Raw genomic sequence first — 55,336 nt, 5'->3', positions numbered from 1 at the left:
GTGTTCTGGAATTCCAGGCCCTTGCGGATCTGGAACAGGCTGGCCGCCAGCATGAAGTCCGGCGTCACATCCATCTTGGCGCCCAGTTCGATCTGCTTCGAGCGGCTCGGCGACAGCTCTTCGTTGGCATTCATCGCCTTGCGGTCGGCCGTGCCGCCATGTTCCATGCCCTGCGAATAGGCCGCATACACGGATACATTGTCGAGCGGGGTGTAGACGAGCGATACATTCGGCAGCAGGAAATCGTGCTTGGCGCGGATTTCCGTATCGGCCTTCAATACATACTGGTAGCCATCGACATTGATATGGCGCAAGCCGCCATGCAGCTTCCAGTTCGGCGCCAGGCTGACGATGTCCTGCACGAAAACGGAGTTTTCCGTATCCTTGCGCACCAGGCGCACGGGGCCCGTGACGCCGGGCGACGTGCCGACGATCTGCGGCTGGTAGATGTTGCTCACGCCCACCCAGTCGTACACGTACAGGCCGGCGCGGTCCTTGCGGCGGAAGGTCGACACGCCGGCCGTGAAGTCATGGCGCAGCGAGCCGGTGGCGAACTTGCCCTGGATCATGGCTTGCGCGCTCAGCGGCTTTTTCGTTTCGCCCAGGCTGCGGTAGTCATATACGTCGTAATCGCCATTGCCGCAGAAGCCGGGGTACAGGTCCTGTCCGCTGCAGCCGTAAGGGAAGGCCGTGTAATCGTCGCGCTTGAACGAGTGCTGGTTGGCCGACAGGGTGGCGCGCCAGTCCTCATTGAAGGCGTACTGGAAGCGCAGGCCGATATTGCTGGTGACGGTTTCCACGGGGCGCGTCCACGGCTGCAGGTTGAGCATGGCGTCGGCGCTGATGCCGGTTGGCAAGGTTTTATTGTTCAGCAGCTGGAAGCCGGGCGCCGTCGCCTGCGCCTTGTCCTGGTAATCGGCGTCCAGTTGCAGCAGCGCTTGCGGCGAAATCTGCCAGTCGAAGGCGCCGGAAATGAACTTGCGGTTGCCGTCCGCGCCCTTGATGTAGGAGCGCAGGCGCTCGGCCGCCACGTTGACCCGGTAGCCGAAGCGCGTGTCTTCCAGGCGGCCGCCCAGGTCGACGGCGCCGTACAGGGTGCCCCGCTCGCGCGCTTCCACGGTCACCGTGCGCAGCGGTGCGGCGGTCGGGCGCTTGACGATGAAGTCGATCACGCCGCCCGGCGCGGCCACGCCCGCCTGCAAGCCGGCCAGGCCTTTCAGCACTTCGATGCGTTCCTTGTTTTCCAGCGGAATTTGCGTGTCGCCGGGAATGGCCACGCCATCCTTGCGATAGCTGGAATTGTTGTCGAGCTTGAAGCCGCGGATGGTGAACTGTTCCGCATAGCCGACGGCGTTGTAGGCATCGTTGATGCTGGCGTCGAGCCTGGCGGCATCGCTGAGATTGCGGATTTGCAAGTCCTGCATGTCTTTCTGCGAAATGACGGTGACGGACGCCGGCGTCTGCAGCAGCGGCGCATCGCTAAAGCCGCCCACGGAGGCGCGCTTGGCAGCCGGCGCCTTGCTGGCCGTGACGACGACTTCGGCCATGCTTTGCGCCTGCGGCTCGGCGGCTTCGGCGGCGTCATTCGCTGCAAAGGCAGGCGCGGCAAACGCGTGCAGGATGGCCAGGGTCAGGACGGAAACAGATAAATTCGGTGTGGACATAGATTGCTCGTGGTTCAAGCCGTCTCGGGAAAGAGCACGGCAGGCTGCTTGTTCGGCTGGCGCCAACGCAGGAGCTATCAAAGGAGGGAGGTACTTTGCGCTTTCCTTCGCTGGCATTATCCAGATCAGGTACGAAGGGTATCTCTCACCCGGATAACTGCTCCAGGACCCCTAGCGAAATGACAGCTTAGCATGAAGCACGGCCGCTTGTCCCGCCGGCTGACCGTTTTACAACACAGTGGCGTGAATTTGCAAACTGCGCTACAGGCTCAGTTCCAGCACCTTGCGGCTGACGGCGGGCGTCACTTCGCGCTGTTCGCCCAGCGCCGTCATGCCGTGCGCTTCCAGGGCGGCCACGACGGCGTCCACGCTCGCATGGTTCAGGCCGTAGTCGGCCAGGCGCGTCTTGACGCCCATGTGGCGGAAGAAGAATTCCGTGCGCGCGATGGCCGCCTCGATGCGGCCGTCCTCGTCGCCGCCATCGAGGCCCCACACGCGGGCCGCATATTGCAGCAGCTTGGCGCGCTTGGCCTGCTTGCGCACGCGCAACATGCTGGGCAGGATGATGGCCAGCGTCTGCGCATGGTCAAGCTCGTACAGGGCCGTCAATTCGTGGCCGATGGCGTGCGTGGACCAGTCCTGCGGCACGCCCACGCCGATCAGGCCGTTCAAGGCCAGGGTGGCGCTCCACATCACGTTGGCGCGCACGTCGTAGTCGTCCGCGTGCGACAGCGCTTTCGGGCCTTCCTCGATCAGGGTCAATAAAATGCCTTCGGCGAAACGGTCCTGCACGGACGCGTTCACAGGGTAGGTCAAATACTGTTCCATGACATGCGCAAACGCATCGACGACGCCATTGCCCACCTGGCGCAGCGGCAAGGTGAACGTCTTCGACGGGTCCAGCACGGAAAATTTAGGATACACCTTGCGGCTCATGAACGAGCGCTTTTCCTGCGTGGCCTTGCGCGTGATCACGGCCGAGCCATTCATTTCCGAGCCCGTGGCCGGCAAGGTCAGGACGGTGCCGAAGGGCAGGGCCGCTTCGACGATCTTGCCGCCTTTGGCCAGGATGTCCCACGCCTCGCCCTCGTGCAGGGCGGCGGCGGCGATGAACTTGGTGCCGTCGACCACGGAGCCGCCGCCGACGGCCAGCAGGAAGTCGATGCGCTCGCTTTTCACCATGGCCACGGCCTGCATCAGGGTTTCATAGCTGGGATTGGGTTCGATGCCGGCAAATTCCAGCACCGTGTGGCCGGCCAGCGCCGCCCTGACTTCATCGTAGACGCCGTTTTGCTTGATGCTGCCGCCGCCGTAGGTCATCAGGACCCGCGCCTGCGGCGGGATCAGGCCGGCGATGGCGGCGATCTGGCCCTGGCCGAAGAGGATTTGCGTCGGATTGTAAAAATCGAAATTGAACATGGGGCTCCCGCTGCCGAGGTTGAGGCTGTTGCCGAGCCATGATTATGGCCGAACGGGTGGAATCGTGTCGTGGACGCTTGAGCTTTTCGTCCGCGCGGTGGAGAATGCAGCCGATGTCACCACCACGCGAAAAGGAATGCGCATGACCACCGTCCCACTGGAAGAATCCGGCCTGCCGGCCACGGCGCTCGACATGCACCGCGCCATCGGCGCCGCCATCGCCGCACTGCAGGCGCTGGACTTGAACGGCCAGCGCTTCGAGGCCTGCACGGACCCGGAACTGCGCCGCGTACTGGCCCATGCGGGCGACACGAGCCGCAAGGAAGTGGCGATGCTGCTCGAATGGATGCGCCGCCGCGATGCGCGCCTGGACGGGGCCATGAAGGAGGCGCTGTTCAAGGCGGGGCCGATTGTTGCCCAATATCATTATGACGAGAAAATTTTGTAACTATCGGTTTGTTGCTGTAACGTACCATGCGCCACATGCGCATCGTTTCGCGTAGACTGTGCCCCGAACACGATTTTGGGGGAGTTTGCAACGATGAGATCATTACCATACCGAGAAGGCAGCTGGTTTGCCGTGCCCTTGCCGGGCGGCGGCTATGCCGTCGGCGTGGTGGCGCGCAGGGCGCCTGCCGGGCGCATCATGCTGGCGTATATGTTCGGGCCCAAGCGCGACAGCTTGCCGAGCCTGGAAGAGCTGGAAGGCTTGCGGCCGGAGCAGGCCGTGCGCCGCCTGCGCACGGGCGACATGGCCCTGCTCAACGAGCGCTGGCCCCTGCTGGGCGACAGCCGCCACTGGGAGCGCGACGCCTGGCCCATGCCGGCCTTTATCCGCCGCAATGAATCCTTGCAGCGCGCCTGGCGCGCCAGTTATGCGGACGCCGACCCTGCCAAGCTGAACCGCGAGGAATCGATCCCCTTCGACACGCCCGGCATGGAAAGCGATTCCCTGTACGGCTACGGGGCAACGGAATTGCTGATGAATAAATTGCTGGCGCCGGAGCAGGCGTCGGCGTGATGGCTGTCGGGCGGCGTTGGTGCCGGAGCCTGCATCGGACGGCGTAGGTCGGATTAGCGAGGCCTTGCCTCGCCTAATCCGACAACATTGTTGGCCAAGGCCGCTGGTGCTGTCGGCTTACGCGCTTTGCGCTAAGCCGACCTACGCCGCTTATGCCGCTTATGCCGCCGGCAAGCTGATCTGGAACGCCAGGCCGCCGCCTTCGCGGTTGCGCACCTGCAATTCGGCGCCATGGCGCAGCAGCACGCGGTCGACGATGGCCAGGCCCAGACCGGCGCCGTTGGCTTGCCCGCGCGCCGTGTCGAGGCGAGTGAACGGCTTCATCAGTTGCTCGATCTTTTCCGCCGGCACGCCCGCGCCATGGTCCTGCACCTCGATGATCACCTTTTTCGCGCCGTGGCTGGTGCGCACGTGGCAGGCGATGTCGATTTCCGTCATCTCGCTGCCCGGCGTCTTGCCATAGCGGCGCGCATTCTCGATCAGGTTGTTGAGCACGCGGCGCAAGTCGGTGGGATTGCCCATCGCATGCGCGCCTTCGGCAATTTCGGCATTGATCTTCACGTCGGGCAGGCGCATGGCTTCGCGCGTCATGTCGGCCAGCAGGCCGCTCAGGTCCACGTCCGTGAAGCTTGACGCTTCCGTCGGCTTGGCGTAGTCGAGGAACTGGCCGATGATGGCGTCCATTTGCCCGATATCGGACTGGATGCCTTCGCGCGCCTCGTCCGACAGGTTGGCCATCTCCACTTCCAGCTGCATGCGCGCCAGCGGCGTGCGCAAGTCGTGCGAAATGCCGGCCAAAATCACGGCGCGGTCCGACTCCACCTGTTTCAGATCATCGACCATCTGGTTGAAGCTGCGGTTCGCCTCGATGATCTCGATCGGGCCTTTTTCCGGCAGCGGCGCCGGCTGCTTGCCCTTGGCGATGTCGCGCGCGGCCGCCGTCAGACGCGACAGCGGCAGATTGATCAGGCTGGAAATGATGGCCGCGCCCAGCAGCGACAGCAGCGATACCAGGCTGGCCCAGCCCAGCCACTGGAAGCCCGTCAGGCCGCGCAGGCGTTCGCGGTCCAGCATCAGCCAGTATTCGTCGTCGTCGATCTTGAAGCTGACCCAGAAGCCGGCCACGCCGTTGACGCGCGCGGAAAAGCGCGTGTCCTTGCCCAGCTTGGCCTTCACCAGGGCCTCGATGTCGGGCATCAGGTAATTGTCGGGCGGCGGCTCGATGCGGTCGTCCTCTTCCAGCGAGAAGATGCGGATGCCTTCGTTGCTGACGAGGTCGAACAGCAGCTCGCGCCGCAGCTCGGGGGCCGAGTGCGTCAGCGCCGCATGCGTAATGGTGACGACGGAAATGATCTGGGCGGAAATCTGCTGCGCCTGCGGCTCGCGCTGGATGACGGAAATCATGCCGATCCAGGTGATCATGCTGACCGTGGTCAAAGTACCCAGCAGCAAAAAGGTGCGCCAGAACAGGCCGCTTTTCAGCCGCGCCAGGCTGATATCGGGAACAAGCTTCATCATGCCTCGCCAGCGATCAGCGCGGCTGTCCGTCCGGGATGAAGACGTAGCCGAGGCCCCACACGGTCTGGATGAACAGCGGACTCGACGGGTCAGGCTCGATCAGCTTGCGCAGGCGCGAAATCTGCACGTCCAGGCTGCGGTCGAACACTTCGTATTCGCGTCCGCGCGCCAGTTCCATCAGTTTTTCGCGCGACAGGGGCTGGCGCGCATGGCGGGCAAACACTTTCAGCACGGAAAACTCGCCCGTGGTCAGCGGCACCGTTTCGCCATTCTTTTTCAGGGTGCGCGTGCCCAGGTCCAGCACGAAGTCGCCGAATTCGAAGGTTTGCGGCGTTTCCGACGGCGCGCCCGGGATTTCATCGGGACCTTTGCGGCGCAGCACGGCGCCGATGCGGGCCACCAGCTCGCGCGGATTGAACGGCTTCGGCAGGTAGTCGTCGGCGCCCATTTCCAGGCCGACGATGCGGTCCACGTCCTCGCCCTTGGCCGTGAGCATGATGATCGGCGTCTGGTCGCCCGCGCCGCGCAGGCGGCGGCAGATGGACAGGCCGTCTTCGCCCGGCAGCATCAAATCGAGCACCAGCAGGTCGTAGCGCTCGCGCAGCCACAGCTTGTTCATGGCAGTGGCGCTCTCGGCCGTAAAGACATTGAAGCCCTGCTCGGTCAGGTAGCGGCGCAGCAAGTCGCGCAGGCGCACATCGTCATCGACCACCATGATTTTTGCCTGGTGGCCGTGGATCGATTGCGTAGTCGTGTTGCTGCCGGATGTGGAGGTTGTGGTCATTTAGGGTGTCGTGTTATCTTATATTGGTTGCTATAGTAGCGCCTCGCGCGGCGCTCACAAGGGGCTGCGGCGACCCATTACAAACTGTTACAAACTTTACCCAATTACTCTTACTGCACCGTGTAAAGCATCATACACTGGGGCCACAGTGGAAATCAGCTTTAGTTTATACGGCATTGCGGAAGAGGAACTCAATGAATATCATTACCCAAAAAATTCACGCCGCTCCCAGCGCACGGGTCTCCGCACGCGCCTTCTTTGCCACGCTGGTGCTGTCCACGTTCGTTGTCTGCGCCATGTTTGCGGCCAGCCTGGCGCATGCGCAAAACCAGCCGCCGCCGCGCCGCGATGAACAGCAGCAAATGCAGGCCCAGCGCTATGAGCAGGTACAGCGCAGCAGCAATGATACGCGACTGCGCGAACAACGTGACGCACGCAGTTTCGACACGCGCGCCGAAGAGCAGCGCCGCGCCAGCGAAGGCGCCGACGCCTCGCGCCGCACGGGCCGCATGACGCCCGACGAGCGCCGCGACCTGCGCCGCCAGATCAACGAAGTGGGGCAGGATATTTACTCGAATCCGCCGCGCCGTTGATGACATCCGGCAATACCTACTGCGCGTCGCGACTTGTGGCCTGCGATGCTCACTGTACTAAAGTACAGTTCTGCTTCTCGGCCACAATTCACTTCCGCTCGCTATGGTCTTGCCAGATGTCGTGACTTTACCTGAAACATCCATCTCCATTTTTCATTCCCATGTTTGTTGCGTCAGGATTATGTTAATCCGGCACGCCGCCACGCCCCGTGATATTGTTCCAATGCACTGAAGCAATTCTCTGAATTTGTTGCTTGGGGAGGCAAATGGTGAGCGACGACGACACGCCCGTTCCTGATGCGGCCCAGGCGGCCGGTTTGCCGCACGGCCTTGTCCAGCGCGACGGGGGCGTGTTCCTCGACCTGTCGCTGGCGCCCGCGCAATTGCGCGCCGCCGTCGGCCAGCTGTTCCAGTCGGGGCAGCTGCTGGCCGGCCTCGATTACGCGCTGTTCCTGCTGACCCTGTTTCACGCCCCCACGCCCCGCGCCGCGCCCAAGGGCGAAGCCCTGCTGCGCATTGCCGCCCGCGTGGCGCCGTTCCCGCCCCAGCGCCGCCTGCTCTACAAGCAAGTCAAGATCTGCGGCGACAGCGCCGAGTTTTACTTTGAAACCCTGCCTGCCGACGCGGACGGCCAGGCGCCGGCACGGCGCGAATTCGACGAGCTGGTGGCCGACCTGTGGGGCAAGGGCGTGCGCTACGGCATTGATGCGGCTGCCGTGCGCGCCATTCTCGGCAGCGGCAAGGCCGAGCGCATCACGGTGGCGCGGGCGTTGCCGCCGCAGCCGGGGCGCGACGCCCGGCTGGCCGAAGTGTCGCAGGGCATACACCGTAACGACGCGCCGCGCGAGCGCCCCGACGGCCGGCTGGACTTGCTCAGCTTCAAGAACCGTTTTCCACAGGTGAAAAAACATGCGCGCCTGCTGCGCCTGCTGCCGGGCGCCCCCGGCGTGCCTGGCTACGACCTGGCCGGCAATGTGCTGGCGCCGCCCGCGCCGCTGGAGCTGGACCTGGCCACGGTGGCCGGCGCCGGCACGGCCGTCGAGCATTTCAGCGATGGCGACTTCGTCGTCGCCACGCAGGCTGGTTACGTGAATGTTGATGCGCATGGCAAGATTGCCATCGAAAACAGGATCGTCAGCCGCGAAGGCGTCAGCAGCCGCACCACGGGCAATCTGAAGCTGCGCGCCGCCTACGAGGAATATGGCGACGTGCAGGAGCAGCGCCAGCTCGACGGCAGCGACATCACCATCCATGGCGACGTGTACGGCCATCTGCACTCGCATGGCGGCTTGATTTTGCTACAGCGCAACCTGGTGGGCGGCACGGCGTTCAATGAGCACGGCGACGTGCGCGTCGAGGGCGTGGCGTCCGGCTCCGTGCTGCAGGCCCTGAGCGGCGAGGTGCACCTGAAGCGCGCCGAAAGCTGCGTCATCGCCGGCACGCGCGTGGTGATCGACCATGCCAGCAATTGCGAGATTATTGCCGACGAGGCCATCATCGAGCTGGCCGAAGGCTGCGCCGTGGCGGCGCGCACCATCCGCATCGGCAGCGCCGGCCCGCGCAAGCAGGTGGAAATGCTGCTTTTTCCGCTGGTACCGGACCTGAGCGCCCTGGAGCAACAGATTGCGGAGAGCCTGGCGAAGGCCGCGCAGCACCGGCAGATGCAGCACAAGCGCCAGCAGGAAATCGACGTCATCGCGCAATTGCCCGAAGTGCGCAATTACCTGACGCTGGCCGGCCAGCTGCGGCACGGCGAGCGGCAGCTGCAGCCAACGCAACAGTTGCAGTACGACAAGCTGGCCGCGCGCATCGCGCCCGTCCTGAAGGAAGTGGCGCGCCTGCGCGTGGAGGTGAAGCAGTCGGAAATCCTGCACGCGCAGATGCTGGCCCTGGTGGAACAGCTGCGCCATGAGCGGCAGGCGACGGCCGGCCAGTCGCGCTGCGTCCTGGGCCTGGTCGACGGCGAGACGACGGTGCGCGCCATGGTCGCGCCGCCCGGGCCGGCCAAGGTCTACGACCGGCCGCCGAAAGAGATCAAGGCCCTGCTGCGCAGCGCCACGCCGGCCACGCAGCCCGTGTTTGCGGACAGCGCGGGCAGCCTGGACTGGACGTATGCGCCGCCGTAGCGATTAATCCGTGACCCTGCCGCGCGACTGTTTGAGCACGCTGTGCGTGCTCTTGCTGTCGAGACGGCGCCGCTGCGAGCTGCGCGTGGGCTTGGTGGCGCGGCGCACGGCGGGCAGGAAGCTTACGCTGTCGATAATTTCCTGCAAGCGCCGCAAGGCCTCTTCCTTGTTCTGTTCCTGGCTGCGCGACTGCTGCGCCTTGAGCACCAGCACGCCATCCTTGCTGATACGGCTGTCGCGCAGGGCCAGCAGCCGCTCCTTGTACGCTTCCGGCAGCGACGAGGCGGCGATGGGGAAGCGCAGATGGATGGCGCTGGAGACCTTGTTGACATTCTGTCCGCCCGGGCCCTGGGCGCGGATGGCGGAGAATTCAACTTCAGCGGGATTGACGAGGTGTTGCATGGCCTGCCTGTGGAAAAACGATGGGGGTATTGTAAGGCAAGACGCGCGGGACTGCGCCTGCGCAAGGCCGCGGCCGCAGCGGGCGCTGTCTTCCGGGAAAGTTGATGTTTCTCAACGCCGCCTGCGGCGATGCCCGTTAGCATGGGGCCAACGTTGCGCCACTGCGCATCCTGGCAGCGCTTACCGGATGAAAGGAACACCATGCAGCCCACGACGACGCCTGGCGCCGCAGCAACGGTGCAACGCAGCACCGCGCCATCCCTGACGCAGTACCTGAGCTTCCGGCTGGGCGGCCTGGAATACGGCCTCGATTACCGCTGCGTGCGGGAACTGCGCCCGCTCAAGGAACTCGACCGCTTTTCCTCGGAAGGGGAAGTGCTGCACAGCGTGGCCGTTTCGCGCGGCGTGATCATTCCCATCGTCGACATGCGCGCCGCGTTCGGCAGCGCCGACGGCGCGCCCGACCCCGCCACCGACGTGATCATCTTGCAGCTGAGCAATGGCGTGATGGGCATGGTGGTCGACGGCGTCACCGACATCGTCAGCCTGGCGCCGGCCGACATCGCCGCCGTGCCCGGCCTGGGCGAGGCGGAAGCCGACTACCTGCTGGGCCTGGGCGCGGTGGCGCGACGCCGCCTGATCCTCGTCGACATCGACCGCCTGATGGCGATCCGCAGCCCCGGTCCCATGCAGGTCGCCTAAAAAAAAGACGACCCGGAGGTCGTCTTTGTGCTCTGCCTTAGCCGAGTTGCTCTAATTGATCCTGCAAATCGAGCCATTCCGCTTCCAGCTGCGCCAGGTCCTTGGTGAAGAAGGTCTGGTCAGCCAGCAACTGTTTCAGCTTGGCCTTGTTGGCGGCGTCGTAGATGGTCGGTTCGCCCAGCTTTTCTTCCGTTTCCGCCTTTTGCGCGTTGCGCTTGGCGATCTGCTCTTCCTGGCGCTTGATCTTGTTTTCGATCGGCTTGCGCAGGGCGGCCGCCTTCTGGCGGTCTTCCGCTTCCTGGCGCTTGTCGCGCACGGGCGCGGCAGGGGCGGCGGCCGGCGCAGGCACGGACGACGTTACCGGGAAGTCGGTCTTGTTGGCCTTGCCGGCGGCCGGCAGCACATCGGTACCTTTACCCAGCTTGGTCTTGAAGAGCCAGTCCTTGTAGTCGTCCAGGTCGCCGTCGAATGGCTGCAGCTTGCCGTCGGCGACGATGATGAATTCGTCCGTGGTGGCGCGCAGCAAATGGCGATCATGGGAAACGACGACCAGGGTGCCTTCGAACTGCGCCAGCGCTTCCGTCAGCGCTTCGCGCGTTTCCAGGTCCAGGTGGTTGGTCGGTTCATCGAGCAGCAGCAAATTCGGACGCTGCCAGACGATCAGGGCCAGCGCCAGGCGGGCCTTTTCGCCGCCCGAGAACGGCGCGATCGAGCTGGTGACCATGTTGCCGGGGAAGTTGAAGCCGCCGAGGAAGTTGCGCAACTCCTGCTCGCGCGTGGTCGGCGCGATCTTCGACAGATGCCACAGCGGCGATTCGTCGTGGCGCAGCATTTCCACCTGGTGCTGGGCAAAATAACCGATGTTGAGGCCCTTGCCCAGGGTGGCGTCGCCCGTCAATGGCATCAGTTCGCCCGCGATGGTCTTGATCAGGGTCGACTTGCCGGCGCCATTCTGGCCCAGCAGGCCGATGCGCTGGCCGATCTGCAGCGAAAACTTGATGCCGTTGACGATGGTTTTATGCGTGATCTCGCCCGTCGCTTCGTTCTCGATCTTGTAGCCCGCATCGACGTCTTCCATCACCAGCAGCGGGTTCGGCGCGCTCAAAGGCTCGCGGAATTCGAACGAGAATTCGGCGGCGGCGCGCAGCGGCGCCAGTTCTTCCATCTTCGCCAGCGCCTTCATGCGGCTTTGCGCCTGGCGCGCCTTCGAGGCTTGCGCCTTGAAGCGGTTCACGAAGGACTCCAGGTGGGCGCGCTTGCGCTGCTGCTTTTCCAGCGCGCCGGCGGCCAGGATCATCTGCGCCGCGCGCTGGCGCTCGAAGCTCGAATAGTTGCCCGAGTAGCGCTTCAGCTTGCGCTCGTCGATATGCACGACGACGTTGACCACTTCATCGAGGAAGTCGCGGTCATGGGAAATGATCAGCAAGGTGCCGGCGTAGCGTTTCAGCCAGTCTTCCAGCCAGATGATGGCGTCCAGGTCCAAATGGTTGGTCGGTTCATCGAGCAGCAGCAGGTCGGACGGGCACATCAGCGCTTGCGCCAGGTTCAGACGCATGCGCCAGCCGCCGGAGAAGCTGGCGACAGGCTGCTGCATCTGGTCCAGGGTAAAGCCCAGGCCCAGCAGCAATTGTTCGCCGCGCGACTGCACGGTATACGCATCGGCGTCGGCCAGGGCGCTGTAGATCTCGCCGATGGCGATGCCGTTTTCCGACGTGGCCGGCTCCGATTCCAGGCGCGCCAGTTCCGCTTCCAGCTTGCGCAAGGTCACGTCGCCGTCAATCGCGTAGTCGAGCGCGGCACGGTCCAGCGGCGGCGTTTCCTGCGCCACGTAAGCCACGCGCCATTTGGCCGGGAAATCGATTTCGCCCTGGTCAGGGTGCAATTCGCCGCGCATCATGGCGAACAGGCTCGATTTGCCCGCGCCATTGGCGCCGATCAGGCCGATCTTGTCGCCCGGATTGAGGGTGACATCGACTTGTTCGAGCAACGGTTTGATGCCGCGCATCAGGCTTACTTGTAGGAAACGTATCATTTTTTTCTTTGTGTTGTAAATTAAGGCACTGCGCCGCTTGCGCCAGCGTTTATGCCAGCTTGAGCTGCTCGGCCGTCAGCAGGAACACCATGTCGTCGCCGGCGCTCGTCGTCAGCCAGGTCAGGCCCAGTTCGCCGAAAGCCGCTTCCGCGTAGGCGCGCTCGTTGCCGATTTCAATCATCAGGATGCCGTCGTCCGTCAGGCGCTCGGCCGCGCCGGCGATGATCTTGCGCACCAGGTCCATGCCGTCGCTGCCGCCGTCGAGGGCGATCTGCGGTTCGGCCAGGTATTCCTGGGGCAGCGCGCCCATCGACGCGGAATTCACGTAAGGCGGGTTGCTGATGATCAAATCATATTTCTTGGCCGGCACGTTCGCGTACAGGTCCGATTCGATCAGGGTGACGCGGTCCTGCAATTTATACGTGTCGACGTTGCGCTTGGCCACGGCCAGCGCGTCGGCGGAAATGTCCACGGCATCGACGGCGGCGTTCGGGAAGGCGTCGGCCATCATGATGGACAGGCAGCCCGAACCGGTGCACAGTTCCAGGATGTTTTCCACGGCGTCCGGTTCCGCCACCCATGGCGAGAAGTATTCAGGGATCAGTTCGGCGATGAAGGAGCGGGGCACGATCACGCGCTCGTCGACGTAGAAGTTATACGTGCCCAGCCAGCCTTCCTTGGTGATGTAGGCGGCCGGCACGCGGTCGATGCTGCGGCGGTCGATGACGCTCATGACGCTGGCCACTTCCGACGGCAGCAATTTGGCGTCGAGAAACGGTTCGAGCTTGTCGAGCGGCAACTTCAACGTGTGCAGGATCAGATAGGCGGCTTCGTCGAACGCTTCGGCGCTGCCGTGGCCGAAAAACAGCTTGGCGGTATTGAAACGGGTAACGGCGTAGCGCAACAGGTCGCGTGGCGTGGAAAACGGGTTCGGGGTCATGGCATTCTCGAAAAGACGGTGTTCTGGCCCGCCGTGACGGGCCTCGGTATTCTGCTTCAGACGGGCAGCAAATGCTCCAGCGTGCGCCGGTAAATATTCTTCAGGGGATCGATGTGGCGCAGTTCGATGTGCTCGTCGATCTTGTGAATACTGGCATTGGGCGGCCCGAATTCTATCACTTGGGGGCAGATTTGCGCGATAAACCGGCCATCCGAGGTGCCGCCCGTGGTCGACAGCTCCGTCGCGATGCCCGTTTCTGCCTGGATGGCGGACGACAGCGCATCGGAGAGCGTGCCGCGCGGCGTGAGGAAGGGCAGGCCGCTCAGGGTCCACTGCAAATCGTACTGCAAGTCATGCTTGTCGAGGATGGCGTGGACCCGTTCCTGCAGGCCTTCCGCCGTGCTGGCCGTGGAAAAGCGGAAATTGAAGTCGATCACCATGTCGCCTGGAATGACGTTGTTGGCGCCCGTGCCCGCGTTGATGTTGGACATTTGCCATGAGGTCGGCAGGTAATACTCGTTGCCCGCGTCCCATTTTTCCTCGACCAGGTCGGCCAGCGCCTGCGCCGCTTCGTGGATCGGATTTTTCGCCAGGTGCGGGTAGGCGATATGGCCTTGCACGCCCTTGATCGTCAAGCGGCCCGACAGCGAGCCGCGGCGGCCGTTCTTGATCATGTCGCCCAGCTGCGCGCTCGAGGTCGGCTCGCCCACGAGGCAGTAGTCGATCTGCTCGCCGCGCGCCTTCAGTTGCTCGCAGACGATGACGGTGCCGTCCGTGGCGGGGCCTTCCTCGTCGCTGGTGATCAAAAAGGCAATGGAGCCCGTGTGCCCGGGCGTGGCGGCGATGAATTCCTCGCAAGCCACCACCATGGCGGCGATCGAGGTCTTCATGTCGGCCGCGCCACGGCCGTACAGCTTGCCGTCGCGGTGCGTGGGAATGAACGGTTCCGAGCGCCATTGCTCGACGGGGCCGGTGGGCACCACGTCCGTATGGCCGGCAAAGACGAACACGGGCGAGGTGGTGCCGCGGCGCGCCCACAGGTTGGTGACGTCGTTCGACTGGATTGTCTCGCAGACAAAGCCCAGCGGCGTGAGGAGGTCGATCAGGTGCTGCTGGCAGCCCTTGTCGTCGGGCGTGACCGAGGACAGGGCGATCAGTTTTTCGGTCAGGGCGAGGGTTTTGGAGGTGGTCATGGTGTGGAGCGGGGGCGTACCCTTGGGACTCGGCGTCCCCGTACGACCCCAGCCTTGCAGGTGTCGGGTTTAAACTGAAAAAATGCTCTTGTACTGCGCATCGGAAAACGCCACGCTGAACCGGCCATCCTTGTCCAGCACGGGGCGCTTGATGATGGACGGGTTTTCCAGCATCAGGTCCAAAGCGCCGGCCGCGTCCGTGATCGATGCCTTGCGCTCGTCGGACAGGGCGCGCCAGGTCGTGCCTTTCTTGTTGACCAGCACATCCCACGGCAATTGCTGCAGCCATGCTTCGACGGTGGCGCGTTCCAGGCCCTGCTTCTTGAAGTCGTGGAAGGTGAAATCGAGTTGTTGCGCGGCCAGCCAGGTGCGGGCCTTTTTGACGGTATCGCAGTTGGGGATACCGTAGAGTGTAATGGTCGTCATGGGTAGGGCTAAGGGGTATGAATGCGGTTCGCTTGATCGCGGCGCTTGCGCCAGGACAAAATGCGATGGTAGCCGCCATTATACAGTCGATGCGCAGCCGATGCGGCAGTGCAACACGGCCCCGTGATTCCCCTACACGGGCCGTGGCGCCGTCTTGCCCATCTCTTGCGGGCCGAAATGCAGGCCCAGGCGCAAGGCCAGGGCGCGCAGGGCGCCGCTTTCCTGCAGGTGCAGGGCCAGCGCGATGTGGCCGTCGGGGCGCACGAGGTAGGCCGCGTCGCGGCCCAGGCCGGCCAGCTTGGCGGCCACGTTGTAGGTGTAGCAATGCACGGGCAGTTTCAGCACGCGCGCCTCGTCGAGCAGTTCGGGCGCCGCTTCGCCATAGATATGCAATTGCCAATCCATGCTGCACAGGGCGATAAAATTGTCTTGCGTGCCGTCCGAGAACCACGGCAGGCGGTCGCCGCCGCGCAGGTATTGCGCATGGCCCGCGGACAAAGCGCTGTCTTCATAGCTGATCTCGATTTGCGACACGGTCTTGAACAGCAGCCGGCGCGCCCGCGCGAAGCCCGAGAGGAAGGGCAGCGCGTGCGGCACCAGCCAGCGCCGCAGGAATTGCCCGGCGATGCCCTGCGCGACGATGGCCTGGAAGGCGCGGTCGGTGGTGGCGACGAGCTTGCGGGCAAACACGATGCGCTCGCTTTCATAGGTGTCGAGCAGGGCGTCGTTGCTCTGGCCGTGCAGCTTTTGCGCCAGCTTCCAGGCCAGGTTGACGGCGTCGCCCAGGCCCGTGTTCATGCCCTGGCCGCCCACGGGGCTGTGCAGATGGGCGGCGTCGCCGAGGATGAAGCAGCGCCGCGCGCGGAACTGCGCCGCCACCCGGTGGTGCACTTTATAGGTGGAAAACCAGTTCACGTGTTCGACCCGGATGCCCAGCAGGGCTTCCACGTCGCTGCGCACGTCGTCGAAGACGGGCGCCGGCGCGCCATCGGGGCGGTCGGGCAGGATGCCGATCAGGCGCTGCATGCCGGTGGTGCGCACGGGCAACATCAGCGCAAATGCGTTCGCGCCCAGGTGGGCGTGCAAATCCGTATTGTTGCCCGCCACTTGCGCATCGGCCACGTAGTACAGGTGGTCATAGGTGCCGCCGGAAAACTCGAAACCGGCGATCTCGCGCACCTTGCTGCGGGCGCCGTCGCAGCCGCAGATATAGTCAAACGTGCAATATTGGCGTTCGCCATTATGGAGCAGGATGGCTTGCACTTCGCTATCGTCCTGTGTCCACAGGTCCAGCGTGACGTTCCATTCCACATGCACGCCGGCCGCCGCCAGTTTGCTGATCAGAAAGCGTTCATGCTCGTCCTGGGGCAGGCTCAGCACGAAAGGATAGGGACTCAGGCCCTCGCCGATCTCGCCCAGCGCCAGTTTCACGAGTTCCTCGCCCCCTTCGTGGATGTGCATGGCATTGATCTTGATGCCCAGGTTGACCAGCTCGTCGGCAAAGCCCAGCTGCTGGTAAAACTCCAGGGTGCGCGCATGCACGGCCATGGCCCGCGACGCCTGGCCGGGGCCGCTGTTCCTGTCGATGATGCGGCAATCGACACCATGGCGCGCCAGGCGCAAGGCAAGCATGAGGCCGGTAGGACCGGCGCCGACGATCAATACGGGAGGAGTATTCATGCCATCCAGTATAGGACAGGATGAGAAGCGGGGGCGCGACGATTGAAGTTGCTCGCCAGAAATGAAAATGTCCCGCCGGTTGGCAGGACATGATTTTTTTTTACGTGCGTCACGACGCCTCTGCAAACCGTAGCGAGCACGCTCAATATCGGGTCGAGTAGCGGAACTGTACAGTTAGTACAGTGAGCAACGGAAACCCGATAGTGGGCAGCGCAGTAGGTTTACAGAGGTGTCATCAGATACCGCGCAGCAGTTCGTTGATGCCCGTTTTTGCGCGGGTCTTTGCATCGACGCGCTTGACGATCACGGCGCAGTACAGCGAGTACTTGCCGTCTTCCGAAGGCAGGTTGCCCGAGACCACGACGGAGCCTGCCGGCACGCGGCCATACGTCACTTCGCCCGTGGCGCGGTCGTAGATCTTGGTCGACTGGCCGATGTACACGCCCATCGAGATGACGGAATTTTCCTCGACGATCACGCCTTCGACGATTTCCGAGCGGGCGCCGATGAAGCAGTTGTCTTCGATGATGGTCGGGTTCGCTTGCATCGGTTCCAGCACGCCGCCGATGCCGACGCCGCCGGACAGGTGGACGTTCTTGCCGATCTGCGCGCAGGAGCCGACGGTGGCCCAGGTATCGACCATGGCGCCTTCATCGACGTAGGCGCCGATGTTGACGTAGGAAGGCATCAGCACGACGTTCTTGGCGATGAAGCTGCCGCGGCGGGCGACGGCGGGCGGCACCACGCGGAAGCCGCCCTTGGCGAAGTCTTCGGCCGTGTAGTTGGCGAACTTGGTCGGCACTTTGTCGTAGAACTGCATCGTGCCATCGGACGGCAGGACGACGTTGTCTTCCAGGCGGAACGACAGCAGCACGGCTTTCTTGACCCACTGGTTGACAACCCAGTCGCCCGTGGTTTTTTCGGCCACGCGGATGCTGCCGTTGTCCAGGCCGTTGATGACGTGGGAGACGGCGTCGCGCAGTTCGGCCGTGCCGTTGCGCGGATTGATCTCGGCGCGGTTTTCCCAGGCCTGGTCGATGATGGTTTGCAGTTGTTGGCTCATGATGATGTCTTGTTCATTTAGTTGGTTGATGCGGATGCGGAAAGCTGCTGGCAGAATTTTACTATGCGCAAGGCCGCTTCCAGCCCTTCGGCCGTTTCGGCCACCAGGGCCATGCGGATGCGGTTGCGGCCCGGATTGATGCCGTGCGCGTCGCGCGCCAGGTAGCTGCCAGGCAATACCGTGACATTATATTCGGCGTACAGGCGTTGCGCGAATTCGGTGTCGGACAGGCCCGTGCGGCTGACGTCGGCCCACAGGTAGAAGCCGGCGTCCGGCAATTGCACGTCCATCACCGATTGCAGCAGCGGCGTGATGGCGTCGAACTTGGCGCGGTACTTGGCGCGATTTTCCTCGACATGGGTTTCGTCGTTCCAGGCCGCGACGGAGGCCGCCTGCACGGCGGGGCTCATGGCGCCGCCGTGGTAGGTTCGGTAGAGCAGGAATTTTTTCAGCACTTCCGCGTCGCCGGCAACAAAGCCCGAGCGCATGCCCGGCACGTTCGAGCGCTTCGACAGGCTGGAAAACACCACCAGGCGCGCATACGGGCGCTCGATCGTGGACAGGCCCAGCATGTGCGCCGCCTGCAGCGCGCCCAGCGGCGGCGTGTCGCCGTGGTAGATCTCGGAATAGCACTCGTCGGCGGCGATGACGAAGTCGTAGCGCTCGGACAGGGCGAACAGGTGTTCCCAGTCTGTCAGGGTCAGCACGGCGCCCGTCGGGTTGCCCGGTGAACACAGGAACAGCAGTTTCACTTTTTCCCATACCGAGGCGGGCACGCTGTCGTAATCGCAGCCGAAATTGCGCGTGGGGTCGGAATTGACGAAATACGGTTCGGCGCCGGCCAGGTAGGCCGCGCCTTCATAGATCTGGTAAAACGGGTTCGGGCTGATCACGAGCGAACCGGCCGACGGATCGATCACCGTTTGCGCCAGCGCAAACAGCGCTTCGCGCGAACCGTTCACGGGCAGGATTTGCGTGGCAGGATCGAGCCTGGGGATGCCGTAGCGGCGTTCCAGCCAGCCGGCAATGGCGCCGCGCAAGGCTTCCGAACCGATGGTGGTCGGATAGCTGGCCAGGCCGTGGATATGGTCGACCAGCGCCTGCTCGATGAACGGCGGCGTCGGGTGCTTGGGTTCGCCCATGCCCAGGCTGATGGGCGCATACTCGGGGTTGACCGTCACGCCGGCAAACAGCTGGCGCAGCTTTTCGAATGGATATGGTTGCAGTTTAGCAAGAAGTGGATTCACGGAACGGACCAGGGCAAGAGTGGAAAGACGATGTTGCTGAGCGATGTAGCTTGGTAGTGTTGCTTAGTCATGGCGGAACGATTGCTTGGCGCGGCAGACTTGATGCCGGTCAAATAATTAGCTGCGTCTTTCATTATAGCCGTCCTCGCGGGGGCGCTGTGCAAGCCGTCTCAAGCTGCGCCGGCCTGATCGCCGCCCGGCTTGCCGCGCCATGCCGCAGCGGGGAGTGCCGCGCCGTGGCGCGGCAAGGTAAAATACGTTATGTCTACCTTACTTCCCACCCTGCTTGCTATTGAAACATCGTCCGAACTGGCCTCCTGCGCCCTGTTGCGCGGCGATGCCGTCCTGTCCCGCGCCTCGTCGGGCGTGCGCACCCATTCCCAGTCGATCCTGCCCATGGTGCAGGAATTGCTGGCCGAAGCGGGCGTGACCCTGGCCGACGTGGACGCCATCGCCTACGGCTCCGGCCCCGGCTCGTTTACGGGCGTGCGCACGGCCTGCGGCATCGCGCAAGGCCTGGCCTACGGCGCCAGCCTGCCCGTCGTGCCCGTCGTGACCCTCGACGCCATGGCCCTCGCCTGCCACCAGCAGCATGGCGCGCAGCACATCGTGACCGTGCTCGACGCCCGCATGGGCGAGGTGTATTGGGCGCAATATGAGTACCAGAATGGCTTGCAGGCCGTCCTGCCGCCGGCCCTGAGCGCGCCGGCCGGCGTGGCGCCGCAAGGCGATGTGGCCGGCTGCGGCAACGGTTTTAGCGCCTACGCCGACGCATTGGCCGCGCTGCCGTGCGCGGCCACGGCCGACGCGGCCATCATGCCGCATGCCGTGCAGGTGGCGCAGCTGGCGCGCATCGCGTTTGCGGCCGGCCGGTGCGTGACGGCGGCCGAGGCGCAGCCTTTGTATTTGCGTAACAAGATCGCCTACACGAGCGCGGAACGCCTGGACATGCAGGCCGCCAAGGCCGCCGCGGAGTCCGCGCAATGAGCGAGGCAGGCAAGGTCGGCGCGGCAGGCTGGGACTTGCTGCGCCTCGACTATCAGCCGATGGTTGAAGCGGACCTGATCGAGGTGCTGGCGCTGGAGCAGCGCGTCTATCCGCATCCCTGGACGCATGGCAATTTCGTCGATTCGCTCAAGAGCGGCTACCCGGCCTGGGTGCTGCGCGACGCGGACGGCACCTTGCTTGGCTACTTCCTGCTGATGCTGGTGGTCGACGAGGCGCACTTGCTGAACGTGGCCGTCGAGGGCGCCATCCAGGGTCAGGGACTGGGCCGCTTCCTGCTGAACCAGTCCTGCGCCTGCGCGCGCCAGCTGGGCATGGAATCGATGCTGCTGGAAGTGCGCCCGTCGAATACGCGCGCGCTCGACATCTACCAGCGCTACGGATTTGCCCAGATCGGCCGGCGCAAGGGATATTATCCGGCCAGCAACTCGCAACGTGAGGACGCCATCGTGATGCGTTATACCCTATGAGCCGCAGCGCCGTTTTCCTCGATGAAATGGGCGTGGGGCCGTTGTGGCGCTTGCGCCAGGGCGGCGCGCCCGAGGCCGTTGATATTGTCGTCGAGGCTGCCGTGGAGGTGGAAGTGGCCGTGGCGCAACCCGTGGCCGAAGTTGCCGCAGCCGCAGCTGTCCCGGCGCCCGTGGCCGAAGTGCTTGCCGCAGAGGCAGTCGCGGACACCGTGGAAGCTGCTGCGCCCGTCGCCGCGGCTCCTGTTTCCGCGGCCGCGCCTGCTCCCGCGCCTGCCGCCGCGCCCGACGACACGGCCTGGTTCGACGATGCGCCCCCGCCGCCGCCCGCCAGGCAGCTCAGCGATGCCGATATCGCCGCCCTCGACTGGGATGGCTTGACGGCCGCCGTCGCCAAGTGCGCGCGCTGCGACTTGTGCAAGACGCGCAAGGGCGTCGTCATGGGCCGCGGCGACCGCCACGGCGATTGGCTGATGCTGGCCAGCAGCCCCTCGCGCCTGGAAGAGCGGGAAGGGCGCGCCTTGCCGGGCGAGCAGGGCAAATTGCTCGACAATATGCTGAAAGCCATCGCTGTCGATGCGGATCGCGATGTGTATATGACGCACTTGCTGAAATGCCGTCCGCTCGACGCGGCCGGCCTGGAGCGCTTGCCCACCGAGGCCGAGTCCGCCGCCTGCCGCCCGTATTTCGAGCGCGAACTGGCCCTGCTGCAGCCGCGCACTATCTTGACGCTCGGATCCATGGCCGCCGCCGGCATCAATCCCGGCGAAAAACCCGTGCGCGGCAAGGTGCGCCAGCTGGGCAATGCCTCGCTGATCGCCACCTTCCACCCGGAAATGTTGTTGCAGGACGCAACGGGCAAGGCCAAGGCGCGCGCCTGGGCCGACCTGTGCCTGGCGAAAAGCACGCACGGTGGTTGATACGGCCGGCGGCACCTTCCCGGTCCGCTTCGAGCAGCGCTGGGGCCATCTGACGCAGCCCCGCGTGCGCGCGCTGGCCTGGCTGCTCGATTCGCCCGACTTGCTCGACCCGGCCAGCGTGCACTGGGGCGGGCGCATCGCCAGCCTGCCTGCCGTCACGCCCGCCGTGGCGGCGTGGCTGGCGGCGCTGCAGGATGACCCGTCGCCGCTCGATGCGGCGCTGGGCAGCCGGTTCTATTCCCGCCTGGGCCTGTATGCTGAAAAGCTGCTGGCCTTTTATTTTGCGCAACAGGGTATCCTGGCAGCCCATGGCTTGCAGGTGCAGGTCAACCGCAACGACACGGTGGGCGAGTTCGATTTCCTGCTGCATGACGGCGATGAGCTGCTGCACTGGGAATTTGCCACCAAGTTCTACCTGCTCGAAGGCGCGCCCGATCCCGGCGTCTTCAACCACTTGATCGGCCCCAACCTGGCCGATACCCTGGGCTTGAAGATGCGCAAGATTCTCGACAAGCAACTGGCCCTGTCCCGCCATCCGGCCGCGCAAGGCTTGCTGGCGCAGCCCGTGCGGGCGGCGCAGGCGCTGGTCAAGGGCTGGCTGTTTTACGCCCTCGGCACGGCGCCCGGCATGGACGGCATTTCCCAGGATCACGGACACGGCTTCTGGTGCACGCCCGCGCAATTGCCCGCGCAGCGCTATGTCGTGCTGCCGCGTTTGCAATGGCTGGCGCCGTTCAAGGGCCGCGAGGCGGCAGTGCTGGACGTCGATGCCTTGCGCGCGCAGTTGTTTGATCTGGCGCAACCGCTGATGGTGGCCACGGTGGATACTATCGAAGGCTGGGAAGTGGAGCGCACGCGCGGTTTTGTCGTGCCGCCTGACTGGACGCAGCAGGCTGCCGCGCGGCGAATAACAGGCGCGCTGCCTGGGTAATGCCGGGGTCAGTCGCTTTGCGATCGGAAGGCATCCCATTGGGATGCCTTCCCCCGTCGGGACTCGGCGTCCCCGTCTGACCCCAGCACTTGCTGGGTTTAATGTTTTTGCTCGCCGATCAAGGAAAGATTGTCATGCTCGGCCTGGTTCAGCTTGTGCTTGCGCATGATGGCGTACATGGTGCCGGCGACGAACAGGCCGAACAGGATGATGATGATGTTCAGCGGCAGGTGCAAACGGATCATGATGGAATACACGGCCAGCATGGTCAGAATCGACAGGTTTTCATTGAAGTTCTGCACGGCGATCGAATGGCCTGCGCTCATCAGCACGTGGCCGCGGTGTTGCAGCAGGGCATTCATTGGCACGACGAAGAAGCCGGACAGGGCGCCGATCAGCACCAGCAGCGGGTAGGCGATCCAGACGGAATGCACTTGCGTCATCATCATGACGATCACGCCCATGGCAATGCCCAGCGGAATGACGGTCAGCGACTTGCGCAGCGGAATGAAGCGCGCCGACAGCACGGCGCCGGCCGCCACGCCGATGGCCACCACGCCCACCAGGCTGGTCGCCTTGTCGAACGGCATGTTCAGCGACTGCTTGGCCCATTCCAGCACGATCAGCTGCAAGGTGGCGCCGGCGCCCCAGAACAGGGTTGTCACGGCCAGGGTGATCTGGCCCAGCTTGTCTTTCCACAGGATGGAATAGCAATTGGCAAAATCGGTAATCAATTTGATAGGATTGCGTTCCTGGTGCGCATACACGCAGCCCGTGTCGGGAATCTTCAGGTTGGCCAGGGTTGCCAGCGCATAGATGCCGACCACCACGCACAGGGCCGCTTCCGTCTTGGTGGTGATGCCGGTATCGACGAAGGGCAGATCGAACGAAAGCAGCATGTCGGACACGTGGCCGCTGACGAGTGCGCCGCCCATGACGGTGCCGAGGATGATGGAAGTGACGGTCAGGCCTTCGATCCAGCCATTCGCCGCCACGAGCTTTTCCGGCGGCAGCAATTCCGTCAGGATGCCGTATTTGGCGGGCGAGTACACGGCCGCGCCAAAGCCGACGACGGCGTAGGCCAGCAGCGGATGGACGTGGAAGAAGACGAGGGCGCAACCGAAGATCTTGACCATGTTGGCGATGAACATGACCTTGCCCTTCGGCAATGCATCCGCGAAAGCGCCGACAAAAGCGGCCAACAGCACGTAAAACAGCACGAATGACAGTTTTAGCAGCGGCGTGATCCACGCCGGGGATTTCATGGACACCAATAAATCGACGGCGACAAAAAAGAGGGCGTTATCGGCCAGCGAGGAAAAGAACTGCGCCGCCATGATGGTATAAAAACCACGATTCATTCTGGAATGCCTGAAATCATATCTGGCTTGCTTTATACCACGAAAAAACGGCAAACCCCAAGTTTGGACGGGGCTGCTTTGCATAGTCTTGCCTAAGCGAAGCTTAATTATTCTGCCGTAGAAAAATACATCACATGTGAGCATTTTATAAATGCTATCCTGGGCGAGCATCGTGCACGCCTGCCTGGCAGGCCCCGTCGCCCGCATCCGGCCCATCCGGTAAAATACGGCTTTCCCACCCGCCGTGAATGACGCATATGCCCAGGCCCCTCATCGCCACTATCCATCTCGATGCCATGCAACATAATCTGGCGCGCGCCCGCGCTTGCGCGCGCGGCGCCAGGGTGTGGGCCGTCGTCAAGGCGAACGCCTACGGCCACGGCCTGGAACGGGCCATGCGGGGCTTTGCCGCCGCCGATGGCCTGGCCCTGGTCGAGGTCGACTATGCCGTGCGCTTGCGCGAACTGGGCTGGACCAAGCCCATCCTGCTGCTGGAAGGATTTTTCGACGCCGGCGATTTGCCCGTCATGGCGCAGCACAAGCTGGACGGCAGCGTGCATTGCGAAGAGCAGATCGCCATGCTGGAAGCGGCGCGCCTGCCGGCCGCCATCGACGTGCACCTGAAGATGAACACGGGCATGAACCGCCTGGGCTTCACGCCGCAGGCCGTGGCCGCCGCGTATGCGCGCCTGCGCGCCATCCCGCATATCGGCACGATCACCCTGATGACGCACTTTGCCAATGCGGACGAGGCGGGGCCCACGCGCCTGCCCCTGGCCCGGCAGATGCTGCGTTTCGAAGCGGGTGCGTCCAGCATAGGGACAAGCTTGCCGCGCAGCCTGTGCAATTCGGCCGGCCTGCTGATGCATCATCTGGACAGCGACTGGGTGCGTCCCGGCATCATGCTGTACGGCGGCACGCCCAGCGGCGCTCCCGGCGGCACGTCGGCGCAGGACTTCGGCTTGTTGCCCACCATGACCTTGCGCAGCAGTATCATCGGCATCCAGGATATCGCCGCCGGCGAGGTGGTGGGCTACGGCAGCCGCTACGAAGCGGCCGGCAACGTCAAGGTGGGCGTGGTGGCGTGCGGCTACGCGGACGGCTACCCGCGCCACGCGCCCGAAGGCACGCCCGTGCTCGTCGACGGCGTGCGCACGGTGCTCATCGGCAGGGTGTCGATGGATATGCTGATGGTCGATGTGACCCATGTGCCGGGTGCAAAAGTGGGCAGTGCCGTCACCCTGTGGGGCCAGGGCATGCCGATCGACGAGGTGGCGCTGGCTGCCGGCACCATCGGCTACGAGCTGATGTGCGCACTGGCGCCGCGCGTGCCCGTGGTCGAAGCGTAGGGTGACGCGGCAGCGCGGTTTGTATATACTGTATATATAACCAGCTATTTCATTTTACCCGGGCAAAGTACACCATGGCAAAAGTCAAGACCATCTACACCTGCAGCGATTGCGGCGCCATCAGTAACAAATGGATGGGGCAATGCACCTCGTGCAACCAGTGGAATACCATGGTGGAAACCCTGCCCGAGACGGGCGGCAACAACCGCTATTCGAACCCGCAGCACATGTCGCTGGCGCAGACGGCGCCCGTGCTGTCGCTGGAAGATATCGACGCCATCGACGTGCCCCGCTTCGGCACGGGCATTGAGGAATTCGACCGCGTGCTGGGCGGCGGCATGGTGGCGGGCGGCGTGGTGCTGATCGGCGGCGATCCCGGCATCGGCAAGTCGACCCTGCTGCTGCAGGCGCTGGCCAACATGTCGCACCACAAGCGCGTGCTGTACGTCAGCGGCGAAGAATCGGGCGCGCAGATCGCCCTGCGCGCCAAGCGCCTCGTCATCGACGCCAAGGAACTCAAACTGCAGGCGGAGATCCAGCTGGAAAAAATCCTCGCCACGCTGGCCGATTTAAAACCGGAAGTGGTGGTCATCGACTCGATCCAGACCGTGTATTCGGACGCGCTCAGTTCGGCGCCCGGCTCCGTGGCGCAGGTGCGCGAATGCGCGGCCCAGCTGACGCGGGCGGCCAAGCAGACGGGCGTGACCATCATTCTGGTGGGCCACGTGACGAAAGAAGGGGCGCTGGCCGGCCCCCGCGTGCTCGAGCACATCGTCGACACGGTGCTGTATTTCGAGGGGGACGCCCATTCCAGCTTCCGTCTCGTGCGCGCCATCAAGAACCGTTTCGGCGCCGTCAACGAGCTGGGCGTGTTCGCCATGACGGAAAAGGGCTTGAAAGGGGTGTCGAACCCGTCGGCCCTGTTCCTGTCGCAGCACGACAACCAGGTGCCAGGTTCCTGCGTGATGGTGACGCAGGAAGGCACGCGCCCCTTGCTGGTGGAAATCCAGGCCCTCGTCGACACCAGCCACTTGCCCAATGCGCGCAGGCTGTCCGTCGGCCTGGAGCAGAACCGCCTGGCCATGCTGCTGGCCGTGGCGCACCGCCACGCGGGCATCGCCGCCTTTGACCAGGACGTCTTCATCAACGCCGTCGGCGGCGTCAAGATCACGGAACCGGCGGCCGACCTGGCCGTGTTGCTGGCGATTAATTCCTCGATGCGCAACAAGCCCTTGCCGCGGGGACTCGTGGTGTTTGGCGAAGTGGGGCTGGCCGGCGAAATCCGTCCCGCGCCACGGGGCCAGGAGCGCTTGCGCGAGGCGGCCAAGCTGGGCTTTACCCTGGCCGTGGTGCCCAAGTCCAACCTGCCCAAGCAAGCCATCGACGGCATCAAGGTCATCGGCGTCGAGCGCATCGACGAAGCATTTAACAAACTCCGCGATCACGAGTAAAAGTTGGTATGGTTTAAATGCCAAGCTTGAGGTAAGTCAAACAAAGTTTCCGTTTGGAACTATAATATTTGTCCGATGAATCCGCGCAGCGGGTTCGCATCGACCATGCATTAATAGAGAAGCGGAATACAGTGTCAGTTGAACAAAGGCAAGGCGCACGCAAGATATTGCGTGCCAAGGCAATGCTGGTAATGGATGGGGCGGGCCCCGTGGCGGCGCGCACCCTGGACGTGGGGCCGGGCGGCATGTCGGCCGTGATCGCCGATCCGGTGCAGGCGGGCAAGCAGGGCAAGGTGCTGTTCGAGCTGTTTTATGATGGCAAGGCGCATGTCGTTGAAGCGCGCACGTCCGTCTCGCACTGTATTTTCAGCAGCGCGGGTTTCAAGGTGGGACTGACTTTTCTGCAGCTGGACATGGCTGTCAGCAGTGCCATCGCCAAATTCATGCGCTGAGGCATGCCTGGAAGGACGTGCGCGTCAAATGCGCTAAAATGGTGCATATGGGTTTGCAGTCAGGAAAAACCTGTTCTGTTCGCTGTTTTGATATTCCAGTAATACTGCATAATTATCAACCAGAAGAGGACCTTGCCGCGCCACGCGCGCCTGCCGTCCATTTCATGCGCAGCGCGCGGTCATGACCTGATCCGTGTGCCTTGACCTTACACCGGACGGGAACGCCTACCATGTTTAATTCGACCATCAACAGCAGAGCCTTTACCAACAACACGCAGCAGACGACGCAGGGCAATATCTCGGCCGACGTGTATGCCAAGGTGGAGCGCCAGATGCAGTCGCAAAACACGGGCGTCGTCAAGCTCAACGCCAGCCTGGCGCGCGACCAGGCCAAGTTCTCCGGCCTGGGGCAGCTGCAGTCGGCGCTGGCGAAATTCCAGACCGTGGCCAAGAACATGGCCGGCAGCGGCCTGGCCACCTCGGCCACGTCGAGCACCAAGGGCGTCGTCAGCGCCACCACCACCGACAAGGCTGTCAGCGGCAGCCACGAAATGAACATCAGGCAGCTGGCGCAGGGGCAGACCCTGCTGAGCGGCGCGCAGAAATCGTCGGGCACGCCCATCGGCACGGGCGCGCCGGCGCTGGTCAAGATCGAAGTGGGCACGGCCGACGGCAAGCAATTCACGCCAGGCAGCGGCAAGGTCATTTCGCTGACCATCGACAGCAGCAACAATAGCCTCGACGGCATCGCCGCCGCGCTGAAAAAGCAGGGCGTGGACGCCAGCGTGGTCAAGGGTCCCGATGGCTATTCGCTGGCCCTGAACGGCAAGAGCGGCGCCGACAGCAGCATGCGCATCAGCGTCTCCGGCGACGCGGCCGTCAGCAATCTGCTCAGTTATGCGCCCGGCGCCGGCAAGGGCATGCAGCAGACGGCCGCCGCGCAGGACGCGCTGCTGACCATCGACGGCAAGGAGATCAAGAGCGCCACGAACACCCTGACGACGGCCGTCGAGGGCGTCACCATCGAATTGAAGACCAAGGGCACGACGGACCTCGTCATCGCCAAGGACAGCAGCCAGATCGCCACCAACGTGGCCAGTTTCGTCACCGCCTACAATGAGCTCAACAGCAAGCTGCAGAGCCTGCAGCAGGGCGACTTGAAATCCGATACGGCCCTGGGCCAGGTGCGTTCGCAGATGGAGCAGGTGCTGCGCACGGCCAGCACGGGCGTGCCGGCTTCCGTGCTGAGCAGCGCGGGCGTGACCCTGGGCAAAAGCGGCGAGCTGGTGCTGGACGAGAAAAAACTCAAGGCCGCCATCGCCGCCGATCCCGACGCCGTCAGCAAGCTGTTTACCAACAACGGCAAGGGCGTGGCGGACCAGTTTTCCAGCAAGATCGGCGAACTGACGGGCGAGACGAGCATCATCCGCAAGGAAGTGCAATCGGTGGGCAAGGACATCACCACCCTTACCAACAAGAAAGCCGTGCTGGCCAAGGCACTGACGACCCAGGCGCAGGCGCTGATAAAGGCCTATTCGGCCCAGGAACAGATGGGAACGAATTCGGCCCTTCCCGGTTATACGGGCAAGAACTCCTTGTTTGACTTCATGGCTTAAGGGCGCGTTGCCAAAGCGCCCGGGGCGGCGTGGCAGCGCCTTGCCCTGCACACCGTATCGGCGCGCTTGCTACATTCTGTCGCCCTGGGCAAAGAAGGCCGACGGCGAACTGCCGAACGTCTTCTTGAACATGGCGGAAAAGGCCGACTGGCTGGCGTAGCCCAATTCTTCGGCCACCTGCGACAAGGGCACGCCGCGCGCGATCATGGGCGCCGCGTGCGCCAGGCGCACCTGCTGGCGCCACTGGCCAAAACTCATGCCCAATTCCCGTTCGAACAGCCGCGCCAGGGTCCGCTCCGAGGCGCCCACCAGCTGCGCCCAGTGTTCCAGCGTCTGGTTCGAGCCGGGCTTGTCGATCAGGCTGTCGCACAGGGTTTTCAAGCGCTTGTCGTTGGGCAAGGGCACGCGGATGGGGCGCGTGTCCGAGCGTTTCAGCTCGTCCAGTATCAGCTCGGCCAGCAGCGCTTCGCGCGCCGGCTCCTGGCCCGGGTCCAGCTGTTCCAGCGCCATGATCAGCTGGCGCAGCAGGTTCGACACTTCCAGCACCTTGCAGTCGCGGCCCGCGAACGGCGCGCGCGCGGCATGGATGCACAGCGGGCGCAAACGGGTTTTTTCCAGTATCGTGACGGCATGCTCGACGTTCGGCGCGATCCAGATGGCGCGCATGGGCGGCAGCACCCAGCTGCTGTTGTTGGCCGTGATGCGCAGCACGCCTTCGAGCGCCATGGTCACCTGGCCCCAGGGATGGCTGTGCGGCAAGAGAAATTCATCGGTTTGCAGGTCGCGCGCGACCATGGTCACGGGGATGGTCGCACTGGGCGCCTCCCGTGGCGGACACATGCGGGTATGGTGGAGGATAGGTACACCCATCAGCTTGGCCTTAATTCGATAAATTATGTCGTTCTGTCGGAAAACGGACGATGGTATTTTGCATACACTTGAGCTTCATCAGTATAAGACAGGGTATGACATGATAACAACTAACTCGGCAAGGCACTCGCCGCCAACCTTGCGCAGCGATGCGCGCGTCATCGCCCTGGTGGGCCTGGCGCATGGTATTTCGCACTTCTACCACCTGATTTTGGCGGCCCTGTTCGTCTGGCTGAAGCCCGCTTTCGGCCTGTCGTATGCGGAGCTGGGCTTGCTGATGACGGTGTTTTTCATCATCTCGGGCGTGGGCCAGGCGCTGGCCGGCTTTGTCGTCGACCGCTTCGGCGCGCGCGCCGTGCTGTTTTCCGGCGTTTTTCTGCTGGGCGTGTCGGCGCTGGCCCTGTCCACCGCGCACAGCTATGCGGCGCTGATGCTGGGCGCCATGCTGGCCGGCATGGGCAACAGCGTGTTCCACCCGGCCGACTATACCATCCTCAACCAGCGCGTCTCGCCGGCCCGCGTCGCTTACGGCTTTTCCGTGCATGGCATCAGCGGCAACATCGGCTGGGCCCTGTCGCCCCTGTTCATGACCTATGTCGCCAGCCATTACGACTGGCGCGTTGCGCTGCAGTGCGCGGCCGTGCTGCCGTTTGCCGTGCTGCTGATCCTGTTCCTGAACCGCCACGCCATCCGCCCCGAGCCCTTGAAAAAGGCGGCGCCGGGCCAGGCGGGCGGCGGCGAAGGCACCCTGGACTTCCTGCGCCTGCCGGCCGTGTGGATGTGCTTTGCCTTCTTCTTCATCACCGCCATCGCCCTGGGCGGTATCCAGAGCTTTGCCAGCGTGGCCCTCGTCAAGCTGTACGACATGAGCCTGGCCTTGGCGACGAGCGCCTACACGGCCTACATGCTGGCCTCGGCCGTGGGCATGCTGGCCGGCGGCGTGGTGGGGGCGCGCAGCCGGCATCCTGACCGCAACGTGGCGATCGCCTTCTCCGCCGCCGCCCTGCTGGCCGTGCTGCTGGCCATGGCCGTGGTGCCGGCCTGGGGCGCCGTCGTGCTGATGGGCGCCATCGGCCTGACGTCGGGCGTGGCGGGGCCGTCGCGCGACCTGATGATACGCGCGGCGGCGCCGAAAAATGCCACGGGGCGCGTGTATGGCGTCGTGTATTCGGGCCTCGACAGCGGCCTGGCCGTCGGCCCCCTGTTCTTTGGCGCGCTGATGGATGGCAACCATCCGGCCCTGTTGTTCGTGTGCATAGGCCTGTTCCAGGCGCTGGCCATCGCCACGGCCGTGGGCGTGGGCGGGAAAACGCGTGCCGCGGCGCTGCAAAAGGCATAGAATCGTTGCCATCCGATACTATTTCACGAGGAGATAGCATGACTTTTGCCACCACCGACCTGTGCGACGACTACGCGGCCATGCTCGACGACGGCGCCCTGGCCGTGCTGCCGCCCGTGTACCGCGCGTTTGGTCAGCGCATGCGCTTCAGCGGCCCGGCCACTACCTTGCAAGTGTTCGAGGATAACGCCCTCGTGCGCAGCACCCTGGAAACGCCGGGCCAGGGCCATGTGCTGGTGATCGACGGCGGCGGCAGCCTGCGCCGCGCGCTCGTGGGCGGCCAGCTGGGCGTGCTGGCGGAAAGCAATGGCTGGGCCGGCATCGTCGTCCACGGCTGCATCCGCGACAGCGAGGAAATCAATGTCTGCCAGATCGGCGTGCGCGCCCTGGCCACGCATCCGCGCAAGAGCAACAAGGCGGGCACGGGCCAGCGCGACGTGCGCGTCGATATCAGCGGCGTGGCCGTGCATCCGGGCGACTGGATCTATGCGGACGCGGACGGCGTGCTGGTGGCGCGCCAGGAGCTCGACTGAGCCTGCCTCCCTGCTGTGGTGTCTCCAACGCGCCGCCCGGCGCGTTTTTTTGTCCCGCTTGTCGCCGCGCAAGTTCCCTGGCGAAGCGGGCGCTATGCTGCTGACAGGCAGCGCTTTTCATCACGGCGGATGGCATTCCACATGACGGAATGCCGTGGCGGGCGACGCGGCGGCGGCTGTCTCATGCAGAGAAATATCCTTCCGCATCATGAAAAACCAGCAATAACCATATGATTTTATGGGGGGAATTTTTACTTATGTGTCTTATATAAGACTATTGCTGCTGCGCACAAACCGGCCTATTATTGGCTCAATGGATGTCACTTTTAACTTTGCAATGAACAGGAGAGCGCCATGGCAACGCGTGAACAGCAGGCAGCGGCCCTGCAGGCAGACTGGGATGGCAATCCGCGCTGGCAGGGCGTGGTGCGCAACTATACGGCGGCCGACGTGGTGCGCCTGCGCGGCTCCGTGCAGGTCGAACACACGCTGGCGCGGCGGGGCGCGGAAAAACTCTGGCACCTGCTGGGCAATGAACCTTTCGTCAATGCGCTGGGCGCGCTGACGGGCAACCAGGCCATGCAACAGGTGAAGGCGGGCTTGAAAGCCATTTATTTGTCTGGCTGGCAAGTCGCAGGCGACGCCAACAATGCCGGTGAAATGTATCCGGACCAGTCGCTGTACCCGGCCAATTCCGTGCCCGCCGTCGTCAGGCGCATCAACAATACCTTGGCGCGGGCCGACCAGATCCAGTGGTCGGAAGGCAAGGACGACATCGATTTCTTCGCCCCCATCGTGGCCGATGCGGAAGCGGGCTTCGGCGGCGTGCTGAACGCCTATGAGCTGATGAAGGCCATGATAGACGCGGGCGCGGCCGGCGTGCACTTCGAAGACCAGCTGGCGTCCGTCAAGAAATGCGGCCACATGGGCGGCAAGGTGCTGGTGCCCACGCGCGAGGCGGTGGAAAAGCTCACGGCGGCGCGCCTGGCTGCCGACGTCATGGGCGTCGCGACTCTGGTGATCGCCCGCACGGATGCGGAAGCGGCCGACCTGCTGACGTCCGACGTCGATGCCAACGACCGGCCCTTCTGCACGGGCGAGCGCACGGTGGAGGGCTACTACAAGACGCGTCCCGGCCTCGGCCAGGCTGTGGCGCGCGCGCTGGCCTATGCGCCGTATGCCGACCTCGTCTGGTGCGAAACGGGCAAGCCGGACCTGCTGTTTGCGAAAAAATTCGCCGACGCCGTGCATGCGAAGTTTCCCGGCAAGATGCTGGCCTATAACTGCTCGCCTTCGTTCAACTGGAAGAAAAACCTCGACGACGCCACCATTGCCAAGTTCCAGAAGGAACTGGGCGCCATGGGCTACAAGTTCCAGTTCATCACCCTGGCCGGCTTCCACGCCTTGAACTACGGCATGTTCAACCTGGCCCATGGCTATGCCCGCAGACAGATGTCGGCCTTCGTCGAGTTGCAGGAAGCGGAATTTGCAGCGGCGGGAAAAGGTTTTACGGCCGTCAAGCACCAGCGCGAAGTGGGCACCGGCTACTTCGACGCCGTGACGCAAGCCATCCAGCAGGGGCAAAGTTCCACCACGGCACTGCACGGCTCGACGGAAGACGAGCAATTCTTCGACGCCAGGCAGCTTGCCCAGATTTAAGGAAGTGCGGGGAGGCGGGCAGGGGAGGCACATCCCCGCCCAGTAAAAAACCACAGCGCGCCCCGGCCGCTGTGGTTTTTTTTGTGTGGCGCCGGCCATTTTGCAGGCTTGATTCGTTACAAAATATCCACATTCAATATTTTTTTGGAAAGTTCTTTGTGTTTTTCCGCGAGCTCCTATATGATTTCATTAAGGTAAGTTAAATGTCATCAAAGCAAGGGAATCAGACCATGAAAATCGCCACCATCGCCGCAGTTGTTGCCCTGTTCGTTGCCGGCAGCGCCAGCGCCAGCCCCGTCAACCTGATCACGAATGGCGATTTTGAGTCGGTCGCGCCCGGATACACGTTTTCCAGCGGCTTTCACGTCGTCAACGGCGGTTCCTCGGCCATCGGCGGCTGGACGGTGGGCGCTTCCTCGGTCGACCTGATCCGCAATGCCTACAACGCCATCAACGGCTACAGCATCGACATGCTGGGCACGCCTGGCCCGGGTTTCCTGTCGCAAAGCTTCAATGTCGTGGCCGGCCAGACCTACAACCTGGCCTTTGACATGGCGCGCAATCCGGGCGGCCCTGCCGGCCAGGGCGTGGCCGTCAATTTCGGCGGCGTGGCGCAAAACTTCTATTCGACGGCAGCCGCCTCGAACACCTTGTACAGCAATACCCTGAGCTTTACGGCCGCGTCCACCGGCCTGGCGACGCTGTCGTTTGCCAGCGCCGCGAAGGCTGGCACGCCGTTCGACAATTACTCGGGCGCCGTCATCGACAACGTTTCCGTGATGGCCGCCGTGCCGGAGCCGGAAACCTATGCCATGCTGCTGGCCGGCCTGGGCCTGATGGGTTTCCTGCGCCGCCGCAAGGCCGCCAGATAAGAGCCTATCCCAGCAGGGGATGTATGCATCTACCGGGACAGGCTCGAAGTCCGGCCTTGTCCCAACTCAAAACCGCCTGTTGCGACGCACAGGCGGTTTTTGCTTTTCATGGGTCTTGCGCGTAGCCGTCGACCTGCACGAAAAAGCGCCCGATCTGCGGCCAGGCGTCACGCGTCCTGACCGGCGTTTCGCCCGTGGCCATGCCTAATACATAGCCGTAGCCCGTGCGGCGGTCGCGCCAGGAATGGGGCGTGCTGTCCCAGACGCAGCAATAGCGCTGTAGCCTGGGCAAGCCATACGTACGCCGCAGGTAGGCTTCCGCCTGCCGCGCATGCTTGCCGTCCACCTGATAGCGGGCCTCGAACGGCTGGTCCTGGCGTTCCCTGTTTTGCCGGCAGCCCTGGTAGACGATGTAGGCGGGCTTCTGCCCCTGCCGGGACAGGAAGTCGCCGCAGGCCAGGGGGGCGCCCTGCGCGCCGCCCGCGCCCAGCAACAGCAGCCACGGCAGTAGTTTAGTGGCGTGCATCGGCATCACCCCGTAGTGGACAGGCCGCCATCTGCGGCCCCATACGCCGCACCAGTTCGCCGCGCAGCTGCGTCAGCCCCGCGATGCGCGCGTCGATGTCGCCCAGCTTGCGCGCCAGCGCCGCGCGCAGCAGTTCCGCCGTGGCCGGATCGCCGGCGGCGGCCAGCAGCGGCATGTCGGCCTCGATTTCCGCCAGGGTAAAGCCCAGCTGCTGCGCCGTGCGCAGGTAGCGCAGCCAGTCGGCCGCCTCGGGCGGGTAGTCGCGGTAGCCGTTCGCGCCGCGCCGCGCGCGCAGCAAGCCCCGTTTTTCATAAAAGCGCAGGGTATCGCGGCTCAAGCCTGTCGCCTGTGCCATCTCGCCGATCTGCATGGTTCTTTTCTTTCATAAAATGCTTGACCCTGGAGTGTACTCCAGGCCTGATCATGGGCGCTTTCCACAGACAGGAGTGTTCCATGTTGTCCGTTTCCGCCTTCCGCCGCCTGGTGCGCGCCAGCGCCATTTATGATCTGCTCCTGATTGCCCCGTTTACCACGCCGTGGACGTTCTTGCTGCTGCGCGAGCAGTTGAGTGACCTCAATGTGCGCCTGGGCGGCGTGCCGCTGCCCGTCTTCGGACCGTTTCATGTACTCATCGGCAGCTTGCTGGGCAGCGTGGTGCTGGTCTGGTCGGTGCTGCGCACGCTCGACCCGCAGCCGCGCTTCGGCCGCTATGACGCGGCGGCCCGCTACCTGTTTTCCCTGTGGATGGCGTGGGCCTGGCTGGTGACGGGCCAGCCCCTGCTGTGGCTGTTCCTCGTGCCGGAACTGGCCTGGGGCCTCGCGCAAAGCCTGCCTTTGCGCGGCACCGGAGTCGGGCGGGAAGGGCGCGCGCGCGAATCGCTGTTGAGATGACGATAACGAAATGCAATAATGGCCGTGCTCGCAGTGCAACAATGACTGCAATGAACGACTCTAAGGGAATGATTATGCAGCAGGATGCGGCAGGAAAAAACATGGCGTTGCTCGATCCGGTGGTGGCGCCCCGCATCGCAGTGACGCGCCTGGTGACGGGCCTGCTGCAAGGCTTGCTGCTGTACTGGCTGTACAGCACGGCGCAAGACAAGGTCTGGCCCGCCACGGAAGCCTACCTGCTGGGTCCCCTGATGCTGGTGTGCCTGCTGCTGCCCATTTTGCTCGTCTCCAGCCTGGGCCATATGTCGGCGAAGCGCATCGCCATGTGGATGGCGGGCGCGGCCGCGGTGCTGGCCGTGCTGGCCTGGCACGACGTGGCGCGCGGGGCCGAACACGTGATTTGGGGCAACTACAAGCCGGGCGCGCCGCTGCGCGTGATTTCCGCCCAGCTCTTCGGCTTCTGCGTCGTCGGCTTGTATATTGCCCACGCGCTGGTGCTGGCCAGCGCCCAGGATGGCCGGCGCATCGCCCGCTACCCGACTTATTTTGAAATCGCCTGGAAGCTGGGCATCCAGCTGCTGTTTTCCCTGCTGTTCGTGCTGGGCCTGTGGCTGGTGCTGTGGCTGGGCGGGCAGCTGTTCCTGCTGATCAAGCTGACTTTCCTGAAAAAGCTGCTGGGCCGGGCCTGGTTCGTGATTCCCGTCATCTGCTTCGCGTTTTCGTTCGCCATCCACATCACGGACGTGCGTCCGTCCATCGTGCGCGGCATCCGCACCCTGCTGCTGGTGCTGCTGTCGTGGCTGATGCCGATTGCCGCCGTGCTGGTCTCCGGCTTCCTGCTGACTTTGCCCTTCATCGGCTTCGAGCGCCTGTGGGCCACGCGCCATGCGGCGTCCGTGCTGCTGGGCATGGCCGGCGTGCTGGTGGTGCTGATCAATGCCGCCTTCCAGAATGGCGAAGTGGGCCATGGCGTGGCGCGCGGCATCCGCCTGGGCACGCGCCTGGCGTGCCTGCTGCTGCCGTGGGTGGTGGGCATCGCCATCTATGCGCTGACCCTGCGCGTGATGTCGCATGGCTGGACGTCCGACCGCCTGATCGCTTGCGCCTGCCTCCTGATCGCCACCTGCTACGCCATCGGCTACGCCTGGGCGGCCAGCAAATATGGCGACTGGCTGCACCTGATCGCCAACGTCAACGTGGCCACCGCTTTTGTTACCCTGCTGGTGCTGTTTGCCCTGTTCTCGCCGCTGGCCGACCCGGCGCGCATTTCCGTGGCCAGCCAGATGGCGCGCCTGGACAGCGGCAAGGTGGGCGTGGACAAGTTCGATTTCGAATACCTGCGCTTCGAGGGCGCGCGCTACGGCCAGGCCGCCTTGCAGGAACTCAAGACGCGCTCGACGGGAGCGGACGCCGCCATCGTGCGGGCCCGCGCCGAAGCCATGCTCAAGCGCCAGAACCGCCTCGACGAGACGGGCGCGCTGAGCGATGTGTCGATCAACCTGACCCTGCGCCCGGCCACGGCGAAGCTGCCGGACAGCTTCCTGCGCCAGGACTGGACGCAAGTGGGCCCGGCCTGGCGCCTGCCCGCCTGTTTGAAGCGGGCAGGGCAGCAGTGCGACGCCTACCTGCTCGATTTCGACGGCGATGGCAAACAGGAAGTATTGCTGATCAGCAACGACCCGCGCGCCTCTTCCGTCTTGCTGGCGGAAAAAGACGACGGCAGCTGGACCGCGCGCGGGCAAATCCCCACCGATGCCCTGCGCTGCAAGCCCCTGCGCGAAAAACTGCAGGCGGGCGCGTTCCAGCTGGTGCCGCCGAAGGTGCGCGAGCTGGAAGTGGACGGCCAGCGCGTGCCGATGACCTTGTATACGCCGGAGGACGAGCTCAGCTGCCCGGAGGAGACGGCGGCGACGCCGCCAACGCCGTAAACGGCCGCAAGAGGGCCGGAGGCGCCGGATAGAAGCATTTACTTATCATTAAGACAATGGCTTCGTGGGATCCGCGACTCCGGCCGTCTGCCATGGCGTACTTCAGCCGGAATATGCAATATGGAGAGAGCATGCAAGGTCCTGATCCGAACACTGCATATCCAATGCCTGGATTCCCGCAAATCTGCTTTCTGACGAATATTCTCACCCGCCCCAACATTGAAATCGGCGATTACACCTATTACGACGATCCGGACGGCGTCAAGCATTTCGAAGACAATGTCCTGTACCATTTCCCGTTTATCGGCGACCGCCTCAGAATCGGCAAATTCTGCGCCATCGCGCGCGGGGTGAAGTTCATCATGAACGGCGCCAACCATCAAATGAACGGGATTTCCAGCTATCCGTTCTTTATTTTTGGCAATGGATGGGAAACTGCACGGCCAGTCGGGGGCGAATTGCCCTACAAGGGCGATACGGTTATCGGCAACGACGTGTGGATAGGCTACGACACACTCATCATGCCCGGGGTACGCATCGGCGATGGCGCCATCATTGCCGCGCGCTCGGTTGTCACAGGCGACATCCCGCCCTACGCCATCGTCGGCGGCAATCCGGCACGTGTCGTCCGGGAGCGCTTCGATGCCGCGTCCGTGCAACGGCTATTGGACATTGCCTGGTGGGACCGTCCGGCAGAATGGATAGGCAGGCACCTCGACCTGATCCGGGGCGGGGACGTGGACGCGCTGTATGCCGCCGCCCGCTGAGGACGTGGCCGATGCCGTGCCGGCTTTGGCCGGCAGCAGACGGTTGTGCAAACATGCGAGATGCAGCGCATTAAATTCATTCATCAGCTGAGTAGGGTTAGCAATGCAAGAGGAATCAAAAGAAGAAGTTCGCCGGATCTTGCAGGCAGCCTTTGGCAGCCTACATCTCCATGGTGAGCTTCCATCAAGGGAGTTTTACGCGAGACTAAGCGTTGTTGGGCGTCCTGACGTATGGATACTGATCTACGGCGATTACATGGATTTCTCTTATACGGAAAATTCTTCACCGGTCTCACTCATCACCGACGTTTTTGCAGTACTTCAGCCTGCACAGATCATCGATTGGTCGCCCGGCCGGCTGGCATGTGTTCAGTACAAGTCAGCTGACCCTGACATGCTATTTCAAGCGATCGATGCATTACTAAAGAAACTTTATGGAATTACCGACTACAAACTCGCTGGCTCCCTAGAGACGTTTGGATGCGCGTAAGTTTGTGGGAAAGATCCATTATTTGATGGTAACAATCGGCCGGAAGCGGGCGACTGACGTTAGTTTCCGTTCACTACGCAATTCAAGTATGCCAGCTTACGTAAAAAGACACGGGGAAGAGACTGGTAGTGACAGGTACGATGCATGGGGCACGTCCTGGTGGTACTTTGAAGTCGATGGTGCAGGCTGGGTTACCCGACAAATTGAACAGTATGATTCTGGTCCGCTGCTTTGCTATGGTGCCGAGCATGAGAGCGACGAATTTGGCGGGATCTCGGAAAAGCCTCTCGATTTATCAGAGTCAGGGTATAGTGTGATTTCCCATCAAGAGTTCGAATCAATTTGGAGAACCGCGTAGTGCTTCCGTTATCGGCCAAAAGCGGACGTCCAGACTCAGGGCGCAGTTTCAAGACAACCACGGCTTAAGATTAGCCTGCCACGGAAGCAATAACATGCATCATCCATACCTAGCGTTCTGCATTAACCAAGCTGGCGAACTTGTCATAACTCATCAGCGAGACGCAAATCGACAGCATCCGCTTGAAATGGAATTGCCACTTACAGAACTGGCAGGCAAAGGTCGCGAGAAGGCTGCGCAGTCGATTGGGGAGCTTACGCTTGCGTTGCTTGAGAAATGGTATCCAGAAGAGTTCGCTGCACATCCGGCGCTCAAGTCCGAGACCCCTTAAGCACGCTAAGGCAAGCTATCGACGCTACGGCTCAGCTACTGCAACGTCTGCAATAGGGCGTAAGCAGACGGTGCCATTTAGGTAAAGCGCCACCGCCAGCCCAGTTTTGCTCCATGGTCCCAGGCATATGAGAACCCGATGGGGCGTGGCAGGGGCCTGGGTGGGGCGGCCCCTGTCGCCGCTGTAGCCGTCGCCCGACTGATACAGCATGTGCCTGTACGCGCCGCCTTGTGCCTTGTCGCTGACGTGCCGCGCTTCTAGACTGGGGCCTTCTCCACGCTGCGACTGCCTGCCATGACCGAACTCCTGCCCCTGATGAGCTATTGCTTTGTGATGTCGGCCACGCCCGGGCCGAACAACGTCATGCTGGCCACCACCGGCGCCAATTTCGGCTATCGGGGGGCGCTGCCGGTGATCCTCGGCATCCAGGCCGGCATCTTCGTGCAGACCATGCTCATGTGCGTGGGCCTGGGCAGCGTGTTCGTTGCCTACCCGATGGCGCAGCAGCTGCTGCGCATCGCGGGCGCGCTGTACCTGGTGTTCTTGGCCTGGAAGCTGGCCGGCGCCTCGGTGGCGGGAAGCAGCGCGCCGAAGGCCGTGTCGTTGGCGCAGGCGGCGCTGTTCCAGGCGTTGAACCCGAAGAGCTGGATCAAGGCGGTCACCATGGCGTCGGTCTTCATGCCTGCGCACGGCAACATGCTCGCCAGCGCGCTGCTGGTGTCCGTGACCGGCACCGTGGTGGGCATGCCGTGCAACGCCATGTGGGCGCTGTTCGGCGTGTCGATCCGCGGCGTGCTGAAAGCGCCGCGCAACCAGCGCATCTTCAATCTGGCGATGGGCGCCATCCTGCTGCTCCTCGCCCTGACGTTTTTGCGCTAGACTTGCGCCATGTTCGCCATCGACCGCTCCTCACCCGTCGCCCTGTTCCAGCAGATCGAGGCCGCACTGCGCCAGCAGATCGCGCAACGCGTGCTGCCTGGCGGGACCAGGCTGCCGTCGATCCGCCAGCTCGCCGCGCAGCTTGCGGTCAGCACCAACACCGTGGTGGTCGCATATGACCGGCTGGTGGCTGCAGGCGTCATCGATACGCACGGCACGACAGGCTTCTTCGTCTGCGCACCGGCTGACGCCGGCCGCGCCATTCCCGACGAGGTGGCGCTGGAAGCGGGACAGGAGCAGGAGCCGGTCTGGCTGAGCCAGCAAGTGAACGACCAGCGGCCGGGCGTGCTGCTGGCCAGCAGCGGCGCCTTGCCGCCCACCTGGCTGCAGGACGCGCTGCCGGCGGCCGCCGTGCAACGCGGCCTGGCGCGCAGCGCGGCCGGCATGGCCTCGCGCTGTCCGCCGCAAGGGCTGGCCGAACTGCGCGAGCAGATCGCGCTGTTGTTGCGCGGCATCGGCATCGCGGCGGACGCCAGCCACATCCTCACCACGTTCGGCGGCACCCATGCCATCGACCTGATCTGCCGCACCTTCCTGCAGCCCGGCGATACGGTGCTGGTGGAAGACCCCGGATACTTCCTGATGTTCGGCAGGCTGCGCCAGGACGGCGTGCGCCTGGTGCCGATTCAGCGCCGCCCCGACGGCCTCGACCTGGACGAGCTGGAAGCGGCCTGCCGCGCGCACCGTCCGCGCCTGCTGTTCATGCAGACGGCCCTGCACAATCCCACCGGGTGGAGCAGCAGCGCCGCCAACCTGCACAAGGTGCTGATCATGGCGCAGCAGCATGGCTTCCTGATCGCCGAAGACGACGTGCACGGCCATTTCCAGCCGGGCCACAGCACGCGGCTGGCGTCGCTGTCCGGGCTGGACGGCGTGATCTACTATTCCAGCCTGTGCAAGGCGCTGAGTCCGGCCCTGCGCATGGGCTACCTGGCCGCGGCGCCGGCCCTGCTCAAGCCCTTGATGCGCAGCAAGATCCATTCCATCATGACGTTGCCTGCGCTCAACGAATACGTGCTGCTGGAAGTACTCAAGGCCGGCAACCTGCGCAAGCACCTGGAGCGGCTGCAACGCAAGATCATGGTGGCGCGCAACGCCAGCACGCGACAGCTGAGCGCGGCGGGCGTGCTGTTCGAGCAGCCCGGCGATGCGGGCATTTTCCTGTGGGGCTCCATGCCCGAAGGGCTGGACGTGGACTTGCTGGTGCAGGACGCCTACCGCAACAAGATTTTGCTGATGCGCGGCGCCGCGTTCTCGGCCAACGACACGCCCGACCGGCACATCCGCTTCAACGTCGCCTTCAGCCAGCATCCGCGCGTGAGCGCCTACCTGGAAGAACGCCTGCGCGCCGTGGCTGGCGCGCGCTCAAGCCTGGCCCGCGCCAGCGCCGCCGCCGGCATCGGGGGCAAGTCCTGAGCACCGGCCGGGGCGGTTCAGCCATCGTGCTAGTTCTTCGTGCGCACCTGGCGCACATGGTTTTCCAGTTCGCTGAACGAGGGGCGTTCGGTGGCGGAAATGACCTTGCGGCCGAATTCCACGGCCAGCGCGGGCGCGTAGCCGTTCAGGCTGGCCAATAAGGTCACTTTCACGCACTGGTACATCTTTGCCGTTTCATGGTGCTTGCGGCGCAGCAAACTGGCCAGCGGGGCGATGAAGCCATAGGCCAGCAAGATGCCGATGAAGGTGCCCACCAGCGCCTGCGCGATCAGCACGCCCAGCTCGGCCGGCGGCAAGCCGACGGACGCCATCGTGTGCACCACGCCCATCACGGCGGCCACGATGCCGAAGGCGGGCATGGCGTCGGCCAGCTGCGAAATCGTCTGGATCGGCATTTCCGCATCCTCGTGGTGCGTCTCGATCTCGTTATCCATCAGGTTTTCGATCTGGTAGGCGTCCATATTGCCCGACACCATCAGGCGCAGATAATCGGTGATGAATTCCAGGATGTGCTCGTCGCCGAGCGTGTACGGGTATTTCACGAAGATGGCGCTGCGGTAGGGGTCGTCGATATCGTCCTCGACCGACATCAGGCCCTCCTTGCGGATCTTGCTGAGGATTTCATACATCAGCCCCATCAGCTCCATGTAGCGCGCCTTCGTGTACTGCGAACCGTGGAACAGGGTGGGTATGGCGGCGAACGTGGCACGGATGGCCTTGGCGTCATTGCCGACAAAGAAGGTGCCCAGCGCGGCGCCGCCGATCATCAGCAGTTCCAGCGGCTGGAACAGGGCCGCCAGATGGCCGCCCTGCATGGCGAAGCCGCCGAAGACGGAAAACAGCACGACGAGAAATCCGAGTATGACTAGCAAAACCTACTCCTTCATAATATTGCCATATCGCAATATTGTAGTGTAACCCGATTCCGCCGTCGTGGCCGCTTCCGGCTGCAGCTGCTGGATGAGAAAATTGATAAAAGCGCGCACTTTGGCGGGCAGCTGGTGGCGGCTCGGGTAGTAGGCGTACAGGTCGGCCGGCGCCAGCGTATAGTCGGCCAGCACCACGCGCAGGCGGCCGCTGTCAAGGTAGCGCGCCAGGTCCCATTCCGAACGCAGCAGAATGCCGTGGCCGTCCAGCGCCCAGCCCAGCACCACGTCGCCATCGTTGCTGGCCACCGTGCCGCGCACCTTCACCGTGTGGGTGGCGCGGCCACGGCTCAAACGCCAGATGCCGTAGGCGTCGTCGTTCTGCCGGTGCACGATGCAGCGGTGCCGGGCCAGCTCCTCGGGCGTTTGCGGCGTGCCGTGCGCCTGCAGGTAGGCGGGCGAGGCGCACAGGAAGCGCCGGTTCGACATGATGCGCCGCGCCGACAAGCGCGTGTCGGGCAAGTCGCCGAAGCGGATGCCCAGGTCGTACGCCTGTTCGACGAGGTTGATGGGGCTGTCCGTCAGCTGCAGCTGCACTTCCAGCTGCGGGTGGCGCAGCGCGAATTGCGACAGCAGGGGCGCGATCACCGTGCGCCCGAATCCCAGCGTGGCATTCACGCGCAACAATCCCTTCGGTTCGGCGCTGCCGCTGGCCAGCGATTCTTCCATGGCGCGGATGTCGTCGAGGATCTGCCGCGCCTGCTGCAGATAATTTTCGCCGTCGCCCGTCAGGCTGATGCGCCGCGTGCTGCGGTTGAGCAAACGCACGCCCAGGCGCTGTTCCATCAGCACCAGTCGCTTGCTGACGGCGGGCGGCGTGATGCCCAGCTCGCGCGCCGTGGCCGACAGGCTGCCCAGCTTGGCCAGCAGCACAAAGAAGGCCATTTCCGTGGTGGCGTCGCTTTTCATTATTAACTTGAAGTGAAAAATGGTTTAAATTGCAGTCGATTATACGACTGTATATCGCGGTTAAGCTGGCGTCACCATTCAAGCACAGGAGAGCCGCATGAAAATCGTCGAGATCCGCGAAAAGACCATCCCCATCTCTTCGCCCATCCGCAACGCCTACATCGATTTCACGAAGATGACGTTAAGCCTGGTGGCCGTCGTCACGGACGTGATGCGCGACGGCAAGCCCGTCGTCGGCTACGGTTTCAACTCGAATGGCCGCTACGGCCAGGGCATGCTGATGCGCGAGCGTTTCATCCCGCGCATCCTCGACGCCGATCCGGCCAGTCTCGTGACGGACGACGGCGGCAACCTCGATCCGCACAAGGTCTGGGATTGCATGTACACCAATGAAAAGCCGGGCGGCCATGGCGAGCGCTCGGTAGCCATCGGCACCATCGACATGGCCGTCTGGGATGCCGTGGCGAAGATCGAGAACAAACCGCTGTTTCAGCTGCTGGCCGAGCGCCACGGCACGGGCGTGCCCGGCAAGCAGGTGTTCGTGTATGCGGCGGGCGGCTATTACTACCCGGGCCAGAGCCTGTCCGCCCTGCAGGACGAGATGCGCAGCTATGTCGACCGCGGCTACACGGTGGTCAAGAAGAAGATCGGCGGCGCCTCGCTGGACGAGGACTTGCGCCGCATCGACGCCATCATGGAGGTGCTGCAGGATGGGCAGAAGCTGTGCGTGGACGCCAACGGGCGCTTCGACCTCGACACCTCGATCGCCTACGCCAAGGCGCTGCGTGAATATGACCTGTTCTGGTACGAGGAGGCGGGCGACCCGCTCGACTTCGAGCTGCAGGCCACCCTGCGCAGCTATTACGACAAGCCCATGGCGACGGGCGAAAACCTGTTTTCCATGCAGGATGCGCGCAACCTGATCCGCTATGGCGGCATGCGCGCCGACCGTGACTGGCTGCAGTTCGACTGCGCCCTCAGCTACGGCCTGGTGGAGTATTTGCGCACGCTGGACATGCTGCACCAGCACGGCTGGTCGCGCAGCCGCTGCATCCCGCACGGCGGCCACCAGATGTCCCTGAATATCGCGGCCGGCCTGGGCCTGGGCGGCAATGAGTCGTATCCGGACCTGTTTCAGCCGTTCGGCGGCTTCCCCGACGGCGTGCGCGTGGAAAACGGCCACATCACCATGCCGGAGCTGGTTGGCATCGGCTTCGAGGGCAAGGCGAACCTGTATGCGGAAATGCGGGCGCTGAGCGGGCAATAACCTTACTCGCTGCGCTGCCAGAAGCGCAGCTTGTTGCCGAACGGGTCCGCCACTTCCAGGACGCGGCCCCAGTCCTCGTCGCGGATGCCGGGCCGCGCATACGGATAATCCCTGGCCTGCAGTTCCGCGTGCAGGGCGGCGACGTCGTCGACGGGGATCAGCAGCGCCGACCCCGGCGTGGCGTCGCCGTGGTGTTCGGACAGGTGCAGCACGAGATCGCCCCGCGTCACCTGCAGGTACAGCGGCGCCGCAGGCTCGAAGCGATGTTCCCAGTCCAGGGTAAAGCCGAGGAAACCGAGGTAGAACTCGCGCGCTTTTTCTTCCGAGAAGATGCGCAGGATGGGGATGGCAGCATGCATGGCGGTGCTTTCGACAGGTGGGTATGCCGCCATTCTAGCCGCAGGCCGGCGCCTGGCGCTTCATGCGTGCGGCGGGGCTGGCCTTCTCCCAGCGGAACAGCCACATGATGATCAATTTGGTCGTGGCGCTGACGCAGGCCAGCAGCAGCAGGGGCCAGCCCGTTTCCAGCCCCATGACGCAGGCGAAGAAGATGGTGCTGACATCCATCGCCAGAATGAACTGGCTCATCTTTAACGACACGGCGCCCGTCCTGCCCGAGCGCCAGATCAAGCGGATCTGGTGCGCATAGCCCTGCGCCAGCAGCACGGTGACGGCGACGATCAGGCTTTGCGAGATCAGCCTCTTTTCATCGCTGAACGTGGGGCCGAAGGCCAGCCCCGCCACGCCCGCGCCCAGCAGCAGCGCGCAGCCCAGCAGCGCATTGCGCGAGGTCAGACTGCGGCGGTCGCGCTCGATTTCAAACAGGATGGCCAGCGCGATCAGGGACGCGAGCAGACGGGGCCAGACGATGTAGTGGTTGAACGGCGTGATCGAATAGCCGTAGACGAAGAAGGCGCAATATGCGAGGAAGCTGACGGTGAACTGGTTGATCGACAAAATGTCCGTCGTCTGGCCGGCGCCGATGCCGGCATCGCGCTTGCGCCGCCAGATTTTTTGCAGCTGCGACCACAGGCCGTACAGGCTGACGACGATGAACAGGGAATTGAGGCTGCCGGCGAGGGCGTACAGGGAAGGGGCTTGCAAAGGTGTCTCCGGAAATCGGCAAGGCTGCGCTGCGGTGACAGGATGCCTTGTCTATACATTTTATTTTTTGCAACATGCTCTCATGAAATAAATTGGCAGGCAAGCAATGTTTTCACGGCCGGGCCTGTTGCAGCTGCACTTGCCCGGACGCACCTCTTCCTGCGCTTGCCCGTATAATCGGGGCATGACTTTCTTCTCACTGCGTGCCCGCTCCGTGCTGGCCACCGTCGGCAAAATGGCCGTTTCCCTGATTCTCCTGTTGACCGCTCTGTGGGGCGCGCTGGCGCTGTGGTACCAGCTGTCCGGCGGCACGGCCGCGCAAGCCATCGGCGCGCTGCTGTGGGCCGCGCTGGGCGTGGCCAGCGTGGCGCTGTGGTGGATGCGCGGCGACGCGCGCGTGCTGCTGCCGTATGCGGCCGGCTTCATCCTGCTGCTCGTGTGGTGGAGCTTCATCGCGCCCAGGCAGGAGCGCGTGTGGGCCGACGACGTGGCGCGCAACGTCACGGGCACCGTCAAGGGCAATCTGGTCACCGTGGAGAATGTGCGCAATTTCGACTGGCGCAGCGATGACGATTACACGGTCAAGTGGGAGCAGCGCAGCTACGACCTCGACGAACTGCGCACGGTGGACGCGGCGTTGTCGTACTGGACGGGGCCCTATATCGCGCATACGCTGATCTCGTTCGGCTTTGCCGACGGGCGCTTTCTGACGTTTTCCATCGAAATCCGCAAGGAAAAGGGCGAAAGCTTTTCCGCCATCGGCGGTTTTTTYAAGCATTTTGAAATGAGCCTGGTGGCCGCCGACGAGCGCGACATCCTGCGCGTGCGCACGAATGCGCGCGGCGAGGACATGCACTTGTACCGCGTGATGATGCCGAAGGCGGCCATGCGCTCGCTGTTTCTCGCCTACCTGGACGAGGCGCAGGCGCTGAAGGCCCAGCCGCAGTTCTACAACACCCTGACGGCCAACTGCACCACCATCGTCTTCGAGATGGTGCGCCGCATCGTGCCGGGCTTGCCGCTCGATTACCGGTTGCTGGCCTCGGGCTACCTGGACCGCTATCTGTTCGACGTCAAGGGCCTGGTGCCCGGCCTGAGCTTCCAGCAGCTGCGCGAGGGCGGCCACGTCACGGCGCGCGCGCGGGCGGCCAACGACGATGCGGACTTTTCGCACGCGATCCGCCGCGGCATGCCGGGCTACGATGAAACGGGCTACCCGAAGCTGCAAATGCCCAAGCAATGATCTGCTGTCGCAACGACGCCCCATCAAACCGTGGCGAGCGGCAGGAAGAGGTCGCCGACAAGCGGAACTGTACGAATAGGACAGTGAGCATCGCTGGCCGCCTATGCCGACGCGCGGCAGGTTTGGTTGGGTGTTAACGGTCATTGCCTTATACTGTCGCTATTCCGACCGGCCGCCTTTCGCGGCCGGTCTCACTTTACGAATAAAGAAGGCCCGCTATGCCATTTTCCTCCCTGGGTCTGATTCCCGCCCTGGTCCGCGCCGTCGAGAAGGCCGGTTATGCCGCGCCGACGGCCATCCAGGCGGCCGCCATTCCCGCCATCCTGCGCGGCAGCGACGTGCTGGGCGCCGCGCAGACGGGTTCCGGCAAGACGGCCGCCTACGCGCTGCCGCTGCTGCAGGCGCTGATGGCGCCCGTTTCCGGCCCGCGCCAGGTGCGCGCGCTGATCCTCGTGCCCACGCGCGAGCTGGCGGCGCAGGTGGGGCAGACGGTGCACGCGCTGGCCAGGCCGCTGCCCGTCAAACTGAAGATTTCCGTGCTGTTCGGCGGCGTGTCGATCAATCCGCAGATGATGGACTTGCGCGGCGGCGCCGACATCGTCGTCGCCACGCCGGGCCGCTTGCTGGACCTGGTGCGGCAAAACGCCGTGAAGCTGGGCGGCGTGTCGCTGTGCGTGCTCGACGAAGCGGACCGCCTGCTCGACATGGGCTTTAGCGAGGAAATCAACGCCATCCTGGCATTGCTGCCAGCGAAACGGCAAAACCTGTTCTTTTCCGCCACCTTCCCCGACAGCGTGCAGGCGCTGGCCGACAGCCTGCTCGCGGAACCCGTGCGCATCGAGGTGGCGTCCGAACCGCAGGACAAGCCCGACATCGTGCAGCGCGCCATCACCGTCGACGTGCCGCGCCGCACCCAGCTGCTGCGCTACCTGATCCTGCAGCAGCAGTGGGAGCGGGTGCTGGTGTTCGTTGCCACCAAATACGCGGCCGAACACGTGGCTGACAAGCTGCAGCGCGCGGGCCTGCACGTGGGCGCCTTCCACGGCGAATTCAGCCAGGGCACGCGCAGCCAGCTGCTGGCCGATTTCAAGGCGGGCCGCCTGCAGGTGCTGGTGGCCACCGACGTGGCCGCGCGCGGCATCGATATCGCCGGCCTGCCGGCCGTCGTTAATTACGACTTGCCCCGCTCGGCCGTCGACTACACGCACCGCATCGGCCGCACGGGGCGCGCCGGCGAAAGCGGCACGGCCGTCAGTTTCGTCACGGCCGACACGGAAGCGCATTTCCGCCTGATCGAGAACCGCAACGACTTGCGCATCGTGCGCGAAGTGGTGGCCGGCTTCGAGCCGACGGAACTGCCCACGCCCGCGAACCCCGCCACGGACACGGTGAACGGCGGCGTGAAGGGCGCGCGCAAGAGCAAAAAGGATAAATTGCGCGAGGCCGCTGCCATGGCTGCGAAGGCGGCCGCAGGCAATTAAATGCGCCTTATGTGCGCTGGCCGCTTGAAAGGCCAGGTTTCCCGGACTAAGATTGTGTTTCTATAAAGCAAGGGGACGGGAATGCACATGACATGCATCAAACGCGCGGGCGCGCTGGCGTGCGCGCTGGCGCTGGCCGGTTGCGCCGGCATGGGCGGCAACGGTGACAAGGCCGGCATGCGGATGCCGGGCAAGACGCCGGCCGATGCGGCCGTGGCCGCCACCTGGTACAACCCGCCCAGCGAATTTCCCGGCATTTGCCTGACCCAGTTCAGCGATGGCAGCCTGCGTTTCGACGGCGGCTTCGCCTTCTATAACCCGGGCCGCTGGGCGTATGACGCCGCCAGGGGCGAATTGCGCCTGGCGCTGGCGCCGACGCCCTCGCTGGAGCTGTCCCACGCGCAAATCGTGCAGCACCAGAATCTGCTGCGCATCGAGGCGGACAAGAATACGCTGGTGTATGGCGTGCAAGCCGACACCAAGGCCATCGGCCTGGGCGGCTTTATGTTTTACCGCGACATGCCGTGCCCGCCACGGCGCGGATAAATGTCCAAAAGGAATATTTAGTCGTATAATTTCAGCGCAAGCTGGCTGCCGCGCAATGGTGCCGCGCGGCCGATTCCCCCTCCAGGCAGCTCCGATATCGCCGTGGCGATGAGAGGATGTTCCGATGGATTTGCACGACGAGCACGGTATGCCGGTCACGGCGGTGCTGGCGGCGGACGCCGGGCAGGCGCCCGTGGCGCAGCCGCGCACCTTGCTGCTGGTCGATGACGAACCGAATATCCTCGCTTCCCTCAAGCGCCTGCTGCGGCGCGATGGCTACCAGATCCTCACGGCCGGCAGCGGCCAGGAAGGGCTGGACGTGCTGGCCGGCCATGCCGTCGACGTGATCGTCTCGGACCAGCGCATGCCCGGCATGCTGGGCGCCGACTTCCTGCGCAAGGCCAAGCTGCTGCGTCCGCAGACCATCCGCATCATGCTGTCGGGCTACACCGAGCTGCAGGCCGTCACGGACGCCGTCAACGAAGGCGCCATCTTCAAGTTCCTCACCAAGCCCTGGGAAGACCACCAGCTGCGCGAGCATATCGCCGAAGCGTTCCGCCTGAAGGGCATCGACGACGACAATGTGCGCCTTAACGCGCAGTTGCGCGACGCCAACCTGGCCCTGGCGGCGGCCAATGCGGCCATGCAGGCGCTGGTGCGCCAGCAGCAGCACCAGATCAGCCGCGACGAGGTCAGCCTGGGCATCGCGCGCGAATTGCTGCAATTTCTGCCGCTGCCCGTGATCGGACTCGACGAGGACGGCATGATTGCCTTCATCAATGCGGCGGCGGCCAACCTGTTCGAGCGGGGCGCGGCCCTGCTGGGCAACGAGGCGGCGCTGGTGCTGCCGCAGCTGTTCGACGGGCAGGGCGCGCCCTGCCTGGCCGCCATCGACGGCCAGCCATATGCCGTGGCCGTCCACCCCATGGGCCTGCATTCGCGCTCGCGCGGCAGCCTGGTCACCCTGAGTCGTCATGGAGCGGATACATGAGTGAAAGCGTGAGTGAGAGCGGACGCGAGATTTCCATCGAGCAAGCGCAGGAAGGCATGGTGCTGGCGCAGGCGCTGAACGACGCCGGCGGCGCCGTGCTGCTGGCCCAGGGCGCCGTCCTGACGGCGGCCAGCCTGACGGCCTTGCGCAGGCGCAATGTCGAGCGCTGCCACGTCGTCGCCGACGAGGAGCCGGACCCCGCCGCGCAGGCGCAGGCCGAGCAGGAACGCCTGCGCCGCCTGGAACGCCTGGCCGTGCTGTTCCGCGCCACGCCGCCAGGTTCCGCGGGGTCGCAACTGCTGGCGCTGCTGCAGCGCTACCGGCAAGGGAGCGCGGCATGACACGGCTCAGTTTTGAACACATCATCCGCCAGATACAGGAATTGCCCTCGCTGCCCGTGGTGGTGCTGGAACTGCTGTCGAGCATGGACCAGGATGACACGGACGTCCATGTGCTGGCGCAAAAGATCGAACTGGACCAGGGCCTGGCGGCGAAAACCTTGCGCATCGCCAATTCCTCGTTCTACGGCATGCAATCGAAGGTCACCAGCATTCCGCAAGCCGTATCCGTGCTGGGCTTTCACAGCATCCGCACCGTCGTCACGGCCTGCGCCCTGACGGGCAGCTTCGCGCCGGTGGGCGACGGCTTCGATTTCCAGGCCTTCTGGCGCCATTCGCTGGCCACCGCCGTCGCCGCGCGCCTGCTGGCGCCGCACCTGCGCGTCAATCCCGAAACGGCCTTCACGGCCGGCCTGCTGCACGACCTGGGCACCCTGGTGCTGGTGACGCGTTTTCCGGCCGAGCACGCGCTCGTGCGCAGCCACCGCCAGACCCATGACTGCCAGATGGCCGAGGCGGAACTTGCCGTCATCGGCATCGACCATGCGCAGGTGGGCAGCGCCCTGGCCGCCTACTGGAAGTTTCCCGCCACGATACAGCAGGCCGTGGCCGACCATCACGCCATCGAGCGGCTGGAAGCGGGCGGCCTGCCGCTGGCCGTGCACATGGCCAACGCCATCGTCCTCGGGCTCGACCTGGCGGGCGCCGACGATGCACTGGTGCCGCCACTGTCGCCGGCGGCCTGGCGCGGCGTTGCGCTGGACGAGCAGGCCTGGCTGGCGCTGCTGCGGCAAACGGAACACACCTTCGATGAAATGTCGCGGATCATGCTGGCATGAACAGGATAGAGGCCATGGAAACAGAAGCAGGACAGGCGCTGCCCGCCACGCCGGAACGCCGACAGGGCGACACCATCGCGCTGTCGGCGTTTTTCGACGGCCATCCCGTGGCCACCTTCGCCATCAACACGGACCACGTGGTGACGCACTGGAACAGCGCCTGTGAACAGCTGCTGGGCTTTACGTCCGCCGAAATGGTCGGCACGCGCGACCACTGGAAGGCGTTTTATCCGCAGCCGCGCGCCTGCCTTGCCGACCTGCTGGTGGCCGACGATATCGCGCTGGGCGAAAATGAACTCTACCTTGGCAAGCTGAAGCGTTCTTCCGTGATTCCCGGCGCCTACGAAGCCGAGGATTTCTTTGCCGATATCGGCCCCGACGGCCACTGGCTGCACTTCACGGCGGCGCCCCTGCGCGACCGCCAGGGGCGGCTGGTGGGCGCCATCGAAACGCTGCGCGACGTGAGCGAGCGGCGCAATGCCGAGAGCGCGCTGCGCAAGGCGCACGACAACCTGGAACACCTGGTGGCCAAGCGCACGGCCCAGCTGGCCGAGATGAACGAGCGCCTGGCCGACGATATCCGCCAGCGCCAGATCGCCGACCTTGAGTTGCGCGAGCGCAACCTTGCCCTGACGGAATTGAACAGCAAGCTGTCGCTGGCCCAGCAAAAGCTGCTGCAGTCGGAAAAGCTGGCCTCGATCGGCCAGCTGGCCGCCGGCGTGGCGCACGAGATCAACAATCCCATCGGCTATGTGTTTTCCAATGTCGGCACCCTGGAAGGGTATCTGGACGACCTGTTCAGCATGCTCGACGCCTACGAGGATGCCGAGCCGGCCGTCGCCGACCCCGTGGTGGCGGCGCGCCTGCGCGCGCTGCGCGAGCAGATCGACCTCGATTTCCTGCGCACCGACATTCCGCTGCTGATGGGCGAGTCGAAGGAAGGCATTGCGCGCGTGCGCCGCATCGTGCAGGACCTGAAGGATTTTTCGCGCACGGACGCGCACCAGGAATGGGTGTGGGCCGACTTGCGCCAGGGCATCAACACCACGCTCAACATCGTGAACAACGAGGTCAAGTACAAGGCCGACGTGGTGCGCGAGTTCGGCGACATTCCCGACGTCGAGTGCCAGCCGTCGGAACTGAACCAGGTCATCATGAACCTGGTCGTCAACGCGGCCCACGCCATGGGCGAGGCGCACGGGCGCATCACCCTGCGCACGGGCAGCGACAATGCGGCCGAAGTGTGGATCGAGGTCGAGGACAATGGCGCCGGCATCGCGCCCGAACACCTGTCGCGCATCTTCGACCCGTTTTTCACCACCAAGGCCATCGGCAAGGGCACGGGGCTGGGCCTGTCGCTGGCCTACACCACGGTGCAGAAGCACCATGGCCGCATCGACGTGCGCAGCTGCCTCGGCCGCGGCACCACCTTCCGCATCACCTTGCCCGTGCGCCAGGCGCAGGCCGTCGCACCATGACCGAACAGGACAGCATGAGCATCAGCACCAGCACCAGCGCCGCGGCCGCGCCGCCGACCATCCTGTGCGTCGACGATGAACCGAATATCCTCTCGTCGCTGCGCCGGCTGTTCCGCCCGCACGGCTACCGCGTGCTGACGGCCGACGGCGGCGCGGCCGGCCTGGCCTTGCTCGAGGCCGAGACGGTGGACCTGGTCATCTCCGACATGCGCATGCCGCAGATGGACGGCGCGCAGTTCCTGGCCCAGGTGCGCCAGCGCTGGCCCGGCACCATACGCCTGCTGCTGACCGGCTATGCCGACATCCAGTCCATCCTCGACGCCATCAACCAGGGCGAGATCTACCGCTACGTGACCAAGCCGTGGGACGAGAACGATATCGTGCTGGTGGTGCGCCATGCGCTGGAGCGGCGCGCGCTGGAGCAGGAAAAACGGCGCCTGGAAGCGCTGACGGCCAGCCAGAACGTGGAGCTGCAGGCGCTCAATGCCAGCCTGGAGGCGAAGGTGGCCACGCGCACGCAGCAGCTGAAACAGTCGCACGACGAGGTGCAGGCGGCCAACGAGCGCCTGAAGACCACGTTCGTGACGACGATCAAGGTGTTTTCCAACCTGATCGAGATGCGCGGCGGCAAGCTGGCCGGCCATGCGCGCAGGGTGGCCGAGCTGTCGCGCAAGCTGGCGCAGGCGCTGGGCCTGGAAGGGCAGGAAGCGCGCGACGTGTTCATCGCGGCCCTGCTCAAGGATATCGGCAAGCTCAGCCTGAGTGACGACGTGCTGGAACTGCCGGCCAGCGCCTGGACGGGCGAGCAGCTGGCCGCCTTCCGCAAGCATCCGCTGCGCGCCGAGCAGCTGCTGATGGCGCTCGACGAGCTGCGCGCCGTTTCCGTGATCCTGCGTTCGCAGCTGGAACGCTTCGACGGCGGCGGCTTTCCCGATGGCCTGGTGGGCCTGGCCATTCCGCTGGGCGCGCGCATCCTGGCGCTGGCGTCCGATTACGACGGCTTGCAGATCGGCGCCATGGTGCAGCGCAGCCTGCGCGCCGACGAGGCCCGCACCCTGATCTACGACAGCGTCGGCAAGCGCTACGACCCGGCCGTGGTGGCCGCTTTCCGCGGCATCATGGAAGAAACGGAGCCGCCGGCGCGCGACCTGACCGTGCTGTCGGGCCAGCTGGAACCGGGCATGGTGCTGTCGCGCGACCTGATCAGCAGGGACGGCCTGATGCTGCTGGCGGCCGAACACGTGCTGACGGCCCGCGTGATCGCCCAGCTGCTCGATTTCGAAGGCAAGAATGGCGGGCGCCTGAGCATCCGCGTGTATGCGCCCGTGAAGGACGTCTAGGCGTTCGCGGCGGCGGTGGGCGGCTGCAGCGGCAGGTGCACGGTAAAGCGCGTGCCCTGGCCCACTTCCGAGGCCACCTCGATGCGCCCGCCGTGCTTGTTGACGATGCCGTAGGAGAGCGACAGGCCCAGGCCCGTGCCGCTGCCGACGGCCTTGGTGGTGAAGAACGGTTCGAAGATGCGGTTCAGGTGCTCGGGGGCGATGCCGGCGCCCGTGTCGCCGATTTCCACCCACACCCAGTCGCCCGCATGGCCGGTGCGGATGCTGATCACGCCTTCGCCGCTGATGGCCTGCCCCGCATTGACGAGCAGGTTCATGAAGACCTGGTTCAGCTGCGAGGCCAGGCACAGGATCGGCGGCAGCTCGCCGTACTGCTTCTCGATGCGCGCCTTGTATTTCAATTCGTTGGCGACGATGTTCAGCGTGCTGTCGAGGCCCGCGTGCAGGCTGGCCACCTGCCAGTCCGTCTCGCCCACGTGGGAAAAATCCTTCAGCGCCTGCACGATGTCGCGCACGCGCTTCAAGCCATCCATCGATTCGCCGACCAGGTCGCCGATATCGTCCTGCAGGAAGCCCAGGTCGGCCTGCGCGCGCACCTGCTCCACGCGCGCTGCCAGGCCGGGCGCTTCGCGCAGCGCCGTTTCATACTGGGCGATGACGTCGAACAGGGTGGCGACATAGCCTTGCAGGGAACTCATGTTCGAATTGACGAAGCCGATCGGATTATTGATTTCGTGCGCGATGCCCGCCGCCAGCTGGCCGATGGAGGCCATTTTTTCCGATTGCAGCAGCTGGTCATGCGCTTCCTGCAACTTGCTGATCAGTAGTTGCTGCTCCTCGCCGCGCGCCTGCAGCATCGCTTCCATGCCCTTGCGTTCGGTGATATCCGTCAGCGAACCGATCACCTCGAAGGGCACGCCGTGCTCATCGCGCACCAGGCGCAGGCTGTCGTGCATCCACAGGTAGCTGCCGTCGCGCACGCGGAAACGGTATTCATAGGCGCGCGCGCCTTCGACGAAGATCTGCGCCAGGCTGGAAAAGATGCCGGGGGCATCGTCGGGGTGGATGTGGTCGAACCAGAAATTGGGGTCGGCCACCATGTCCTCGGGCTGGTAGCCCAGCACGTTCAGGGCGTTGTTGCTGACAAAGGTCATCTTGAAGTCGCCGCTGGGCACGGTGCAATAGATGATGGAGGGCGTATTGTCGAGCAGGTATTGCAGGCGCACGGCCGTGGCGGCCGGGGCGCCGTCGCCAGGCCTGTCCCCGCCGTGTTTGCCGGGCTCGGGGGTGGAAAAGTCGAAATCCTCGAACTGCATCGTCATACCTCGCTGGCTGCACGGCACTGATGTCATCCTGGCTCGATTATGCCCGATTCTGCCTGCCTTGGGCTTGCCGGTGCCCTCTTCAGGGCGCCGGCGGCTGCTCCACGATGGCCATGCGCCGCGCGATGCGCTGTGCCGCCTGCGCGTCGCCCGCCTGTTCGGCGCGCAGGCGCTGCACGCCCAGCCAGGCCAGCAGCGGGCGGCGCCAGCCCTGGTCCGAGGCCGTGGCGACGGCCGTGTCGAGCAGCGC

General features: G+C 64.2%; 54 protein-coding genes and 1 riboswitch (1 of these 55 cut by a window edge). Of the genes, 33 read left to right on the top strand and 21 right to left on the bottom strand.

The window, feature by feature from the left end:
• On the bottom strand, positions 1 to 1,664 hold the 5' portion of the coding sequence (locus tag CBW50_RS13120) for a TonB-dependent siderophore receptor (RefSeq protein WP_086145974.1). It extends 484 nt beyond the left edge of the window; the window shows 1,664 of its 2,148 coding nt (coding positions 1–1,664); it begins with the start codon at positions 1,662 to 1,664; its stop codon lies beyond the left edge, outside the window.
• Positions 1,665 to 1,749: 85 nt separating this feature from the next.
• Positions 1,750 to 1,847: riboswitch (TPP riboswitch) on the bottom strand.
• Between the two features lie 78 nt (positions 1,848 to 1,925).
• Positions 1,926 to 3,083, bottom strand: a complete 1,158-nt coding sequence (locus tag CBW50_RS13115) for an iron-containing alcohol dehydrogenase (protein WP_086145973.1) — start codon at positions 3,081 to 3,083, stop codon at positions 1,926 to 1,928.
• A gap of 142 nt (positions 3,084 to 3,225) precedes the next feature.
• On the opposite strand from CBW50_RS13115, the gene CBW50_RS13110 reads away from it, so the two are divergent.
• Together CBW50_RS13110 and CBW50_RS13105 are read left to right on the top strand one after the other, a co-directional pair.
• A complete protein-coding gene (locus CBW50_RS13110) occupies positions 3,226 to 3,531 on the top strand; it encodes a hypothetical protein (protein WP_226935859.1) in 306 nt (101 codons plus the stop codon).
• A 93-nt stretch (positions 3,532 to 3,624) separates the two neighbouring features.
• Positions 3,625 to 4,104 carry an Imm26 family immunity protein gene (locus CBW50_RS13105; protein WP_086145971.1) on the top strand — a complete coding sequence of 160 codons (480 nt, stop codon included), beginning with the start codon at positions 3,625 to 3,627 and terminating at the stop codon, positions 4,102 to 4,104.
• 159 nt (positions 4,105 to 4,263) lie between these two features.
• Here the strand turns inward: CBW50_RS13105 and CBW50_RS13100 are convergent, their stop codons facing one another.
• Both CBW50_RS13100 and ompR read right to left on the bottom strand, forming a co-directional pair.
• Complete coding sequence (locus tag CBW50_RS13100; RefSeq protein ID WP_086145970.1) at positions 4,264 to 5,622, bottom strand: sensor histidine kinase; 1,359 nt, start codon at positions 5,620 to 5,622, stop codon at positions 4,264 to 4,266.
• A 13-nt stretch (positions 5,623 to 5,635) separates the two neighbouring features.
• Positions 5,636 to 6,337 carry a two-component system response regulator OmpR gene (gene ompR, locus CBW50_RS13095; RefSeq protein WP_223278807.1) on the bottom strand — a complete coding sequence of 234 codons (702 nt, stop codon included), beginning with the start codon at positions 6,335 to 6,337 and terminating at the stop codon, positions 5,636 to 5,638.
• A 263-nt stretch (positions 6,338 to 6,600) separates the two neighbouring features.
• Between ompR and CBW50_RS13090 the strand changes: the two genes are divergently transcribed.
• Together CBW50_RS13090 and CBW50_RS13085 are read left to right on the top strand one after the other, a co-directional pair.
• Positions 6,601 to 6,999: a hypothetical protein gene (locus tag CBW50_RS13090; protein WP_172404754.1), complete on the top strand. Its 399-nt coding sequence runs from the start codon at positions 6,601 to 6,603 to the stop codon at positions 6,997 to 6,999.
• Between the two features lie 266 nt (positions 7,000 to 7,265).
• The gene (locus tag CBW50_RS13085) at positions 7,266 to 9,125 is read left to right on the top strand and encodes a flagellar assembly protein A (protein ID WP_086145969.1); all 1,860 of its coding nucleotides are present in this window, start codon (positions 7,266 to 7,268) and stop codon (positions 9,123 to 9,125) included.
• A gap of 3 nt (positions 9,126 to 9,128) precedes the next feature.
• Here CBW50_RS13085 and arfB read toward each other — a convergent pair whose 3' ends face one another.
• Entirely contained in the window at positions 9,129 to 9,527 is a 399-nt protein-coding gene (gene arfB, locus CBW50_RS13080; RefSeq protein WP_086145968.1) for an alternative ribosome rescue aminoacyl-tRNA hydrolase ArfB, read from the bottom strand.
• Between the two features lie 201 nt (positions 9,528 to 9,728).
• Between arfB and CBW50_RS13075 the strand changes: the two genes are divergently transcribed.
• Positions 9,729 to 10,229 (top strand): chemotaxis protein CheW, encoded by a 501-nt coding sequence (locus CBW50_RS13075; protein ID WP_086145967.1) that lies wholly within the window; start codon positions 9,729 to 9,731, stop codon positions 10,227 to 10,229.
• Between the two features lie 37 nt (positions 10,230 to 10,266).
• Here the strand turns inward: CBW50_RS13075 and CBW50_RS13070 are convergent, their stop codons facing one another.
• The 7 genes from CBW50_RS13070 to dapC all read right to left on the bottom strand — a co-directional run bounded on the left by CBW50_RS13070 (position 10,267) and on the right by dapC (position 18,810).
• Positions 10,267 to 12,261 carry an ATP-binding cassette domain-containing protein gene (locus CBW50_RS13070; RefSeq protein ID WP_172404753.1) on the bottom strand — a complete coding sequence of 665 codons (1,995 nt, stop codon included), beginning with the start codon at positions 12,259 to 12,261 and terminating at the stop codon, positions 10,267 to 10,269.
• Positions 12,262 to 12,310: 49 nt separating this feature from the next.
• Positions 12,311 to 13,201, bottom strand: coding sequence for a 50S ribosomal protein L3 N(5)-glutamine methyltransferase (gene prmB, locus CBW50_RS13065; protein ID WP_086145965.1), 891 nt, complete (start codon positions 13,199 to 13,201; stop codon positions 12,311 to 12,313).
• Between the two features lie 56 nt (positions 13,202 to 13,257).
• Positions 13,258 to 14,394 carry a succinyl-diaminopimelate desuccinylase gene (dapE, locus tag CBW50_RS13060; RefSeq protein ID WP_086145964.1) on the bottom strand — a complete coding sequence of 379 codons (1,137 nt, stop codon included), beginning with the start codon at positions 14,392 to 14,394 and terminating at the stop codon, positions 13,258 to 13,260.
• 69 nt (positions 14,395 to 14,463) lie between these two features.
• Positions 14,464 to 14,820 (bottom strand): ArsC family reductase, encoded by a 357-nt coding sequence (locus CBW50_RS13055; protein WP_086145963.1) that lies wholly within the window; start codon positions 14,818 to 14,820, stop codon positions 14,464 to 14,466.
• 132 nt (positions 14,821 to 14,952) lie between these two features.
• Positions 14,953 to 16,500 (bottom strand): FAD-dependent oxidoreductase, encoded by a 1,548-nt coding sequence (locus CBW50_RS13050; RefSeq protein WP_086145962.1) that lies wholly within the window; start codon positions 16,498 to 16,500, stop codon positions 14,953 to 14,955.
• Between the two features lie 235 nt (positions 16,501 to 16,735).
• On the bottom strand, positions 16,736 to 17,563 hold the full coding sequence (gene dapD, locus CBW50_RS13045) for a 2,3,4,5-tetrahydropyridine-2,6-dicarboxylate N-succinyltransferase (protein WP_086145961.1): 828 nt from the start codon (positions 17,561 to 17,563) through the stop codon (positions 16,736 to 16,738).
• A gap of 17 nt (positions 17,564 to 17,580) precedes the next feature.
• Positions 17,581 to 18,810, bottom strand: coding sequence for a succinyldiaminopimelate transaminase (dapC, locus tag CBW50_RS13040; protein WP_086145960.1), 1,230 nt, complete (start codon positions 18,808 to 18,810; stop codon positions 17,581 to 17,583).
• A 261-nt stretch (positions 18,811 to 19,071) separates the two neighbouring features.
• Here dapC and tsaB point away from each other — a divergent pair, with 261 nt between their 5' ends.
• The 4 genes from tsaB to CBW50_RS13020 are packed head-to-tail and all read left to right on the top strand — an operon-like array spanning position 19,072 to position 22,133.
• Entirely contained in the window at positions 19,072 to 19,797 is a 726-nt protein-coding gene (gene tsaB / locus CBW50_RS13035; protein ID WP_086145959.1) for a tRNA (adenosine(37)-N6)-threonylcarbamoyltransferase complex dimerization subunit type 1 TsaB, read from the top strand.
• A complete protein-coding gene (gene rimI / locus CBW50_RS13030; protein ID WP_086145958.1) occupies positions 19,794 to 20,285 on the top strand; it encodes a ribosomal protein S18-alanine N-acetyltransferase in 492 nt (163 codons plus the stop codon). The genes tsaB and rimI overlap by 4 nt, the downstream gene beginning before the upstream one ends.
• Positions 20,282 to 21,202 (top strand): uracil-DNA glycosylase, encoded by a 921-nt coding sequence (locus CBW50_RS13025; protein ID WP_086145957.1) that lies wholly within the window; start codon positions 20,282 to 20,284, stop codon positions 21,200 to 21,202. The genes rimI and CBW50_RS13025 overlap by 4 nt, the downstream gene beginning before the upstream one ends.
• Positions 21,195 to 22,133 (top strand): DUF1853 family protein, encoded by a 939-nt coding sequence (locus CBW50_RS13020; RefSeq protein WP_086145956.1) that lies wholly within the window; start codon positions 21,195 to 21,197, stop codon positions 22,131 to 22,133. The genes CBW50_RS13025 and CBW50_RS13020 overlap by 8 nt, the downstream gene beginning before the upstream one ends.
• Before the next feature lie 98 nt (positions 22,134 to 22,231).
• Here the strand turns inward: CBW50_RS13020 and lplT are convergent, their stop codons facing one another.
• A complete protein-coding gene (gene lplT / locus CBW50_RS13015; RefSeq protein WP_076572067.1) occupies positions 22,232 to 23,494 on the bottom strand; it encodes a lysophospholipid transporter LplT in 1,263 nt (420 codons plus the stop codon).
• A gap of 257 nt (positions 23,495 to 23,751) precedes the next feature.
• Here lplT and alr point away from each other — a divergent pair, with 257 nt between their 5' ends.
• The 4 genes from alr (at position 23,752) to fliD (ending at position 28,362) form a co-directional block, all read left to right on the top strand.
• On the top strand, positions 23,752 to 24,843 hold the full coding sequence (alr, locus tag CBW50_RS13010) for an alanine racemase (protein WP_086145955.1): 1,092 nt from the start codon (positions 23,752 to 23,754) through the stop codon (positions 24,841 to 24,843).
• A gap of 74 nt (positions 24,844 to 24,917) precedes the next feature.
• Complete coding sequence (gene radA / locus CBW50_RS13005) at positions 24,918 to 26,294, top strand: DNA repair protein RadA (protein ID WP_086145954.1); 1,377 nt, start codon at positions 24,918 to 24,920, stop codon at positions 26,292 to 26,294.
• A 131-nt stretch (positions 26,295 to 26,425) separates the two neighbouring features.
• Entirely contained in the window at positions 26,426 to 26,746 is a 321-nt protein-coding gene (locus CBW50_RS13000; protein ID WP_301178810.1) for a PilZ domain-containing protein, read from the top strand.
• Positions 26,747 to 26,976: 230 nt separating this feature from the next.
• The gene (gene fliD / locus CBW50_RS12995) at positions 26,977 to 28,362 is read left to right on the top strand and encodes a flagellar filament capping protein FliD (protein WP_086145952.1); all 1,386 of its coding nucleotides are present in this window, start codon (positions 26,977 to 26,979) and stop codon (positions 28,360 to 28,362) included.
• A 69-nt stretch (positions 28,363 to 28,431) separates the two neighbouring features.
• Here the strand turns inward: fliD and CBW50_RS12990 are convergent, their stop codons facing one another.
• On the bottom strand, positions 28,432 to 29,232 hold the full coding sequence (locus CBW50_RS12990) for a helix-turn-helix domain-containing protein (RefSeq protein ID WP_172404752.1): 801 nt from the start codon (positions 29,230 to 29,232) through the stop codon (positions 28,432 to 28,434).
• Positions 29,233 to 29,332: 100 nt separating this feature from the next.
• Here CBW50_RS12990 and CBW50_RS12985 point away from each other — a divergent pair, with 100 nt between their 5' ends.
• The 4 genes from CBW50_RS12985 (at position 29,333) to CBW50_RS12970 (ending at position 33,635) form a co-directional block, all read left to right on the top strand.
• Positions 29,333 to 30,571, top strand: coding sequence for an MFS transporter (locus tag CBW50_RS12985; protein ID WP_086145950.1), 1,239 nt, complete (start codon positions 29,333 to 29,335; stop codon positions 30,569 to 30,571).
• 38 nt (positions 30,572 to 30,609) lie between these two features.
• Positions 30,610 to 31,104: a ribonuclease E activity regulator RraA gene (gene rraA, locus CBW50_RS12980; protein ID WP_086145949.1), complete on the top strand. Its 495-nt coding sequence runs from the start codon at positions 30,610 to 30,612 to the stop codon at positions 31,102 to 31,104.
• A 354-nt stretch (positions 31,105 to 31,458) separates the two neighbouring features.
• On the top strand, positions 31,459 to 32,763 hold the full coding sequence (aceA, locus tag CBW50_RS12975) for an isocitrate lyase (protein WP_086145948.1): 1,305 nt from the start codon (positions 31,459 to 31,461) through the stop codon (positions 32,761 to 32,763).
• 230 nt (positions 32,764 to 32,993) lie between these two features.
• Positions 32,994 to 33,635, top strand: a complete 642-nt coding sequence (locus CBW50_RS12970) for a choice-of-anchor C family protein (RefSeq protein WP_086145947.1) — start codon at positions 32,994 to 32,996, stop codon at positions 33,633 to 33,635.
• A gap of 106 nt (positions 33,636 to 33,741) precedes the next feature.
• On the opposite strand, the gene CBW50_RS12965 is transcribed toward CBW50_RS12970, so the two are convergent.
• Positions 33,742 to 34,161 (bottom strand): DUF4952 domain-containing protein, encoded by a 420-nt coding sequence (locus CBW50_RS12965; protein WP_157792291.1) that lies wholly within the window; start codon positions 34,159 to 34,161, stop codon positions 33,742 to 33,744.
• Positions 34,148 to 34,531, bottom strand: coding sequence for a MerR family transcriptional regulator (locus CBW50_RS12960; RefSeq protein ID WP_086145945.1), 384 nt, complete (start codon positions 34,529 to 34,531; stop codon positions 34,148 to 34,150). Before CBW50_RS12960 ends, CBW50_RS12965 begins: the two co-directional genes overlap by 14 nt.
• 83 nt (positions 34,532 to 34,614) lie before the next feature.
• Between CBW50_RS12960 and CBW50_RS12955 the strand changes: the two genes are divergently transcribed.
• The 7 genes from CBW50_RS12955 (at position 34,615) to CBW50_RS12925 (ending at position 41,281) form a co-directional block, all read left to right on the top strand.
• The gene (locus CBW50_RS12955; protein ID WP_086145944.1) at positions 34,615 to 35,052 is read left to right on the top strand and encodes a hypothetical protein; all 438 of its coding nucleotides are present in this window, start codon (positions 34,615 to 34,617) and stop codon (positions 35,050 to 35,052) included.
• Positions 35,053 to 35,153: 101 nt separating this feature from the next.
• A complete protein-coding gene (locus tag CBW50_RS12950; protein ID WP_086145988.1) occupies positions 35,154 to 36,980 on the top strand; it encodes a DUF4153 domain-containing protein in 1,827 nt (608 codons plus the stop codon).
• 131 nt (positions 36,981 to 37,111) lie between these two features.
• Complete coding sequence (locus tag CBW50_RS12945) at positions 37,112 to 37,747, top strand: Vat family streptogramin A O-acetyltransferase (RefSeq protein WP_086145943.1); 636 nt, start codon at positions 37,112 to 37,114, stop codon at positions 37,745 to 37,747.
• 103 nt (positions 37,748 to 37,850) lie between these two features.
• Positions 37,851 to 38,237 carry a hypothetical protein gene (locus CBW50_RS12940; protein WP_086145942.1) on the top strand — a complete coding sequence of 129 codons (387 nt, stop codon included), beginning with the start codon at positions 37,851 to 37,853 and terminating at the stop codon, positions 38,235 to 38,237.
• Positions 38,238 to 38,689: 452 nt separating this feature from the next.
• A complete protein-coding gene (locus CBW50_RS28845; protein WP_139842495.1) occupies positions 38,690 to 38,926 on the top strand; it encodes a hypothetical protein in 237 nt (78 codons plus the stop codon).
• A 294-nt stretch (positions 38,927 to 39,220) separates the two neighbouring features.
• Positions 39,221 to 39,805: a LysE family translocator gene (locus tag CBW50_RS12930; protein WP_086145940.1), complete on the top strand. Its 585-nt coding sequence runs from the start codon at positions 39,221 to 39,223 to the stop codon at positions 39,803 to 39,805.
• Between the two features lie 9 nt (positions 39,806 to 39,814).
• Positions 39,815 to 41,281, top strand: coding sequence for a PLP-dependent aminotransferase family protein (locus CBW50_RS12925; protein ID WP_086145939.1), 1,467 nt, complete (start codon positions 39,815 to 39,817; stop codon positions 41,279 to 41,281).
• 29 nt (positions 41,282 to 41,310) lie between these two features.
• Here the strand turns inward: CBW50_RS12925 and motA are convergent, their stop codons facing one another.
• Together motA and CBW50_RS12915 are read right to left on the bottom strand one after the other, a co-directional pair.
• Positions 41,311 to 42,174: a flagellar motor stator protein MotA gene (gene motA, locus CBW50_RS12920; protein WP_076566560.1), complete on the bottom strand. Its 864-nt coding sequence runs from the start codon at positions 42,172 to 42,174 to the stop codon at positions 41,311 to 41,313.
• 3 nt (positions 42,175 to 42,177) lie between these two features.
• Positions 42,178 to 43,137, bottom strand: coding sequence for a LysR family transcriptional regulator (locus tag CBW50_RS12915; RefSeq protein ID WP_086145938.1), 960 nt, complete (start codon positions 43,135 to 43,137; stop codon positions 42,178 to 42,180).
• A 97-nt stretch (positions 43,138 to 43,234) separates the two neighbouring features.
• Between CBW50_RS12915 and CBW50_RS12910 the strand changes: the two genes are divergently transcribed.
• Positions 43,235 to 44,404 (top strand): mandelate racemase/muconate lactonizing enzyme family protein, encoded by a 1,170-nt coding sequence (locus CBW50_RS12910; protein WP_086145937.1) that lies wholly within the window; start codon positions 43,235 to 43,237, stop codon positions 44,402 to 44,404.
• A 2-nt stretch (positions 44,405 to 44,406) separates the two neighbouring features.
• Here the strand turns inward: CBW50_RS12910 and CBW50_RS12905 are convergent, their stop codons facing one another.
• Both CBW50_RS12905 and CBW50_RS12900 read right to left on the bottom strand, forming a co-directional pair.
• Positions 44,407 to 44,763, bottom strand: a complete 357-nt coding sequence (locus CBW50_RS12905) for a glyoxalase superfamily protein (protein ID WP_086145987.1) — start codon at positions 44,761 to 44,763, stop codon at positions 44,407 to 44,409.
• A gap of 34 nt (positions 44,764 to 44,797) precedes the next feature.
• Positions 44,798 to 45,508: a hypothetical protein gene (locus CBW50_RS12900; RefSeq protein WP_086145936.1), complete on the bottom strand. Its 711-nt coding sequence runs from the start codon at positions 45,506 to 45,508 to the stop codon at positions 44,798 to 44,800.
• 184 nt (positions 45,509 to 45,692) lie between these two features.
• On the opposite strand from CBW50_RS12900, the gene CBW50_RS12895 reads away from it, so the two are divergent.
• From CBW50_RS12895 to CBW50_RS12860, 8 genes are all read left to right on the top strand, one after another.
• A complete protein-coding gene (locus CBW50_RS12895) occupies positions 45,693 to 46,751 on the top strand; it encodes a DUF4105 domain-containing protein (RefSeq protein WP_172404751.1) in 1,059 nt (352 codons plus the stop codon).
• A 218-nt stretch (positions 46,752 to 46,969) separates the two neighbouring features.
• Positions 46,970 to 48,232 (top strand): DEAD/DEAH box helicase, encoded by a 1,263-nt coding sequence (locus CBW50_RS12890; RefSeq protein WP_086145934.1) that lies wholly within the window; start codon positions 46,970 to 46,972, stop codon positions 48,230 to 48,232.
• An 87-nt stretch (positions 48,233 to 48,319) separates the two neighbouring features.
• Positions 48,320 to 48,778, top strand: a complete 459-nt coding sequence (locus CBW50_RS12885) for a hypothetical protein (protein ID WP_139842494.1) — start codon at positions 48,320 to 48,322, stop codon at positions 48,776 to 48,778.
• A 124-nt stretch (positions 48,779 to 48,902) separates the two neighbouring features.
• Positions 48,903 to 49,769 carry a response regulator gene (locus CBW50_RS12880; protein ID WP_086145932.1) on the top strand — a complete coding sequence of 289 codons (867 nt, stop codon included), beginning with the start codon at positions 48,903 to 48,905 and terminating at the stop codon, positions 49,767 to 49,769.
• Complete coding sequence (locus CBW50_RS12875; RefSeq protein ID WP_086145931.1) at positions 49,766 to 50,110, top strand: hypothetical protein; 345 nt, start codon at positions 49,766 to 49,768, stop codon at positions 50,108 to 50,110. The genes CBW50_RS12880 and CBW50_RS12875 overlap by 4 nt, the downstream gene beginning before the upstream one ends.
• Positions 50,107 to 50,946, top strand: a complete 840-nt coding sequence (locus CBW50_RS12870) for an HDOD domain-containing protein (protein WP_086145930.1) — start codon at positions 50,107 to 50,109, stop codon at positions 50,944 to 50,946. Before CBW50_RS12875 ends, CBW50_RS12870 begins: the two co-directional genes overlap by 4 nt.
• Positions 50,947 to 50,960: 14 nt before the next feature.
• Positions 50,961 to 52,424, top strand: coding sequence for an ATP-binding protein (locus tag CBW50_RS12865; protein ID WP_086145929.1), 1,464 nt, complete (start codon positions 50,961 to 50,963; stop codon positions 52,422 to 52,424).
• The gene (locus tag CBW50_RS12860; RefSeq protein WP_226935863.1) at positions 52,421 to 53,764 is read left to right on the top strand and encodes an HD domain-containing phosphohydrolase; all 1,344 of its coding nucleotides are present in this window, start codon (positions 52,421 to 52,423) and stop codon (positions 53,762 to 53,764) included. Before CBW50_RS12865 ends, CBW50_RS12860 begins: the two co-directional genes overlap by 4 nt.
• Here CBW50_RS12860 and CBW50_RS12855 read toward each other — a convergent pair.
• Complete coding sequence (locus tag CBW50_RS12855; RefSeq protein ID WP_086145928.1) at positions 53,761 to 55,086, bottom strand: ATP-binding protein; 1,326 nt, start codon at positions 55,084 to 55,086, stop codon at positions 53,761 to 53,763. The two genes, CBW50_RS12860 and CBW50_RS12855, sit on opposite strands and share 4 nt — an antisense overlap.
• Positions 55,087 to 55,336: the final 250 nt, after the last annotated feature.

Origin of the sequence: Janthinobacterium sp. GW458P, from assembly GCF_002127585.1 — a bacterium.
Taxonomy (GTDB): domain Bacteria; phylum Pseudomonadota; class Gammaproteobacteria; order Burkholderiales; family Burkholderiaceae_D; genus Janthinobacterium.
The sequence above is the reverse complement of the archived record's forward strand: the minus strand, read 5'-3'. Positions and strand labels throughout refer to the sequence as shown.

Bases quoted from the DNA above. Each gene is read 5' to 3' on its own strand.
- CBW50_RS12990 (WP_172404752.1), bottom strand. From the start codon at position 29,232: ATGGGTGTACCTATCCTCCACCATACCCGCATGTGTCCGCCACGGGAG.
- CBW50_RS13050 (WP_086145962.1), bottom strand. From the start codon at position 16,500: ATGAATACTCCTCCCGTATTGATCGTCGGCGCCGGTCCTACCGGCCTC.
- dapD (WP_086145961.1), bottom strand. From the start codon at position 17,563: ATGAGCCAACAACTGCAAACCATCATCGACCAGGCCTGGGAAAACCGC.
- CBW50_RS12955 (WP_086145944.1), top strand. From the start codon at position 34,615: ATGTTGTCCGTTTCCGCCTTCCGCCGCCTGGTGCGCGCCAGCGCCATT.
- CBW50_RS12890 (WP_086145934.1), top strand. From the start codon at position 46,970: ATGCCATTTTCCTCCCTGGGTCTGATTCCCGCCCTGGTCCGCGCCGTC.
- CBW50_RS12905 (WP_086145987.1), bottom strand. From the start codon at position 44,763: ATGCATGCTGCCATCCCCATCCTGCGCATCTTCTCGGAAGAAAAAGCG.
- prmB (WP_086145965.1), bottom strand. From the start codon at position 13,201: ATGACCCCGAACCCGTTTTCCACGCCACGCGACCTGTTGCGCTACGCC.
- rraA (WP_086145949.1), top strand. From the start codon at position 30,610: ATGACTTTTGCCACCACCGACCTGTGCGACGACTACGCGGCCATGCTC.
- CBW50_RS12865 (WP_086145929.1), top strand. From the start codon at position 50,961: ATGGAAACAGAAGCAGGACAGGCGCTGCCCGCCACGCCGGAACGCCGA.
- rimI (WP_086145958.1), top strand. From the start codon at position 19,794: ATGAGCGAGGCAGGCAAGGTCGGCGCGGCAGGCTGGGACTTGCTGCGC.
- lplT (WP_076572067.1), bottom strand. From the start codon at position 23,494: ATGAATCGTGGTTTTTATACCATCATGGCGGCGCAGTTCTTTTCCTCG.
- CBW50_RS12970 (WP_086145947.1), top strand. From the start codon at position 32,994: ATGAAAATCGCCACCATCGCCGCAGTTGTTGCCCTGTTCGTTGCCGGC.
- CBW50_RS13025 (WP_086145957.1), top strand. From the start codon at position 20,282: ATGAGCCGCAGCGCCGTTTTCCTCGATGAAATGGGCGTGGGGCCGTTG.
- CBW50_RS13085 (WP_086145969.1), top strand. From the start codon at position 7,266: ATGGTGAGCGACGACGACACGCCCGTTCCTGATGCGGCCCAGGCGGCC.
- CBW50_RS12915 (WP_086145938.1), bottom strand. From the start codon at position 43,137: ATGAAAAGCGACGCCACCACGGAAATGGCCTTCTTTGTGCTGCTGGCC.
- CBW50_RS12945 (WP_086145943.1), top strand. From the start codon at position 37,112: ATGCAAGGTCCTGATCCGAACACTGCATATCCAATGCCTGGATTCCCG.
- CBW50_RS13070 (WP_172404753.1), bottom strand. From the start codon at position 12,261: ATGATACGTTTCCTACAAGTAAGCCTGATGCGCGGCATCAAACCGTTG.
- CBW50_RS12860 (WP_226935863.1), top strand. From the start codon at position 52,421: ATGACCGAACAGGACAGCATGAGCATCAGCACCAGCACCAGCGCCGCG.
- CBW50_RS13105 (WP_086145971.1), top strand. From the start codon at position 3,625: ATGAGATCATTACCATACCGAGAAGGCAGCTGGTTTGCCGTGCCCTTG.
- CBW50_RS13100 (WP_086145970.1), bottom strand. From the start codon at position 5,622: ATGATGAAGCTTGTTCCCGATATCAGCCTGGCGCGGCTGAAAAGCGGC.
- CBW50_RS13075 (WP_086145967.1), top strand. From the start codon at position 9,729: ATGCAGCCCACGACGACGCCTGGCGCCGCAGCAACGGTGCAACGCAGC.
- dapE (WP_086145964.1), bottom strand. From the start codon at position 14,394: ATGACCACCTCCAAAACCCTCGCCCTGACCGAAAAACTGATCGCCCTG.
- CBW50_RS12855 (WP_086145928.1), bottom strand. From the start codon at position 55,086: ATGACGATGCAGTTCGAGGATTTCGACTTTTCCACCCCCGAGCCCGGC.
- CBW50_RS13115 (WP_086145973.1), bottom strand. From the start codon at position 3,083: ATGTTCAATTTCGATTTTTACAATCCGACGCAAATCCTCTTCGGCCAG.
- CBW50_RS28845 (WP_139842495.1), top strand. From the start codon at position 38,690: ATGCATCATCCATACCTAGCGTTCTGCATTAACCAAGCTGGCGAACTT.
- CBW50_RS12950 (WP_086145988.1), top strand. From the start codon at position 35,154: ATGGCGTTGCTCGATCCGGTGGTGGCGCCCCGCATCGCAGTGACGCGC.
- CBW50_RS13090 (WP_172404754.1), top strand. From the start codon at position 6,601: ATGAATATCATTACCCAAAAAATTCACGCCGCTCCCAGCGCACGGGTC.
- CBW50_RS12925 (WP_086145939.1), top strand. From the start codon at position 39,815: ATGTTCGCCATCGACCGCTCCTCACCCGTCGCCCTGTTCCAGCAGATC.
- CBW50_RS13055 (WP_086145963.1), bottom strand. From the start codon at position 14,820: ATGACGACCATTACACTCTACGGTATCCCCAACTGCGATACCGTCAAA.
- CBW50_RS12965 (WP_157792291.1), bottom strand. From the start codon at position 34,161: ATGCACGCCACTAAACTACTGCCGTGGCTGCTGTTGCTGGGCGCGGGC.
- CBW50_RS12985 (WP_086145950.1), top strand. From the start codon at position 29,333: ATGATAACAACTAACTCGGCAAGGCACTCGCCGCCAACCTTGCGCAGC.
- arfB (WP_086145968.1), bottom strand. From the start codon at position 9,527: ATGCAACACCTCGTCAATCCCGCTGAAGTTGAATTCTCCGCCATCCGC.
- radA (WP_086145954.1), top strand. From the start codon at position 24,918: ATGGCAAAAGTCAAGACCATCTACACCTGCAGCGATTGCGGCGCCATC.
- CBW50_RS12870 (WP_086145930.1), top strand. From the start codon at position 50,107: ATGACACGGCTCAGTTTTGAACACATCATCCGCCAGATACAGGAATTG.
- tsaB (WP_086145959.1), top strand. From the start codon at position 19,072: ATGTCTACCTTACTTCCCACCCTGCTTGCTATTGAAACATCGTCCGAA.
- fliD (WP_086145952.1), top strand. From the start codon at position 26,977: ATGTTTAATTCGACCATCAACAGCAGAGCCTTTACCAACAACACGCAG.
- alr (WP_086145955.1), top strand. From the start codon at position 23,752: ATGCCCAGGCCCCTCATCGCCACTATCCATCTCGATGCCATGCAACAT.
- CBW50_RS13110 (WP_226935859.1), top strand. From the start codon at position 3,226: ATGACCACCGTCCCACTGGAAGAATCCGGCCTGCCGGCCACGGCGCTC.
- CBW50_RS12960 (WP_086145945.1), bottom strand. From the start codon at position 34,531: ATGCAGATCGGCGAGATGGCACAGGCGACAGGCTTGAGCCGCGATACC.
- CBW50_RS12940 (WP_086145942.1), top strand. From the start codon at position 37,851: ATGCAAGAGGAATCAAAAGAAGAAGTTCGCCGGATCTTGCAGGCAGCC.
- CBW50_RS12880 (WP_086145932.1), top strand. From the start codon at position 48,903: ATGGATTTGCACGACGAGCACGGTATGCCGGTCACGGCGGTGCTGGCG.
- aceA (WP_086145948.1), top strand. From the start codon at position 31,459: ATGGCAACGCGTGAACAGCAGGCAGCGGCCCTGCAGGCAGACTGGGAT.
- CBW50_RS12930 (WP_086145940.1), top strand. From the start codon at position 39,221: ATGACCGAACTCCTGCCCCTGATGAGCTATTGCTTTGTGATGTCGGCC.
- CBW50_RS12875 (WP_086145931.1), top strand. From the start codon at position 49,766: ATGAGTGAAAGCGTGAGTGAGAGCGGACGCGAGATTTCCATCGAGCAA.
- CBW50_RS12885 (WP_139842494.1), top strand. From the start codon at position 48,320: ATGACATGCATCAAACGCGCGGGCGCGCTGGCGTGCGCGCTGGCGCTG.
- ompR (WP_223278807.1), bottom strand. From the start codon at position 6,337: ATGGTGGTCGATGACGATGTGCGCCTGCGCGACTTGCTGCGCCGCTAC.
- CBW50_RS12910 (WP_086145937.1), top strand. From the start codon at position 43,235: ATGAAAATCGTCGAGATCCGCGAAAAGACCATCCCCATCTCTTCGCCC.